This is a genomic window from Streptomyces aculeolatus (assembly GCF_020400605.1).
Classification (GTDB): Bacteria; Actinomycetota; Actinomycetes; order Streptomycetales; family Streptomycetaceae; genus Streptomyces; species Streptomyces aculeolatus.
In genome coordinates this window covers 115,344-173,014 of record NZ_JAINRD010000010.1, presented here as the reverse complement: position 1 = coordinate 173,014, position 57,671 = coordinate 115,344, and the positions used below count along the sequence as shown (strand labels likewise).

Annotated in this window: 40 protein-coding genes (2 of these 40 cut by a window edge); 33 read left to right on the top strand and 7 right to left on the bottom strand. The window is 74.9% G+C overall.

The window, feature by feature from the left end; all coding sequences use genetic code 11:
- Positions 1-82, bottom strand: partial view of a phytanoyl-CoA dioxygenase family protein gene (locus LG396_RS19010; protein ID WP_225795658.1) — the 5' end (the start) only. 731 nt of this gene lie to the left of the window's left edge; the window shows 82 of its 813 coding nt (coding positions 1-82); its start codon is at positions 80-82; its stop codon lies off the left edge, out of view.
- Between the two features lie 200 nt (positions 83-282).
- Between LG396_RS19010 and LG396_RS19005 the strand changes: the two genes are divergently transcribed.
- From LG396_RS19005 to LG396_RS18925, 17 genes are all read left to right on the top strand, one after another.
- Positions 283-915: a DUF6461 domain-containing protein gene (locus LG396_RS19005; protein WP_225795657.1), complete on the top strand. Its 633-nt coding sequence runs from the start codon at positions 283-285 to the stop codon at positions 913-915.
- Between the two features lie 320 nt (positions 916-1,235).
- Positions 1,236-2,492, top strand: a complete 1,257-nt coding sequence (locus tag LG396_RS19000) for an MFS transporter (RefSeq protein WP_225795656.1) — start codon at positions 1,236-1,238, stop codon at positions 2,490-2,492.
- Between the two features lie 251 nt (positions 2,493-2,743).
- On the top strand, positions 2,744-3,766 hold the full coding sequence (locus LG396_RS18995; RefSeq protein WP_225795717.1) for a FecCD family ABC transporter permease: 1,023 nt from the start codon (positions 2,744-2,746) through the stop codon (positions 3,764-3,766).
- A 1-nt stretch (position 3,767) separates the two neighbouring features.
- A complete protein-coding gene (locus LG396_RS18990; RefSeq protein ID WP_225795655.1) occupies positions 3,768-4,568 on the top strand; it encodes an ABC transporter ATP-binding protein in 801 nt (266 codons plus the stop codon).
- Positions 4,559-5,563, top strand: a complete 1,005-nt coding sequence (locus LG396_RS18985) for an ABC transporter substrate-binding protein (protein WP_100301949.1) — start codon at positions 4,559-4,561, stop codon at positions 5,561-5,563. Before LG396_RS18990 ends, LG396_RS18985 begins: the two co-directional genes overlap by 10 nt.
- A 277-nt stretch (positions 5,564-5,840) precedes the next feature.
- Entirely contained in the window at positions 5,841-6,989 is a 1,149-nt protein-coding gene (locus LG396_RS18980) for a pyridoxal-phosphate dependent enzyme (protein WP_018852004.1), read from the top strand.
- 61 nt (positions 6,990-7,050) lie between these two features.
- On the top strand, positions 7,051-8,016 hold the full coding sequence (gene gntD, locus LG396_RS18975) for a guanitoxin biosynthesis L-enduracididine beta-hydroxylase GntD (RefSeq protein ID WP_225795654.1): 966 nt from the start codon (positions 7,051-7,053) through the stop codon (positions 8,014-8,016).
- A gap of 40 nt (positions 8,017-8,056) precedes the next feature.
- On the top strand, positions 8,057-11,242 hold the full coding sequence (locus tag LG396_RS18970; protein ID WP_225795653.1) for a non-ribosomal peptide synthetase: 3,186 nt from the start codon (positions 8,057-8,059) through the stop codon (positions 11,240-11,242).
- 2 nt (positions 11,243-11,244) lie between these two features.
- Positions 11,245-14,526, top strand: coding sequence for a non-ribosomal peptide synthetase (locus tag LG396_RS18965; RefSeq protein WP_225795652.1), 3,282 nt, complete (start codon positions 11,245-11,247; stop codon positions 14,524-14,526).
- Complete coding sequence (locus tag LG396_RS18960; RefSeq protein ID WP_225795651.1) at positions 14,523-21,068, top strand: non-ribosomal peptide synthetase; 6,546 nt, start codon at positions 14,523-14,525, stop codon at positions 21,066-21,068. Before LG396_RS18965 ends, LG396_RS18960 begins: the two co-directional genes overlap by 4 nt.
- Complete coding sequence (locus tag LG396_RS18955) at positions 21,065-21,289, top strand: MbtH family protein (RefSeq protein ID WP_130455026.1); 225 nt, start codon at positions 21,065-21,067, stop codon at positions 21,287-21,289. The genes LG396_RS18960 and LG396_RS18955 overlap by 4 nt, the downstream gene beginning before the upstream one ends.
- The gene (locus LG396_RS18950) at positions 21,286-22,551 is read left to right on the top strand and encodes an MFS transporter (protein WP_100301955.1); all 1,266 of its coding nucleotides are present in this window, start codon (positions 21,286-21,288) and stop codon (positions 22,549-22,551) included. Before LG396_RS18955 ends, LG396_RS18950 begins: the two co-directional genes overlap by 4 nt.
- Positions 22,552-22,601: 50 nt before the next feature.
- Positions 22,602-23,486, top strand: a complete 885-nt coding sequence (locus LG396_RS18945) for a 3-hydroxyacyl-CoA dehydrogenase family protein (RefSeq protein WP_225795650.1) — start codon at positions 22,602-22,604, stop codon at positions 23,484-23,486.
- On the top strand, positions 23,483-23,761 hold the full coding sequence (locus tag LG396_RS18940) for an acyl carrier protein (protein WP_225795649.1): 279 nt from the start codon (positions 23,483-23,485) through the stop codon (positions 23,759-23,761). The genes LG396_RS18945 and LG396_RS18940 overlap by 4 nt, the downstream gene beginning before the upstream one ends.
- A complete protein-coding gene (locus tag LG396_RS39735) occupies positions 23,758-24,921 on the top strand; it encodes an acyl-CoA dehydrogenase family protein (protein ID WP_225795648.1) in 1,164 nt (387 codons plus the stop codon). The genes LG396_RS18940 and LG396_RS39735 overlap by 4 nt, the downstream gene beginning before the upstream one ends.
- Positions 24,918-25,886: a 3-oxoacyl-[acyl-carrier-protein] synthase III C-terminal domain-containing protein gene (locus tag LG396_RS18930; protein WP_225795647.1), complete on the top strand. Its 969-nt coding sequence runs from the start codon at positions 24,918-24,920 to the stop codon at positions 25,884-25,886. Before LG396_RS39735 ends, LG396_RS18930 begins: the two co-directional genes overlap by 4 nt.
- A gap of 2 nt (positions 25,887-25,888) precedes the next feature.
- Positions 25,889-26,911 carry an HAD-IIIC family phosphatase gene (locus LG396_RS18925; protein ID WP_225795646.1) on the top strand — a complete coding sequence of 341 codons (1,023 nt, stop codon included), beginning with the start codon at positions 25,889-25,891 and terminating at the stop codon, positions 26,909-26,911.
- On the opposite strand, the gene LG396_RS18920 is transcribed toward LG396_RS18925, so the two are convergent.
- Positions 26,886-27,185: an acyl carrier protein gene (locus LG396_RS18920; RefSeq protein WP_037744341.1), complete on the bottom strand. Its 300-nt coding sequence runs from the start codon at positions 27,183-27,185 to the stop codon at positions 26,886-26,888. The two genes, LG396_RS18925 and LG396_RS18920, sit on opposite strands and share 26 nt — an antisense overlap.
- Positions 27,186-27,338: 153 nt before the next feature.
- Between LG396_RS18920 and LG396_RS18915 the strand changes: the two genes are divergently transcribed.
- From LG396_RS18915 to LG396_RS18885, 7 genes are all read left to right on the top strand, one after another.
- Complete coding sequence (locus LG396_RS18915) at positions 27,339-28,148, top strand: hypothetical protein (RefSeq protein WP_225795645.1); 810 nt, start codon at positions 27,339-27,341, stop codon at positions 28,146-28,148.
- 42 nt (positions 28,149-28,190) lie between these two features.
- Positions 28,191-34,484, top strand: coding sequence for a non-ribosomal peptide synthetase (locus tag LG396_RS18910; protein ID WP_225795644.1), 6,294 nt, complete (start codon positions 28,191-28,193; stop codon positions 34,482-34,484).
- Entirely contained in the window at positions 34,481-35,644 is a 1,164-nt protein-coding gene (alr, locus tag LG396_RS18905) for an alanine racemase (protein ID WP_225795643.1), read from the top strand. The genes LG396_RS18910 and alr overlap by 4 nt, the downstream gene beginning before the upstream one ends.
- Positions 35,641-37,197: an amino acid adenylation domain-containing protein gene (locus LG396_RS18900; protein WP_225795642.1), complete on the top strand. Its 1,557-nt coding sequence runs from the start codon at positions 35,641-35,643 to the stop codon at positions 37,195-37,197. Before alr ends, LG396_RS18900 begins: the two co-directional genes overlap by 4 nt.
- Before the next feature lie 170 nt (positions 37,198-37,367).
- The gene (locus LG396_RS18895; RefSeq protein WP_225795641.1) at positions 37,368-38,468 is read left to right on the top strand and encodes a M23 family metallopeptidase; all 1,101 of its coding nucleotides are present in this window, start codon (positions 37,368-37,370) and stop codon (positions 38,466-38,468) included.
- A 151-nt stretch (positions 38,469-38,619) separates the two neighbouring features.
- Complete coding sequence (locus tag LG396_RS18890; RefSeq protein WP_225795640.1) at positions 38,620-38,994, top strand: TraR/DksA family transcriptional regulator; 375 nt, start codon at positions 38,620-38,622, stop codon at positions 38,992-38,994.
- 213 nt (positions 38,995-39,207) lie between these two features.
- A complete protein-coding gene (locus LG396_RS18885) occupies positions 39,208-40,908 on the top strand; it encodes an L-aspartate oxidase (protein WP_225795716.1) in 1,701 nt (566 codons plus the stop codon).
- A gap of 50 nt (positions 40,909-40,958) precedes the next feature.
- Here LG396_RS18885 and LG396_RS18880 read toward each other — a convergent pair whose 3' ends face one another.
- Positions 40,959-41,618 (bottom strand): response regulator, encoded by a 660-nt coding sequence (locus LG396_RS18880; RefSeq protein WP_225795639.1) that lies wholly within the window; start codon positions 41,616-41,618, stop codon positions 40,959-40,961.
- Positions 41,619-41,620: 2 nt separating this feature from the next.
- Entirely contained in the window at positions 41,621-42,574 is a 954-nt protein-coding gene (locus LG396_RS18875) for a HAMP domain-containing sensor histidine kinase (RefSeq protein ID WP_225795638.1), read from the bottom strand.
- Positions 42,575-42,807: 233 nt separating this feature from the next.
- Between LG396_RS18875 and LG396_RS18870 the strand changes: the two genes are divergently transcribed.
- Complete coding sequence (locus LG396_RS18870) at positions 42,808-44,106, top strand: ArsB/NhaD family transporter (RefSeq protein WP_225795637.1); 1,299 nt, start codon at positions 42,808-42,810, stop codon at positions 44,104-44,106.
- A 131-nt stretch (positions 44,107-44,237) separates the two neighbouring features.
- Here the strand turns inward: LG396_RS18870 and LG396_RS18865 are convergent, their stop codons facing one another.
- The 3 genes from LG396_RS18865 to LG396_RS18855 form a co-directional block, all read right to left on the bottom strand.
- Positions 44,238-44,534: a hypothetical protein gene (locus tag LG396_RS18865; protein WP_225795636.1), complete on the bottom strand. Its 297-nt coding sequence runs from the start codon at positions 44,532-44,534 to the stop codon at positions 44,238-44,240.
- Between the two features lie 21 nt (positions 44,535-44,555).
- On the bottom strand, positions 44,556-44,801 hold the full coding sequence (locus tag LG396_RS18860) for a hypothetical protein (protein ID WP_225795635.1): 246 nt from the start codon (positions 44,799-44,801) through the stop codon (positions 44,556-44,558).
- 356 nt (positions 44,802-45,157) lie between these two features.
- On the bottom strand, positions 45,158-45,844 hold the full coding sequence (locus tag LG396_RS18855; protein ID WP_225795634.1) for a papain-like cysteine protease family protein: 687 nt from the start codon (positions 45,842-45,844) through the stop codon (positions 45,158-45,160).
- 158 nt (positions 45,845-46,002) lie between these two features.
- Here LG396_RS18855 and LG396_RS18850 point away from each other — a divergent pair, with 158 nt between their 5' ends.
- The 8 genes from LG396_RS18850 to LG396_RS18815 form a co-directional block, all read left to right on the top strand.
- Positions 46,003-46,788 (top strand): hypothetical protein, encoded by a 786-nt coding sequence (locus LG396_RS18850; protein WP_225795633.1) that lies wholly within the window; start codon positions 46,003-46,005, stop codon positions 46,786-46,788.
- 659 nt (positions 46,789-47,447) lie between these two features.
- Positions 47,448-48,917, top strand: coding sequence for a sugar transferase (locus tag LG396_RS18845; RefSeq protein ID WP_100301971.1), 1,470 nt, complete (start codon positions 47,448-47,450; stop codon positions 48,915-48,917).
- Between the two features lie 73 nt (positions 48,918-48,990).
- Positions 48,991-50,313: a nucleotide sugar dehydrogenase gene (locus tag LG396_RS18840; RefSeq protein ID WP_225795632.1), complete on the top strand. Its 1,323-nt coding sequence runs from the start codon at positions 48,991-48,993 to the stop codon at positions 50,311-50,313.
- A complete protein-coding gene (locus tag LG396_RS18835) occupies positions 50,294-51,568 on the top strand; it encodes a glycosyltransferase family 4 protein (RefSeq protein ID WP_225795631.1) in 1,275 nt (424 codons plus the stop codon). Before LG396_RS18840 ends, LG396_RS18835 begins: the two co-directional genes overlap by 20 nt.
- Entirely contained in the window at positions 51,565-52,965 is a 1,401-nt protein-coding gene (locus tag LG396_RS18830) for a Wzz/FepE/Etk N-terminal domain-containing protein (RefSeq protein ID WP_225795630.1), read from the top strand. Before LG396_RS18835 ends, LG396_RS18830 begins: the two co-directional genes overlap by 4 nt.
- Positions 52,962-54,467, top strand: a complete 1,506-nt coding sequence (locus tag LG396_RS18825; protein ID WP_225795629.1) for a Wzz/FepE/Etk N-terminal domain-containing protein — start codon at positions 52,962-52,964, stop codon at positions 54,465-54,467. The genes LG396_RS18830 and LG396_RS18825 overlap by 4 nt, the downstream gene beginning before the upstream one ends.
- Before the next feature lie 3 nt (positions 54,468-54,470).
- Positions 54,471-56,387, top strand: a complete 1,917-nt coding sequence (gene asnB / locus LG396_RS18820; RefSeq protein WP_225795628.1) for an asparagine synthase (glutamine-hydrolyzing) — start codon at positions 54,471-54,473, stop codon at positions 56,385-56,387.
- On the top strand, positions 56,384-57,671 hold the 5' portion of the coding sequence (locus LG396_RS18815; RefSeq protein ID WP_225795627.1) for a bi-domain-containing oxidoreductase. The gene runs 905 nt beyond the window's last position; 1,288 of the gene's 2,193 nt are visible here — the first part of the coding sequence; its start codon is at positions 56,384-56,386; its stop codon lies off the right edge, out of view. Before asnB ends, LG396_RS18815 begins: the two co-directional genes overlap by 4 nt.

Sequence of the window (57,671 nt, the reverse complement as noted above, 5' to 3'; positions counted from 1 at the left end):
CGGCCACGCGCGGCGCGACGGCACCCTCCAGCTTCACGAAGCCGTCGCGGAGGAAACGGGATACCGGGGTCGTGTCATCCATGCCCCCATCGTGCGGCGCCGGCGGAACCGACCACCCGACATTCCCCGCACCGCCTTTGTCGGGTCGCCACCGGCGCTGAGCGGCACCGGACACGGAAACCCCGGTGCGGGCGGGACGGGCCGCGGCCACGGCTCGGGCGGGATCAAGGCCGGGGCTGGGCTACGTTGCGGTGTGAGTTGTCGGCTGCGGGGAGGGCGGACGTGGCGAGCGGGCTGCGGTGGATAGCCACCGAATACGACTTGGGGTACACCTTCACGCTGTGTGAGGGCATCGAGCCGCGTGAGCTGCTGGTACGGATGGGCGCGGAGCCGCAGCACGTCCACGAGCTGACCGCTGACGCGGTCGCCGAACTCCAGGCGCGGCCGGAGGACGGCCACCTCGGCGACCTGGAGTTCCTGGACCGGGAGGACGAGGCGCTCGTGGCACGGCTCACGGAGGCGGGCTTCCTCTCCCACCCGGAGGTGCTCGTCCGCGCCGGCACGGTTCCCGGCTGGGCCTACGCCATCGAGAACATCTCCTGCCACGCCCCCGCCCGCCTGGCAGCGCTGTCGCGCGGGACGCGCGCGTACACGGTGTTCCGCAGCGTCAACGGCGAGCACCAGGTCGGCTACGCCCGCGACGGCCAGGTGCTGGCCCACTACGAACCGGGGATGCCGCATCTGGGAGGCGTGGGCGTACGGGACGGGGTGCCGGGCTTCGCCTACTCCGGGCAGGAACTCCCCGACGTGGCCTTCCTGCGCTTCCTCGAGAGCGAGCACGGGATCTGGCTCGCGTGGGAGGACACCCAGGCCCTGCTGCCCACTGCGGCCTTCGCCCGGTCCGGCGGCGGATGACGGATTTGCGCTGCCGCCGGCGTCACGTCGGTGGGCGGTCCTGCGGCGCGTTCAGGCCCTGAAAGGGGATGGCGTCCTGCCGTCGACCGTCTCCAGCAGTTCGACCTGGTCGAGGGGGTTGGCACCCATGGGACCCATCACGATCAGCCCGTAGCTCGGCATGCTGTACCCCGGTTCGCAGCGGCAGTTCTTTCGTCAGCAGACGCGGCGCCGTCCACGAGCGGTTGCAGCGGGCAGTCCGTGACGGCCCCGTCGCCATCACACTCATAAGCATGATAATCATTTTCACTATGCCCTGCCGTCGCCCCCGGGGAAGCCCCGTGACCTCACCCCGCCCCGTGCGCCGGACAGGTGTGCCCGGGAAGAGGGGCCGGTCGCCCGTCCTGCTCGACGTGGCGTTCCTGCGGCTGTGGTGCGGTGCCACGGCGTCCGGGCTGGCGACCTGGGCGCTGCCGTTCGTGCTCGGACTCGCGGTGCTGGAGCGTGTGTTGACGGCGACGGAGCTGGGTCTGCTGCTGGCGGCCCGCACCGCCGGCTTCCTCGTCGCCGTACCGGTCGGCGGGGTGCTCGCCGACCGGCACTCACGCCGCGGCGCGGTGCTCTGGGCCGGCCTGGCCGCCGCCGCGTCCGCGCCGCTGCTCGCCGCCGGTCTCGGCCGGTCGATGGCGCTGACCGCCGTGGCGGCCGCGGTGGCGGGATGCGGCCAGGGCGCCTGCCGGCCGGCGTTCCAGGCGCTGACCGCCGAGGTCGTCGAGGAGGGCCGCAGGCAGCAGGCCAACGCCGCGATGACGCTGGCCGTCAGGGTCACCACCCTGGTCGGCCCGGGTCTCGCCGCGCTGCTCGCCGTGCTCCTGCACATCCGCGGCCTGCTGCTGGGCCTCGGGTTGCTCTGGCTGGTCGCCGCGCTGGTGCCGGGGCGGGGTGCCGGGGGCGCGGCGCCCTCCGCGGTCCGATGGGGCTCCTTCGCCGCGGAGTTCACCGAGGGCGTACGCGAGGCGCGCGGCCATCCCTGGTTCGTCGCCGGCCTCGGCGCGCTGGCCGCCGTCATCTTCACCGGCTACTCCGCCACCGGCGTCGCCCTGCCGCTGGTCAGCCGGGACCGCTACGGCACCGAGGCGGTGCTCGCCGCCGCACTGACCGCCTACACCGCCGGGGCACTCGCCGGCGCCCTGGTCATCGCCCGCTGGCGGCCCCGCGCACCGGGCCGGGCGGCGCTGGCCGCGCTCGCCGCGTACGGTGTGGCGCCGCTGAGCCTGGTGTTCGCCGTCCACCCGGCCGTGGTGGTCGCGGCCTTCGCCGTTGCCGGGCTGGGGATCGAGCTGTTCAACGTGCCGTGGTTCACCGCGGTCCAGCGCGAGGTCGCCCCGGACCGGCTGGCCCGCGTCTCCTCGCTGGACTTCCTCGTCTCCTACGGTCTGGCCCCCGCGGGCCTGGCGCTCATCGCTCCGGCCATCGACGCCTTCGGACTCCGGCCGGTGCTCGGCGCCTGCGCGCTGGTCTGCTTCCTCGCCCCCGCCGCCGCGGCCCTGACCCCGTCCGCCCGCAACTTCTCCCGCCGTCGTGCACCCGCTGCGTAGCCCGTCGATCTCCATGCTATAAAAATGATAATCATTATCTATAACGGTGTGGAGGGAGGCGTGCGCATGGGGCACGCATGTCGAGGGGGCTGCCGCGGCCCGGTGGCCGGCCCGCGGCGGCCAGGGCAGGCGGCGGCCTGATGCGCCCGTCGCCAACGGGCGCCGCGCCCCGCGCCGATGCCGGAGCCGGGGTGCCGGAGCCCGAAGGGCCGGTACGCGGCGGGGTCTCGCCGGCGTCCCGCGCCGGCCCGGTGGTCGCGTGCGCCCTGCTGCTCGGCGTGCTGCTGGTCTCGGTCGTGGTGGCCATCGGCCTCGGGCCCGCGACCGTCGCCCCCGGCGAGACCGCCCGCCACCTGTGGGCCGCGCTCACGGGCGGGCGCGTCGACGCCGACGAGGTGACGACGTATCAGATCGTCTGGCAGATCCGTACCCCCCGAGTGCTGCTGGCGGCGCTGGTGGGCGCGGGGCTGGCCGCCATGGGTGTCGCCGTGCAGGCGCTGGTGCGCAACGCGCTGGCCGACCCGTTCATCCTGGGGGTCTCCTCGGGTGCCTCGGTCGGTGCCGTGGCCGTCTCGGTCACCGGAGGCCTTGCCGCGCTGGGCATCTACGCCGTCTCCGCCGGGGCCTTCCTCGGCGCCCTGTCCGCGTCCGTGCTGGTGTACGCCGCCGCGGTCGGCAGGGGCGGCGCGCTGGCCCCGCTGCGCCTGGTGCTGACCGGCGTGGCGATGGCGCTCGGCTTCCAGGCCGTGATGAGCGTGATCGTCTACTTCGCCCCGGACAGCGAGGCCACGGCCACCGTCCTGTACTGGACCATGGGCAGCTTCGGCGCCGCCACCTGGGGCGCTCTGCCGGTGGTGGCCGCCGCCGTGCTGCTGGGCGTGCTCGTGCTGTACCGCAGCGGCCGGACCCTGGACGTACTCGCGCTCGGGGACGAGAGCGCGGCGAGCCTGGGCGTCAGCCCCGACCGGCACCGCCGGGTGCTGCTGGTGCTGGTCGCGCTGGTGACCGGGGTGATGGTGGCCGTCAGCGGCGCGATCGCCTTCGTCGGCCTGGTCATGCCGCACCTGGTGCGCATGGTGGTCGGCGCCTCGCATTCCCGGGTACTGGCCGTCGCCCCGCCGGCCGGGGCGCTCTTCATGGTCTGGGCGGACCTCGTCGCGCGGACCCTGGTCGCGCCCCGCGAGCTGCCGCTGGGTGTGATCACCGCGCTCGTCGGCGTCCCGGTGTTCATCACTCTGATGCGCCGCAAGGGCTATGTGTTCGGAGGCAGTTGACATGGATCTGAGGCTGGACGGGATCTCGGTGGTCACCGACGGCAGGAGCCTGGTGCACGAGCTGTCCCTCACCGCCGGTGACGGCGAGGTCGTGGGACTGGTCGGTCCCAACGGCAGCGGCAAGTCCACCGCGCTGAAGTGCGTCTACCGCGCGCTGCGCCCGACCTCCGGCACCGTGCGGGTGGGCGGGGACGACCTCGCGGGACTGACGATGAGGCACAGCGCCCGGCGGATCGCCGCCACCACCCAGGACGGCACCGTCGAACTGGACTTCACCGTCGCCGAGGTCGTCGCTCTCGGACGAACCCCGCACCTGCGCGGCAACCAGCCGCTCGGCCGCCGCGAGCGCGAGCTGTGCGACCGCGCGATGGCCCGGCTCGACATCGGCCACCTCGCCCGGCGCAGCGTGCTGACCCTCTCCGGCGGGGAGCGGCAGCGGGTCCTGCTCGCCCGGGCGCTCGTGCAGGAGCCGGAGGTCCTGGTACTGGACGAGCCGACCAACCATCTGGACGTCCGCCACCAGGTCGAGCTGCTGTCGTACCTGAAGGGCTCCGGCCCCACCGTGCTCGTCGTGCTGCACGACCTCAACCTCGCCGCCCTGGCCTGCGACCGGATCGCCCTGCTCTCCCACGGGCAGCTGGTGGCCGCCGGGCCGCCCGCGGACGTGCTCACCGCCGAGCAGGTCGCGGCCGTCTTCGGCGTCACCGCCGACATCGTCCCGCACCCGCTCTCCGGTGCTCCGCAGTTGCTCTACTCGCTCGATCCCCCCGTTGTGAAAGGCGGCGTCCCGTCATGCCCGTAACCCTGCCCCTCCGGCCCCGCGCCGTGCTCGGCCCCGCCCTCGCCGGGACGCTGCTGCTGCTCGGCGGCTGCGGCGCCGACGTGGATACCGGTACCGGAGACGCGCGTACGGCCACCGTCAACCGCTGCGGCGAGCCGGTCGACTACACCCGCCCCCAGCGTGCCGTCGCCTACGAGGGCGGCAGCGCGGACAAGCTGTTCAGCCTCGGCCTGACCGAGCACGTGCACGGCTACGTGATGCCGCCGGCGAACCCGCCCGTGACCGAGTCGCCGTGGGCGTCGGAGTACGCGAAGGTGAAGATGCTCAGCGACGACCTGCTCAACAAGGAACTCGTCGTGGAGGCGAAGTCCGACTTCGTCGTCGCCGGCTGGAACTCCGGCTTCAGCGACGAGCGGGGCATCACCCCGGAGATCCTCGACAAGCTCGGCATCCAGAGCTTCATGCACACCGAGAGCTGTTACAACTACCCCGGACACCCCGAGCGCGCCACCCCGTTCGAGGCCCTCTACACCGACCTCGAACGGCTGGGGAGGATATTCGGCGTCGAGGACAGGGCGGACGAGGTCGTGGCCGGGCTGAAGAAGCGGGCGCAGGCCGTCGCCGCCCGGGCGCCGGAGGGCGACCCGGTGCCCGTCTTCCTCTACGACTCGGGCACCGACCAGCCGTTCACCGCCGGCAGCCAGGTCCCGCCCACGGACATCATCGCCACCGCCGGCGGGCGCAACGTCTTCGCCGACCTGGACGAGCGCTGGACCCAGGTCGGCTGGGAGGCGGTCACCGAGGCCGAGCCCGAGGTCGTCGTCATCCTCGACTACGGCGACCAGCCCGCCGAGAAGAAGATCGGCTTTCTGAAGTCCTCCCCCCACAGCAGGCATCTGCCCGCCGTCCGGAAGGGCAACTTCTTCGTCCTCGACTACAACGAAGGCATCAGCGGCCCGCGCAACATCGACGGGCTGGAGAAGTTCGCACGCTACCTGCGCGAGCTGGAGAGCTGAGCCGGACGCCCCTCCGCCGCGCGGCCGGTGCCGGCGCACGACCGGCCGCGCGGCGCCGCGGTGGCCGGGGCGGTTCCGGCCGGCGGTCTCGCCTGAGGCAACAGCCGTCGGACCGCGCAGGGTTGAACGACCGTATCGGCTCTGTCATCCTCACTAACGGAACATGCGCCTGTCACGCATCGTCGAACTCATCGCCCCCACCGCCCGCAGTGACCCACTCCGAGCGCCGTCAGCGAACCGGCGGCACGGCGTCCGCGGAGTGCCGCGAGGAGGTTCCTTGATCGACGCCACCCTGATCAACCTGTCCGCGGAACACCCCGCCCACCTGCTGGATCCCGTCACCGGCCGGCTCGCCACCGAGGAGTCGCTCGCCCGGGTGCTGCCCCCGCGACTGGCCCGGATGGAGCTGACGGACGAGCCGACGATTCCCGTACCGGCCGAACTCGCCGAGCTCTACGGGACCTTCCGCCCGACGCCGCTGTTCGAGGCGACGCGGTTCGCCGCCGCCCTGGGCACGGACTGCCGCATCCACGTCAAGGACGAGGGCACCACGCCGTCGGGGAACCACAAGGCCAACAGCGCGTTATGGGTCGCCTACCACTGCGCACAGGACGGCGTGCGGACCCTCGCCACCGAGACCACCGGCAACTGGGGCGTGGCCCTCGCGCAAGCAGCGGCCCGCTTCGGCCTGGAGGTCCTGTGCTTCCTCGACTCCGCGAGCGCCGCCGCCCGCCCCGACCGCGCCGCGATGATGCGCGAGGCGGGGGCCGAGGTGGTGGTCGTGGGGGAGGACCGGGCCGACGGCTTCGATCCCCTGGTGCTGTCCGCAAACGCCGCGATCGACCACGTGCGGGAGATGCCGGGCGTCCGGTACATCTTCGGCAGCGTCTACAATTACTTCATCCTGCCCCAGACGCTCGTCGGGCAGGAAGCGCTGGCGCAACTCGGCGGCGAGGCCCCCGACGTGGTGGTGGGCAGCTGCGGCGGCGGCGCGAACCTGCTCGGCATCGCGGCGCCCTTCCTCGGACGCCCGGGCGTGGACGTCGTCTGCGCCGAGTCCGAGCACTGCCCGGTCGTCAGCGCCGGGGTGTTCGGCGACTACTCCATCGACGACCGTGACTTCTACCCGCGGCTGCGCACCTACGGCCTCGAACGGCTGCTGGGCAGCGAGTACATCGGCGGGCTGGGCTCCACGCTGGTGGCCGCCCCGGTCGCGGCCTTCCACCGCCGGGGAGACCTCGCCACCCGCACCTTCACCTCCGCCGAGGCGGTGAAGGCCGCGCGCCTCTTCGAGGAGTGCGAAGGGCGGGCCGTCGCGCTGGAGACGGGCTACCAGCTGGCTGCCGTCGTGGCCGAGGCGAGAGCGCGCAGCAGACAGAGGATCCTCGTCAACATCAGCTCGACGGGCCACTCCCGATTCGCCTGACGGTCCCTGCCGGCAACAGCCGCCTGTCACCCCGCGAGCCCACGGAGACCGGGAGCCCACTATGACCTCCGAGCCCGGAACGCTGACCCTCACCACGGCGGAACAGACCGAGCTGGACGCCCTCGCGGCCGAGGCCGTGGACCGGTTCGGCAGCCCCGCCGAACCGGTCCTGCGCCGGCTGACGGTGCTCGCCGACGTGCTGCCCCGCCGGGTGCGGGAGTTCCTGGCGGAGTTCCGGCACGACGATCCGCGCGGCGGTGTGGTCGTTCGCGGACTGCCCGTCGACGCTCCGCGGCTCCCGCCGACACCCGGCCACTGGCGGGACCGGAAGGACGGGGGCAGCGCACACGCCGACTTCCTCCTGGCCCTGCTCGCCTGCCGCCTCGGCGACCTGTTCGCCTGGCGGACGCTGCAGGAAGGGCGGCTGCTCACCGACGTACTGCCGGTGGCCGGGGAGGAGGACGTCCAGACCGGCCACGGCAGCGAGGCGCCGCTGGAGTTCCACTGCGAGGACGCGTTCCACGAGCTGCGGTGCGACTACCTGGGGCTGCTGTGCCTGCGGAACCCGCGGCGGGTCGCCACCACCTTCGCCGCGTTCGACCCGGCCCTGCTGAGCGCGGAGGACCTCCGCACGCTCGCCGAACCGGTGTTCCACATCCGGCCCGACAGCGAGCACCGCAAGTGGATGGACGAGGAGACGGCCGCGGAGCCCGTACCGGTGCTGTTCGGGCACCCCCAGTCTCCGTACCTGCGCCTGGATCCGCCCTTCATGCGGCCCCGGGACGGCGACCGGCGGGCGGCGGCGGCGCTGGGCCGGCTGCTGGAGCAGCTGGCGGCGCGTCTGTGCGACGTCGTCCTGGCACCCGGCGACGTGCTGTTCGTCGACAACTACCGGGCCGTGCACGGCAGGCGGCCGTTCCGGCCGCGCTACGACGGCACGGACCGGTGGCTGCGACGTGCGCTGGTCACCCGGGATCTGCGCAGGTCCAGCGCCGTGCGCGCGGATCCGCTGTCCCACACGATCTGAGCCGCGCACCGCCCGGACCGCTGAGAGAAGGAGGAGAGGGATGAGCCCGGCCGACACGTGCCACGAGGTCACCGACAGCTGGCCGCTGGTGCCGCTCCAGGCGGGCATGCTCGTGCAGTCGCTGCGGGACGAGGCCGCGGACATCGACCTCGTCCAGCACCTCTTCGATCTCGAAGGCACCCTCGACGTCCCGGCGTTCACCGCGGCCTGGTCCCGGGCCGCCCGCCGGCATCCGGTGCTGCGGAGCGCGTTCTTCTGGGGGCACGGCCCGGAGCCCGAGCAGCGGGTGTTCGCCGGGGCGGCCGTACCGCTGTCCGTGCGGGACTGGCGCGGCCTTTCCGCCGAAGCGGAACGGGACCGTCTCGCGGCGCTGCTGGCCGCGGACCGCCGTGCCGGGATCCGCCTGGACCGGCCTCCGCCCGCCCGCCTCACCCTGCTGCGGACCGGTGAGCGAGCACACCGGCTGCTGTGGACCTCCCACCACGGCCTGCTGGACGGCTGGAGCCGCACCCTCGTGCTCCGCGAGGTCATGGAGCAGTACGGTGCGGTCCGGGCGGGCGTGCCGGACGACGCGGTCCGCCCGGGCCCGCGCTACGGCGACTTCGCCGACTGGCTCCGCGGCCAGGACGGGGCCGCGGCGAAGACCGTGTGGCAGGACGCCCTCGCCGGCTTCGCCGCACCCACGCGGCTGCGCCTGGCACCGCCGGCAACGGGGGAGGGCACCGGCGAGCTGGTCCGCACCCTCGGCCGCCCGCAGGCCGCCGAGCTGACCGCCTTCGCCCGCGCCAACCGGCTGACGGCGGCGACCGTGCTGCACGGCGCGCTCGCCGTGGTGCTGCACCGCTACAGCGGATCGCAGGACGTGCTGTTCGGCTCGACCCTCTCCGTCCGCCCGCCGGACCTGGACGGCGTGGAGGACATGGCGGGCCTGCTGATCAACACCATTCCGGTACGGGTCCGGGTGCGGCCCGCGGCGGAAGCGGCGGTCTGGCTGCGGGAGTTCCAGGACCGGCTGCTCGACCTGCGCGAGCACGGGCACCGCCCCCTGACCGAACTCCAGGCCCACACCGACGTGCCCGCGGGCACCGCGCTCTTCGACACGCTGCTCGTCTTCGAGAACCACCCCGGGGCCGCCGAGGACAGCTGGGCCGCCGCCGGGGTGCGGATGACGTTCCGCCGCACCACGGGCCGGACCGGCTACCCGCTGACCGTCACCGCGGAGCCGGGTGACGGGCTCAAGCTGGTCTTCGAGTACGAGCGCACCGTCCTCGACGACGCCGCGGCGGCCCGGATCGCCGACAGCCTGGAGGCGGCGCTGACGGCGATGGCCGGCGCGCCGCCGGGTCTGACCGTCGGCGGGCTGCCCGTCATCCCCGAGGACCGGTGTGCGCCGCCGCCCGTGCGCGCGCGGCCTGCGGCGCCGCGACCCGTGCACCGTACGATCGGCGACCTGGCCGCGGCCCGCCCAGAGGCGATCGCTGTACGCACCGACGACACGTCGCTGACCTACGGCGCGCTGTGGGCGCGGGCCGGCGCCCTCGCGGCCCGGCTGCGGGCCGCGGGAGCGGCACCCGAGGCACCGGTCGGCGTGCACGTGGAGCGTTCGGCAGACCTGGTCGTCGCGGCGCTGGCGGTGCTGCGGACGGGCGGTGCGTGCCTGCTGCTCGACCGCGCCCTGCCGGAACGCCGGATCCGGTTCATGCTCGACGACTCGGGTGCCCGAGCGGTGGTCTCGCACGGGGAGTTCGCCTGGCACGGGCCGGTGCTGGACGTCGGTGCGAACGGCTCGCAGGTCCCGGACGGGACGGACGGGACGGACCGGACGGAGGTCGCCTACGAGCCCGACGGGCCGGTGCGCCCCGACGAACTCGCGTACCTCGTCTACACCTCCGGCTCCACCGGCACGCCGAAGGGCGTCGCCGTCACCCACCGCTCCCTGGCCACCCACTGCGAGAGCGTCCGCGCCGCCTACGGGCTCGGGCCCGACGACTGCGTGATGCAGTTCGCCTCCGTGGCGTTCGACGCCGCCGTCGAACAGCTTCTGGCGACCCTGGCGGCCGGGGCGACGCTCGTGCTCCGCGGGCCCGACCTGTGGGACCCCCACGAACTCCTCGACCGGCTGCGCCGCCACCGCGTCACCGTGATGGAACTGACCCCGGACTACTGGTACCAACTCGTCGACGCCGTGGCCGAGAGCGCGGAACCGGGGCTCGGCCGGCTGCGCCTGATGAACGTCGGCGGCGACGCCGTGGCTCCGGAACAGCTCGCCCGCTGGGCCGCGGCCCTGCCGGACACCCGGACGGTCAACAGCTACGGCCCCGCCGAGGCGACGATCACCGCCACCTTCTGGCCGTACGACGGCTCCTGCCCCACCCCGGTCGCGCCGATAGGCCGGCCGCTGGCGCACGTCGACGTGCACCTGCTCGACGCCGAGTTGCGGCCGGTACCCGTCGGCGTGCCCGGGGAGATATGCGTCGGCGGACGCGCCGTCGCCCGCGGCTATCCCGGCCGGGCCGCACTGACCGCCGAGCGCTTCGTACCGGACCCGTACGCGGCCGAGCCCGGCGCCCGCATGTACCGCACGGGCGACATCGGCCGCCTGCTCCCCGACGGGAGCGTGGAGTTCCTCGGCCGCCTCGACGACCAGGTGCAGATCCGCGGCATCCGCGTCGAACCCGCCGAGACTGCCGCGGAGCTGCGCCGCCACCCCTCGGTCACCGACGCCGTGGTGCTGCCCCGGGAGGGCCCCGGAGGCGAGCGCGTCCTCGGCGCGTACGTCACCCCGGGATCGGCCGACCCCGGCGCGCTCCGCGCCTTTCTGCGGGAGTCGCTGCCCGACGCGATGGTGCCCGCCTTCGTCGTGCCGCTGGACCGGATGCCGCTGTCCGCGACCGGCAAGCTCGACCGGGCCGCGCTGCCGCTCCCGGAGCAGGCGGGCACCGCGGCGGGCGGCCCGGCGGAGGACACGGCCGCAGCCGCCGGCGAGGGCGCGGCGGCGGGCACCGAACTGGAGCGGCAGCTCGCCGGCATCTGGGCCCGGGTCCTCGGCCGCGGCCACGTCGGGCTGCACGACGACTTCTTCGACCTGGGCGGGCACTCGCTGACCATGCTGCGCGTCCTCGCCCTGGCCAGGCAGGAGCGGGTCGGCGGTCTCACCCTCCGGGCGCTCTTCCGGCACCCGACGGTCGCCAGGCTGGCCGCCGCGCTCCAGGACGGGAGGGCCTGACGATGGCGGACGCGGATACGGGCGCGGCCGTGTACGGGGCGGGGCCGCCCGCCGGGCCCGTACGCACCGGCAGGCGGCCCGGCCCCGACGGCTGCCACGAACTCCCCGCCTCCCACGGGCAGCGCCGCCTCTGGCTCGTGTGCCGCCGCGACCCCGCCAACCCCGTCTACCACTACGCGATGTTCCTGCGCATGGAGGGCCCGCTGCGCGCCGACGTGCTGCGCACGGCCCTCGGCGTCCTCGCCGCCCGGCACGAGAGCCTGCGCACGACGCTGCACGGCCGGGACGGTGACCTCGTCCAGCGCGTCCACCCGGCCCGCCCCGCCGACCTGCCCGTCGAGACGGCGGCCGACTGGGAGTCGGCGCACGCGGCCGCGGTCCGCCGGGCGCGGCTCCCGATGGACCTGGCCCGCGGCCCGCTGCTGCGCACCTGGCTGGTACGCGTCGCGCCCGACCGCCACCTGTTCGCCTGCGTCGTCCACCACGCGGTGTTCGACGGCTGGTCGGAGGAGGTGTTCCTGCGGGAGCTGGCGGCCGCGTACAACGCCGCCGCCGGCGGTGCCCCGGCCGAGCTGCCCGAACTCCCCGTCCAGCACGGCGACGTGGCCGCCTGGGAGCGGGCCGCCCTCGACGGCGCCGAGGGCGAGCGGCTGCTGCGCCACTGGCGGCGGGCGCTGCACGACGCCCGGCCCCTCGCCCTGCCCACGGACCGGCCCCGGCCGCCGGTGCCGGCGTTCCGCGGCGCCACCCACCGCTTCGCCGTGCCGGCGGAGACGGTGCGGCGGATGGGGGAGTTCTGCCGGGAGGAGCACGTCACCCCGTACATCGTGCTGCTGGCGGCCACCTCGGCGCTGCTGGGCCGGTGGTCGGAGCAGGACGACGTGGCGGTGACCGTGACCACGGCGAACCGGCCGCTGCCGGAGGCCGAGCACGTCATCGGCTACTTCGCCGGCGGGCAGGTGCTGCGCGCCCGGCTCACCCCGGACCTGACCTTCCGCGAGCTGAGCGGGCAGGTGCTGGAGGAGTTCCTCGACGGCATGGAGCACGAGGGCCTGCCGCTCGACCTGCTCGCGGCCCGAGCCCGGCCCCGCTGGGAGCGCGTGGGCGGCGCGTTCAGCCGGGTCGCGGTCGCCCTCGACCCGGTGCCGGAGCCGGCCGCGGAGTTCGCCGGGCTGCGCGTGCGGCAGACCGGCGCGTACCTGGGCGTGGCCAAGTGGGACCTGGGGGCGGTCTTCCAGAGCTCGGGGGACGAGCTGTACGGCCATCTCACGTACGACACCGCGCTGTTCGACGCGGCGACCGTGGCGAGCATGGCCCGCGCGCTGCTCCGGCTGCTCGGCACCGCGACCCGCGAACCCGACCGGCCGGTCCACGCGATCGACCTGGCGGACCCCGGTGCCGGGCGGGCGCCCGCGCCGGTGGCCGTCCCCGTCCCCGCCCGCCGCGGCGTGCACCACCACGTCGCGGCGCGGGCCGCCGAGCAGCCCGGGGCCCCCGCCGTGTACGCCCCGGACGGCCCCTTGTCGTACGCGGACCTCGACCGGCGCGCCGACGAGTTCGCCGCCCGCCTGCGCGACCGCGGGGTGACCGCGCGGACCGCCGTGGGGCTGGCCGTACCGCCGTCCACGGACTCCGTCGCCGCGCTGCTCGGCGTGCTGAAGGCGGGTGCCGCAGCCGTACCGCTCGACCAGTCATGGCCGGCCGGGACCCTTGCGCGGGTGCTGACCGAGTGCGGGGCGGGGCTGGTCCTCACCGCGCCCGGCGATGCGCCGCCGCTGCCCGAGGGGGTGGACGTGCTCCGGCTGAACGGGGAGGGCGGCGGGCCGGACACCGCGCGCGCCGTACGCGGGGAGCCCCGGACCGGCGCGGCGCCGCACGCCGCCTCGGGCGACCTCGAAGCCGGCGCACCCGCCTGGGTGCTGCCGGCCGCCGGCGACCGCCCTGGGCCCACGGTGTTCACCCACGCCGCCCTCCTCCGGAGCACCGGCCACCCCGGCTCCCGCGACCTGGGGCCGGGCACCGTGCACCTGTGCGTCGTCCCGCCCGCCTCGGCGCACGCCGCGACGGAACTGCTCGGCCCGCTCCTCCACGGCGGCGCCGTCGCCGTCCACCGCCCCGCTGACGGGTTGCGGGCCGCACTCGGCGCGTACCCGGTCACCTCGGCGCTGTTCACCGCCCCGGCGCTGCGCGCCGCCGCCGACGAGGCGCCCGAGGCCCTGGCAGCACTGGGCGACGTGCTCGTCGACGCGGAGGAGTTGACGCCGACGCTCGTCGGCCGGGTGCTGCGGCTGCGCGCCGGCCGGCCGGTGCGGACCGTGTACCCGGCGGGCGCGGCCCGGCCCGGGACCGCAGCCCTGGCGACGCTCCGCGAGACGCCCCCGGGCAGCGGCATCCCGGTGGGCTCCCCGGCAGACCCCGCCGTCCGCGCGTACGTCCTCGACCCCCGGCTGCGTCCGGTGCCCGCAGGGGCGCCGGGCGAGCTGTACCTCAGCGGACCCGGTCCGGCGGACGGCTTCCGGGGCCGGGCGGCGGACACCGCGGCGCGCTTCGTCCCCGACCCGTTCGGCGGCCCGCCGGGCGCCCGGATGTACCGGACCGGACATCTCGTCAGAAGCGGGCCCGGGGGCGGGCTGGAGTACCTGGGCCGGACTGCGGACCGGATGGAGGCCGGCGGTCTGCGCGTCGAGACGGGCCCCGTACGCGACGCCCTCGCCTCCCATCCGGCGGTGGCCGACGTCGTCGTCGCCCGCGGCGACCTGCCGGACGGCGGCGGGCGTACGGGCCTCGTCGCCTACGTGACCCCGGTACGCGGCGCCCCGCCGGAGGCGGCGGCGCTGCGCGCGCACGCGGCGGGGCTGCTGCCCGCCCACCTGGTGCCGTACGCGTTCGTACCGCTGACCGCCCTGCCGCCGGCCGCCGACGGCACGGTGGACCGCGACGCGCTTCCCCCGCCGGGTCCCGCGGCCCCCGCCGCCGCTCCCGGGAACCAGGCGCCGGCCCCCGCCGCCGCGGCGCACGGCGCCCACCCGGCCCGTACCCCGACCGAACGTGCGGTGGCGGAGGAGTGGGGGGCGCTGCTCGGGCAGCCGCCGTCGACCCGGGAGGCGAAGTTCCTGGAGGCCGGCGGCGACTCGGTGCTGCTCGTGCTCTTCGCCGAGCGGCTCCGCGCCAGGTTCGCCGCGGGGGCGCCGGCGGTCGTCGACCTCTTCGAGTACGGCACCGTCGCGGAGATAGCCGCGCTGGTGGACGGCAGGTCCGCAAACGGCGCGGAGGAGGCAGGGTGAACGAGCCGACGGCGATCATCGGCATCGCGGTGCACCTCCCGGACGCCGGCACTCCGGGGGAGTTGCACACCAACCTCGCCGAGGGCCGGGACAGCGTCCGCGACGTCCCTGAGACGCGGCTGCGGATGGCCGGGGCGGATCCCTCGACCCGCCACCAGCTCCTCGCCCCGATCGACCGGGTCGCCGAGTTCGACCACGAGTTCTTCGGCGTCTCCCTGCGGGAGGCGGAGCTGATGGACCCGCACCACCGGCTGACACTCCAACTGGCCTGCGCGGCGGTGGAGGACGCCGGCTACGCGCTCGGCGACATCCGCGGCAGCCGCAGCGGCGTGGTCCTCACCGGGGTCCGCCCCGACTACGACCGGCTGATCGACGACGCCGACGAGGGTCTGCTGGCCATGCTCGGCAACGCCCCCGCGGCGCTGGCAGGGCGAATCGCCTATCTGCTGGGTGCGCAGGGGCCCGCGCTGGTGCTGGACACCGGCTGCTCCTCGGGGCTGGTGGCCGTCGACCACGCCCACCGCCTGCTGCGGGCGGGCGACGCGGACGCGGTGCTCGTCGGCGGGCTGAGCGTGCGCTCGACGTTCACGCGGGCCGCGGACAGCGAGCGGTACGCCGAGGTGATGGCCGCCGACGGCCGCTGCCGTGCCTTCGACGCGGACGCCGACGGCACCGCGGACGGCGAGGGCGGCGTGATGCTCCTGCTCAAACCCCTCGCCCGGGCCCTGCGCGACCGCGACCACGTCCACGCCCTGATCCGCGGCAGCGCCGTCAACCACAACGGCTACCGCGCCGGCAGCCTCGGCGCGCCCAGCCCCGCCGCCCAGCGCGAGGTCCTGCGCGACGCCTGGCGGCAGGCGGACATCGACCCCGCCGCCCTGGGCTACGTGGAGGCGCACGGCTCCGGTACCCGCCTCGGCGACCTCATCGAGGCCGAGGCGCTGCACCAGGCGCTCACCGCCCACGGGCCGCGGGCGGAGCCGTGCCCCATCGGGTCGGTCAAGACGAACCTCGGCCACCTCGACCACGCCGCCGGCCTCGCCGGTCTCGCCAAGGCCGTGCTGAGCCTGCGGCACGGCACGCTGTACCCGTCGCTGCACTTCGTACGGCCCAATCCGCTCATCGGCTTCGACGCCAAGGCCCTGCGGGTCAACTCCGCGCTCCGCTCCTGGCCGCGTACCGGCGACGCCCGCCGGCTCGCCGGCGTCACCTCGCTCAGCATCACCGGCACCAACGCCCATGTCGTCCTGGAGGAGCCCCCGGAGCCGCCCGCGCGGGCGGCCGCGGGGCAGGAACAGGGCATCGTCACGGTCTCGGCGCGCACCCCCGGAGCGCTCGCCCGGTACTGCGAGCGGCTGGCCGCGCACGTGTCCGCCGACCCGGGCCCCGGCCCCGGTCCCGGGCTGGGCGACGTGCTGCACGTGCTCAACAGGGGCCGCGACCACCACCCGTACCGCGTCGCGTTCCCCGCCGCCTCCCTCGCCGACGCCGCCGCGGGACTGCGCCGGGCGGCGCGCAGGCTCGGCCGGGGGGCGCCCGCCGAGGAGGCCGCCGCCCGCCGGGTCGTCCTCGCCGTCTCACCGGAGGCGGACCTCGCCGAAGCGGCCGCGGCCCGACTGGCGGACGCGCACCCGGAGTTCGCCGACGCGCTGCGGCGCTGCGAGGCGGCGGCACCGCCCGGAGGGCCGCCGGCCTGGTTCGCCCGCAGGTACGCGCTGTGGTGTCTGCTCCAGGCCCGCGGGCTGCGTCCCGACCAGGTGGTGGGCGGCGGCGCGGCGCTGCCGCTGGCCCGGGTCGTCCGGGGAGAGACGAGCCTCGCGGACGGCCTCGCGGAGGCGGTTGCAGACCCGGACCGCGCCCGTACCGGACCCGGATACGGATCCGGGCACGCGACCGAACCCGTCCGGCTCGACGGGCCGGTGGTGGTCTGCGAACTGGGCCCCGCCGCCGGCCCGCGGGAAGACCTGCCGCCCGGCGCCGTCGCCGCGGGCGTACGCGGGGACGGCGCCCTGCGGTGCCTGGCCGACCTGTACGCCGCCGGGGCGGACCTGGACTGGGAGCGGGCGCACCGGGACTGCGCACACGTCCGCGTACCGCTGCCCACATACCCCTTCGAGCCCGTCGTCTGCTGGTGCCGGGAGGTCGACGACGCCGCGCCGGCACCGCCCCCGGCAGGCGCTACGGCCACCGCGCCCGGCCCGGACCCGGCCGGGGCGCCCGCGCCGCGCACCCGGGAGGAGTGCGCGCGCGTGCTCGCGCGCGTCTGGCAGGACGAACTCAAGTCCCCCGAAGTCGGCGAGGACAGCGACTACTTCGCCCTCGGCGGCAACTCGATCATCGGCCTCGGCGTGGTGGCGTCCGTATGGCGGGAACTCGGCGTCCGCGTCCGGCTCCCCGACCTCTACACCCACCCCACCGTGGGCGCCCTGGCCGAGGTGGTGCACGCGAGGCTCCTCGACGCGACGGGCGAGGCGCGCGACCGCATCCCGGCCGTCGCCAGGGGACCGCGCCCCCCGCTGTCGTTCGGCCAGGAGAGCCTGTGGTTCGTCGACCGCCTGCAACCCGGCAGCTGGGCCTACAATGTTCCCCTCGACCTGCACGTCCTCGGCCCGCTCGACCACGCCGCGCTCCAGGCGGCGCTGCGCGCGCTGACGGAGCGCCACGAGGTCCTGCGGACCCGCTACGCCGACGACGAGGGCCGCCCGTACGCCGTCCTCGACCCGCCGGACCGGCTGACCCTGCGGGTGGTGGACCTGCGTCCGCTGGCACCCGCGGAACGGGACCGGGAGGCGGACCGGCTGCTCGGCGCCGAGGCGCGGGAGCCGTTCGACCTCGCCGCCGGCCCGCTGTTCCGGGCCCTGCTCATCCGGCTGGAGGACGAGCGGCACTGCCTGGTGCTCACCGCCCAGCACAGCGTCGACGACGGCTGGAGTCCGCCGCTGCTCCGCCGCGACCTGTGGGAGCTGTACGCGGCGCACCGCGAGGGGCGCGCCCCGCGGCTGCCCGAACTGCCCATCCAGTACGCCGATTTCGCCGTCTGGCAGCGGGAGCACATGGCCGGCCCCCGGCACGCCGCGGAGCTGGCCTTCTGGACGGAGCGGCTGCGCGGCTGCACCCCGCTGGAGCTGCCCGCCGACCACGCCCGCCCCGCCCGGCAGACGGGGGCGGGCGGGCACCACTTCTTCACGATCCCCGGTGACCTCGTCGACCGGCTGCGGCAACTGGCCGCCGCGGAACGGGTCACGCTCTTCACCGTCATGGTCGCGGCGCTGCAGACGCTGCTGCACCGGCTGTCGGGCCAGGACGACGTGACGATCGGCACCTTCACCGCGGGGCGCAACCGGCCCGAGACCCACGATCTGTTCGGCTACTTCAACAACGCCCTGGCGCTCCGCAGCGACCTCGGCGGCGACCCCGCGTTCCGGGCCCTGCTCGGGCGGGTCCGCGGCGTCGTCGTGGACGCGCTGGACCACGACGAACTGCCCTTCGCCGACGTCGTCGCCGCCCTCCACCCCGTACGCGACCTGAGCCGGCACCCCGTCTTCCAGGTCGGCTACACGCATCAGACGATCCCCGCGATGGACGCGTATCCGCTGCCCGGCGGGCTCCGGCTGGACGAGGAGCGGGGGTCGGTGCTGCGCGGGCTGCCGCCGGGCATCACCAAGTGGGATCTCGACTTCGGGGTGTGGGAGGTCGAGGGCGAGGCGGCCATGGAGGCGGTGCTGGAGTACAGCACCGACCTGTTCGAGGAGGAGACCGCGGCCGCCGTGGCCCGCAGCCTCGTCACACTGCTGTCCGGCATCGCCGACGACCCGGACCGCACGCTCAGCGAACTCCCGCTGCGGACCGGCGCGGAGATCGCCGCGACCGTGGCGGACAGCGCAGGCGCGCCGTGGACCACCGGACCGGAAACGGTCCTCGACGGCCTGGCCGCGGCCGTGGCCGCGCACCCCGGGCGGCGGGCCGTCGTCCACGCCGGGCAGGAACTCGACTACGCCGGGCTCGCCGTCCGCGTCGAGCGCATCGCGGCGGCACTGCGCGCCCGGGGAGCGGAGCCGGGCGGCGTGGCCGGGGTGCTGCTGCCGCGCGGCGCCGACCTCCCCGTGGCGCTGTTGGCCGTCCTGCGGACCGGCGCCGCGTTCCTGCCACTCGATCCGGAGTACCCGCCGCAGCGGCTCCGGTTCATGGCCGAGGACGCCCGGCCCGCCGTGGTCGTCACCACGGCGGCGCTCGCGGACAGGCTGCCGGCCGCTGTCCCGGTGCTGCTGGTCGAGGAGGCCGCGGCGGCGCCCGCCGCGGCCGGGAGCGCCCCGGCCCGGGCGCCGGGGCCGGACGACCTCGCGTACGTGCTCTACACCTCCGGTTCGACCGGCACCCCCAAGGGCGTCGCCGTCTCGCACCGCAGCCTGGAGTACTACCGGCGCGTCTGGCTCCGGGCCGCGGGCGGCGGCGGCCTCACCTGGCTGTCGATGGCCAGCGCGGCCTTCGACGTCTTCGCCGGCGACCTGGTGCGCTCCGTGTGCTCCGGCGGGACCCTCGTGCTCGCCCCCGACGACGTGTGGTCCTCCTCGCGGGCGCTCCACCGGCTCATCCGCGAACTGCGGGTGGAGGCGGTCGAGTTCGTGCCGGGCCTGGTGCGCGCCCGGCTGATCGAGTACGTCACCGAGCACGGCCTGTCGCTGGACTCGCTGCGCCTGGTCATCAACGGCACGCACGTGTGGGCCATGGAGGAGGCGCGCGAGGTGGCGGCGGCGCTGGGCGACGGCGCGCGGGTGGTGACCGTCTTCGGGGTCACCGAGGCGACCATCGACAGCTCCCTCTTCGACGCGACCGCCTCCGCACTGCCCGACCGGGACCCGGTGCCCGTCGGCAGGCCCTTCCCGGGCACCGAGCTGTACGTGCTGGACGAACTGCTCCGCCCCGTGCCGCCCGGCGTCGAGGGCGAGTTGTACATCGGCGGCGCCGGACTCGCGGCCGGCTACGTACGGCGGCCCGGACTCACCGCCGCCCGGTTCGTACCCGATCCGTTCTCCGGCCGCCCCGGCGCCCGGCTCTACCGGACCGGCGACCGCGCCCGCCGCCCGGCCGACGGCGAACTGCGGTTCCTCGGCCGGCTGGACGACCAGGTGAAGATCAACGGCCAGCGCATCGAGCCCGGCGAGGTCGAGGCCGCCCTGCGCGACCACCCCGGGGTGCTGGAGGCGCTGGCGGGGGCGGAGGCGGCGCCCACCGGTGACCGGCGGCTCGTCGCGCACGCGCTGCCCGCCCCCGCCGCCCGGCCGCCCACGGCCGGCGAACTGCGCCGGTGGCTGCGCGAGCGGCTGCCCGCGCATCTCGTGCCGGCCGCGCTGACAGTGGTCGATGCCCTGCCGTACTCGCCCAACGGGAAGCTGGACCGCGCCGCCTGGCAGCGCGGCCTGGCGGGACCCCCGGCCGCCGGCCGCGACCACACGGCTCCCTCCGACGCGGTCGAACTGCGGCTGCTCCGCGTGTGGGAGCGGATCCTGGGCGTCTCCGGGATCGGGGTCGGCGAGAGCTTCTTCGACGTCGGCGGCCACTCCATCCTGGGGGTCCGGCTGCTCGACGCCATCGAGCGCGAACTCGGCGCCACGCTGACCCTCGCCCAGCTCTTCCACGACCCGACCGTCGAAGGGCTGGCCGCCGCCGTCCACCGGGAGAACGGCGCTGCTCACCGGGAGAACGGCGCAGCCCCCCGCGGCTGCCTGCTCGCGATCCGCCCCGGGGGCACCCGGCCGCCGCTGTACTGCGTGCACCCGTCCGGCGGCGGCGTCCACCACTACTACCGGTTCGCGCACGCCCTGGACGCCGACCAGCCCGTGTACGGGTTCCAGGCGGCGGGGCTGGACGACGGCTCCCCGCCCGACCCCACCGTGGAGCGGATGGCCGAGCGATACGTGGCGGAGCTGCGCGCCCACCGGCCCTCCGGCCCGTACCGGCTGCTGGGCTGGTCGCTCGGCGGCGTCGTGGCCTACGAGATGGCCCGTCAGCTGGCCGCCGCGGGCGTGCCGCCGGACCTGCTGGCCGTCGTGGACGCCGACGCCACCGAAGCGTTCGAACCGCCGCCGCCGGACGACGAGGCGATGCTGCGGCTCCTGCTGCGCGTGAACTCCGGCCTTACCGTCCCCGAGGACCGGCTCGCCCCGCTGACCGGGCCGGAACGGCTGGCGGCCGTCGTGGACCTGGCCCGGGACGCCGGTGCGCTGCCCCGGCAGCTGCCGCTGTCCCGGGTGCGGCAACTGGCCCGCGCCCTGCGGGACACCGACGCCGCCCTCGCGCGCTACCGCGTCGGCCCGTACACCGGCCCGGTCCACGTGCTGCGCGCCGCCGACGCCGCCGGCCGCCGCCCCGACCTCGGCTGGGGCAGGTACGCGGACACCGTGCGCGCCACGGCCGTACCCGGCGGCCACTATGACTTGTTCGACCGCCACCACGCGGCGCTGGCCGAGGCGGTCGGGGAGATCGTCGCGGGCCTGCCCGCCGCGGCGGCACCCGCCACGGAAGGAGAACCGGCATCACGATGACCGACGCAGAGGACGACCGCCAGTACGACGTGGTGGTCAACGACGAGGAGCAGTACTCGATCTGGTTCGCGGGCCGCGACCTCCCCCCGGGCTGGTCGAGGGCGGGCCACACCGGGACCCGGCAGGACTGCCTGGACCACATCGACCGGGTGTGGACCGACATCCGCCCGCTCAGCGTCCGGCGCGGGCTCGAGGAGACGGGCGGGGACAGCGCGGCATGAAAGGTCTGGGTGCCGACTTCCGGCGGCTGTGGCTCTCCTCGGCGGTGTCCAACCTGGGCGACGGCGTACGGCTGACGGCGCTGCCCCTGCTGGCCGCCGCGGTGACCCGGGACCCGGTGGCCGTCGCCGTCGTGTCCGTGGCGGCCGAACTCCCGTGGCTGCTGGTCAGCCTCCCCGCCGGCGCTCTCGCCGACCGGGTGGACCGCCGGCGGCTCATGGTCGTCGTCCAGCTCGTCCGGATGTGCCTGGTCGTGCTGCTCACGGCGATCGTGCTGGCCGACGGCTCCTCCATCGCGATCCTGTGCGGCTTCGTGTTCCTGCTGGGGATCGGGGAGGTGCTCTTCGACGCCGCGGCGCCCACCATCCTGCCCCGGATCGTGCCCAGGGAGCAGCTCACCCGGGGCAACGCGCGGCTGTTCGGCGTGGAGTTGGGCGCCAACGAGTTCGTGGGGCCGCCCCTCGGCGGCTTCCTCTACCGGCTGGGGCAGGCGGTGCCGTTCGTCCTCGACGCGATCAGCTTCGCGGTGAGCGCCGCGCTGCTGAGCCGGATGCGGGGCACCTTCCGGCCGGACCGCGCGCCGGACGCCGACTCCTCCGCCGCCGGGCTGCTGCGCGAAGTGGGCGAGGGCTTCGGCTGGCTGTGGCGCAACCCGGTGATACGGACCCTGTCGATCGTCGTCACGTTCATGAACCTCGCCCGCGCCATGACCATGGCCATCTTCGTGCTGTACGCGCTGGAGACCCTGGACCTGTCGGAGATCGGCTTCGGCGTGCTGTCCAGCGCCGTCGCGGTGGGCGCGGTAGCCGCCTCCTGGGCCGCCGAGCGCATCCGCCCCGGCGCGGCGGGGCGGTGCCTGGTCGCGGCGGTCCTCGGGCACGGGCTGACCACCGTCGCGATGGGCGCGACCTCCAACGCCTGGGTGGCGGGAGCGAGCAGCGCCGCGTTCGGCTTCGCGACGATGACGTGGAGCGTGCTGACCGCGTCGGTGCGCCAGACCGTCGTGCCGGACCGGCTGCTGGGCCGGATCAGCAGCGTCCACCGGTTCCTGAGCTGGGGCAGCCTGCCGCTGGGCTCGCTGCTGGGCGGGGTGCTGGCCACGGCGTACGGGCTGCGCGTGCCGTTCGTCGCGGGCGGGCTCGCGGTCGTGCTGGCGGCACTCGTCGCCGCCCGCGTCCTGCTGGGCGTCTCCGCGCTGCTGGAGGAGCACACCGCGGAAGCGGAGCAGACCGAAGCCGGAGCCGACCCGAAGGGACCGACGTGACCCGCGGCGGCCCCCCGGGACGGCAGGAGAACGCGGACGGGTGGGAGCACATGACGCACGCGAAGGACGGCACGGTCGCCGTGGTCGGCGCCGGTGTCATGGGAGCCGGCGTCGCGGAGGTCGCCGCGGCGGCCGGATACCGGGTCGTACTGCTGGACGTGACGGCCGCCCGGCTCGACGCCGCGCGGGACGCCATCAGGCGCGGGCTGAGCGCGCGGAGCCTGCTGCATCCCGGCGGGCCGCCGGTGCCCGAGGTGCTGGGGCGGATCTCGTACGGCACCGACGACGCCGTACTCGCGGACGCCGCCGTCGTCCTGGAGAACACCACGGAGGACCGCGCCGCCAAGCGGGAAGTGCACGTGCGCATCGACCGGTTGTGCGGGCCCGGCACGCTCGTGGCCGCCAACACCTCGGCCATCCCCATCCGGTACCTGGCCGAGGGCACCCGGCACCCGGAGCGGGTCGTCGGCACCCACTTCATGAACCCCGTACCGCACAAGCCGCTCGTCGAGGTCGTCAGGTCGGAGCTGACCGCGGACGGGTCCGTCACCCGCGTCACGGACTTCCTGCGGTCCATCGGCCGCCGGGCGGTCGTGGTCGGCGACGCCCCCGGGTTCGTGTCCAACCGGATCCTGATGGCGGTGATCAACTCCGCGGCCCGGCTGGTCGAGGAGGGCGTCGCCTCCCGCGCCGACGTGGACGAGGTGTTCCGCTCCTGCTTCGGCCACCCCATGGGGCCGCTGGAGACCGCCGACCTCATCGGCATCGACACCGTCGTGCGCTCGCTGCGGGTGCTGCACGAGTTCACCGGAGAGGCCCAGTACGAGCCGCGCCCCCTGCTGCTGGACCTGGTGGCGCGGGGACGGCTCGGCGACAAGACCGGGGAGGGCGTCCACCCGCGGCCCTCCGGGCCGGGGAAGGGAGACGGCGCGTGACCGCATCCGACAACGCCGCCGCGGACGCCGTACGGGAACGGGTGCGCGCCTTCCTGCACGACGTGCTGCGGGAGGAGATCGGCGACGACGTGGACCTCTTCTCCACCGGACTCGCCGACTCCCTGCTCGCCATGCGGCTCGTGACGTTCGTCGAGACCGCCTTCGGGCTCACCGTGGAGGCCGAGGACCTCGACCCCGCGCACTTCCGGTCGATCAACGCCGTCACGGACTTCGTGCACCGCAAGCACGCCGGCGCCCCGGGGGAGGCCCGGTGAGCCCGCCGCCCGCCGGGGGCGGCCCCCCGGACTTCGCGCGCTTCGCGGCCGAGGTGGTGGGGCCCCGCGCCGGCGAGACCGACCGCGCCCCGGGCCTGGCCCCGGAGCTGATCCGCGAGGTCGCCGCGACCGGCCTGCTCGGCGCGATGATCCCCGCCGACTACGGCGGACTCGCCCTGGACGCACCGGCGTTCGGCCGGGCCTGCGCCGAGGTCGGCTCCTGGTGCACCGCGACCCGCGCCCTGCTGACCGTGCAGAACATGGTGGCCGGGGCCATCGCCCGCTGGGGCACGCCTGAGCAGCGGCGGCGCTGGCTGCCGGGCCTCGCGGACGGCAGCAGGCTCGCCGCGTTCTGCCTCACCGAGGCCGACGCCGGCAGCGACGCCGCGGCGGTGGCTACCGAGGTCGCCGCGAAGGACGGCGGGTGGGTGGTCGACGGGCGGAAGCTGTGGGTCACCGCGGGTGCGGTGGCCGACCTCTTCCTGGTCGTCGGCACGATGGCCGGCGCCCCCACCGCGGTCGTGCTGGAACGGGGCACTCCCGGGCTGCGCGTCGAGCCGGTCGGCGACCGGCTGCTGGGGATGCGGGGCGCGCTCGTCGCCCACGTCGGCCTGGTGGGCTGCCGGGCGCCGGCCGGTGCCCGGCTCGGGCCGGTGGGCGCCGGGTTCTCCCACGTGGCCGCGGTCGCGCTGGACCTCGGGCGGCACAGCGTGGCGTGGGGCAGCGCCGGGCTCGCCGAGGGCTGCCTGCGCGAGGCCGTGCGGTATGCGACCGTGCGCCGCCAGTTCGGCCGGCCGCTCGCGGAACACCAGCTGATCCGGCGGCTGCTGAGCGACATGGTCGTACGGGCCCGCTCGGCCCGGCAGCTGTGCCGGGCCGCCTCCGCCGCCCACGCGGCCCGCGAGCCGGACGCGGTGCAGGAGACCATGGTGGCCAAGTACGCCGCCTCCACCGCCGCGTTCGCCAACGCGGCCGACGCGGTCCAGATCCACGGCGCGGCGGGCTGCACCACCGACCACCCGGTCGAGCGTTTCCTGCGCGACGCCAAGACCCAGCAGATCATCGAGGGCACCGACCAGATGCACCAGCTCGGCGTCTGCGAACTGGCCCTCCGCGAGTACGGCGGGCCGCTCCGGGCGGCGGCGGAGGGGGCCCGATGACCGGAATCGCCGCTGTCCGGATCCTGCTGCCCGACACCCGCACCGCTCTGACCGCGCTGCCCGAGTACGCGACCCTGACCGAGGAGGACAGGACGCTGGTGGCGGGCCTGGGCATCGAGACCGTCGCCGAGGCCCCCGGCACCGACAGCGGCGAACTCGCCGCCGCGGCGGTACGCGCCCTGCTCGCCGACCGCGGGCTGGACGGCCGCGACATCGACGCCCTCGTCCTCGTCGGCGGCCGGGTGCCCGCGTACTTCGTCGCGTCGGAGGCCACCCGGGTGCAGCACCTCGCGGGGCTGACCAGGGCACTGGCCTTCACCGTCACCGACCTGGGCTGCGCGGCCAGCACCGGCGCGCTGCTCACCGCGCGGTCGCTGCTGGCCACGACGCCCTCCTGGAGCCGGGTCGTGATCGCCCACGGCTGCCGCCCGCCCGGGCCCCGGCGGCTGCGCAGGCCCGTCACCGTCAACGGGGACGCGGGGATGGCCGTGCTCCTCGAACCGGACGGCGCCATGCGCGTCCTCGACGTGGAGATGGAGACCGACGGCCAGTACTGGGACCTCTTCCGCGTCGACTTCCGGGACCGGCCGCCCGCCGAGTGGGCGGAGGTCTGCACCGACGAGCCCCGCTACTCCTTCAGGCTGGCCGTCGAGAGCCAGAAGCGGTTCGCCGCCCTCAACCAGCGGCTCCTGCGGCGCAGCGGGCTCGACATGTCCGACGTGGACCACGTCGTCATGCAGAACCTCTCCGAGGGCGCCTTCCGGTTCTACGAGGAAGGGCTGGGCCTGACCGTCGCCGCCGTGTGCCGGGACAACCTCCGCCGCCACGGGCACCTCGGCCCCGTCGACGTGCTGGCCAACCTCCACGGCGGGGTCGGCAGCGGCGAGTTCGTGCCCGGCGACCTCGTCCTCGTGATGAACAACAGCCCGGTGGCCGCCTGGAGTTCGACCCTGATCGAGGTGTGAGGATGACCGAGCGGGAACTGTACGTGAAGTGCCTGGTCTGGGATCTGGACGGCACGGTGTGGGACGGCACCCTGCTGGAGGACCGCGACGTGCGGCTGCGGCCCGGCGTGCGGGACACCCTCAGGGCCCTGGACGAGCGCGGCATCGTGCACTCCGTCGCCAGCCACAACGACGAGGCCGACGCCCTGGCCGAGCTCGCCGGGCTGGGCCTGGCGGAGTACTTCCTCCGGCCGCGTATCGGCTGGTCGGCCAAGTCGGTGCTGCTCGACCAGGTGGCGGAGCGGCTGCGGCTGAGCCCCGGGGCGCTGGCGTACGTGGACGACCGGGCCTACCAGCTCGACGAAGTCCGCTCCGCCAGACCGGAGATCCGCTGCTACCCCGCCGACGCCGTGCCCCGGCTGCCCGGGCTCGCCGAGTTCTCACCGCCGGTCACCGAGGCCGCCGCCGGCCGCCGGCGGGCGTACCTCGACCAGCACCGCAGGGAGGACGACGAGGAGGCGTTCACCGGCCCCCGGCACGAGTTCCTCGCGGGCCTGGGCACCGTCCTGACCGTCGCCCGCGCCGGCGACGCGGACCTCGCCCGCGCCGAGGAGCTGACGGTCCGCACCCACCAGCTCAACACCACGGGGCGCACCTACTCCCGCGCCGAACTCGCCGCCCTGCGCGGCTCACCGGACCACCTGCTGCTCATGGCCTCGCTGCGCGACCGCTACGGCGACTCCGGGCAGGTCGGGCTCGTACTGCTGCACACCGGACCCGAGGTGTGGACGCTCCGGCTGCTCCTGCTCTCCTGCCGGGTCCTCGGGCGCGGCATCGGCGAGGCGCTGCTCGCGCACGTGCTGCGGCTGGCCCGCCGCGCGGGCGCCGCGACGCGCGCGGAGTTCGTGCCGAACGACCGGAACCGGGTCATGCACGTCGCGCTGCGGTTCGCGGGCTTCGCCCCCGTCGGCGGCACCCTGCTGGAGCACCGGGGCGAGCCGCCCGCCGTGCCGGGCCACCTCACCCTGCGCGAGGTGCCCGCATGACCAGCCGGGCGAGGTCCTCCACGGTGGCGGCGTCGGAGAGGACGGACCGCAGCGGTACGCGGACGCCGAGGCGCCGGCGGATCCGGGAGACGATCAGCGCGGCGTGGATCGAATCGCCGCCGGCGGCGAAGAAGTCGTCCCGGGGGCCGAGCGCACCGTCCTCGAGCACCTCGCGCCAGATGTCCAGGAGCACCGCGGTGGGGTCGGCAGGGCCGGGTGACCCGGACGGCTCCACCGGTGTCGGCTCGTTCGCGGCGGGCGGCTGGCGCGTCATGGGAACGGCGTCTCCCTCCCCGGACGGACCGGTCGCGGCAGCAGCCACTATCCGGACGCGGCGGGAGCACTGTCAAGGGCGCGCCCGAGCGGTGGTCCTGCGGGCGGCCCCCGCGGTCCGGGAGGTCCGGGGCGTACGGGAAGGGGCGGCGGCATGAGCGCGGCGGGCGGACTCGTCGGCGTGACGGAGACCGCGGCAGGGCCGGACCCGGGCCTGGTCTCGGTGAGCTTCACAGGCACCGAGGCGGGCCAGGACCTCGACCGGCTGCTCGCGGCGGACACCCGGGGCCGCGCCGCGTACCGGCTCGATCCGCTGGGGGACATGACGGCACTCGGCCGGCCGGTCACCCTCGCGGAGCTGGCCCGCGGCTACGCCGACGCGCTCGGCGCTCTCGATCCGCCGCCCGCCGCGCTCGTCGGACACTGCAGCGCCGCGCTCCTCACCCAGGCCATCGCGGCCGGACTCGGGCCGCACCCGCCGCGGTTCCTCCTCCTCGACCCCGCCGTGCCCACCGCCGGGTCGGTCGTCGAGACGTTCGCCGAGCTGCGCGGCGGACTCGGCCGGCCGCCGCTCGGCGCGGACGGTGCCCGCGCGCTGGTGCGGAGCTGCGCGGAAGACCCGGGGGCGGCGCTGGAGCGGATGGCCGCCGTACTCGCCGCGGACGCGGATGCGTTCTGCGCCGAGAGTGGGCTCGGCGACGACGGCGCCGCCGTCACCGGCGAACTCGTCCCGCGTTACACGGCCTGGCTCGCCCTCCTGCTGGCCACCCTCCACCACCGGCCCGGCCCCGCGCCGGCGCCGGCGTACTGCCTGCTCTCCCGGCACCGCGCGCTGCCACCGGAGCTGCCGGGCGGCGCCGCCGCCACCGTACGCCGGCTCGACCTCTCCGCACGGGAGCTGACCTCGGCGGTCCCGGTACGCGCACTCCTCCTCGACCTCGCCGAGGGGGATCCACCCGCCTGACACCGCCGGCCGCACCCGCCGACCCGCTGCGATGGGAGAACCATGGCCCTGCCCGACGCCCCCGCGTCCTCCGACTCGGTCCTGCGCGGCGCCCGTTCGCCGCTGCCGCCCGGCACGGCGAGCGACCTGGTGCTGGCGCGGATCGCGGCGCGCCCGGACGACACCGCGCTGGTGTGCGGGCCCGTCACCCTCACCTACGGCGAACTCGGCGACCGCGCCCGCCGGCTCGCCGGTGCGCTCGCGGGGGCCGGCGTCCGCCGCGCGGACCGCGTCTGCGTGCTGCTCACCCGGTCGACGGACAGTGTGGCGGCGATGCTGGCGGTCTGGCTGGCCGGAGCCGTCTACGTGCCGCTGGACCCGGAGTATCCGCCGGAGCGGGTGGCGTTCGTCCTCCGCGACTGCGGCGCCGGCGTGGTGCTGACCGAGAGCGGCGCGGCGGCGGGGCTGGACCCCGCGGAGGCGGCGCTCGTGCTCGTGGACGACCCCGATCCGGGTCCGGATTCCGGCACGGGCACGGGCACGAGCGCGGACGCCGACCAGGGCGCGCCCCCGGCGCGTATCCCGCTCGACGACACCGCCTACGTCATCTACACCTCCGGCTCGACGGGCCGCCCCAAGGGAGTGGAGGTCGGGCACCGGGCGCTGGCCAACTTCGTGCACCACCTCGGCGTCCTACCGGGGCTGCGCCCCGGCGACGTGGCCGCGTCCGTCACCAGCGTCGCGTTCGACATCTCCCTGCTCGACTTCCTCGCCCCGCTGACCGCGGGCGCCACCCTCGTGGTCGTCCCCCGCGAGGTCGCCGCGGACGGCGAGCGGCTGGGCCGGCTGCTCACCGCCGGCGGTGTCGGCTTCCTCCAGGCGACTCCCACCACCTGGCAGCTCCTGCGGGAGGCCGGCTGGGCGCCGGGCCGGGAGTTCGCCGCGCTCGCCGGCGGCGAGCCGCTGCCGGCCGAACTGGCGCGCTGGCTCCTCGGCCGGTGCACCCGGGTCACCAACGCCTACGGCCCCACCGAGGCGACCGTCTGGGTCACCTTCCAGGAGGTCACCGAGGAGATCCTGCGGGACGCCCACACCGTGCCGCTCGGCCGCCCGATGGACAACGTCGACATCCACGTCCTCGACGACACCGGCGCGCCGGTCCCGCACGGCGGCCTCGGCGAACTGTGCGTCGCAGGCGCCGCGCTGGCGCGCGGCTACCTCGGCCGACCGGAAGAGACCGCGCGCGCCTTCGTGCCGCACCCCTCCGAGCCCGGCACCAGGCTCTACCGGACCGGGGACACCGCGGTCCTGCGCGCGGACGGCACACTGCACTTCGCCGGCCGCCGCGACCAGCAGATCAAGCTGCGCGGCCACCGGGTGGAACCGGGCGAGGTCGAGGCGGTGCTGGAGGAGTCCCCGGCGGTCACCCAGGCCGTGGTCACCGCGGAGCGGCGGGCGGGCGCCGATGCGCGCCTCGTCGCGTACGTACGGCCCTCGCGCACCCCGGAGGCCGGTGCCGCCGGGGAGAACGGGGCCGCGCGGGAGGCCGCGGACGCGGTGGTGGAGCAGTGGCGCAGCGTCTTCGACCAGGTCGACGGCGGGGCCGAGCCGGACGCGCGGTTCGACACCCGGGTGTGGCGGAGCAGTTACACCGGCGTGCCGGTGCCCGCGGACCAGATGCGGGAGTGGGTGGACGGCACGGTCGGGCGGATCCTCCGCCTCCGGCCGCGCCGCGTACTGGAGATCGGCTGCGGCGACGGGCTGCTCACCTGGCGGCTGGCGCCGCACTGCGACGCCTACGTGGGCACGGACCTGTCGGGCGCCACCGTCCGCCGGCTAGGCGCGGCGCTGGACCGCGCCGGTCTCGGGCAGGTGCGCGTGCATCACCGTGAGGCTCCCGACCTGGCCGGGCTCGGCGCGGACTTCGACGTCGTCGTCCTCAACTCGGTGGTGCAGTACTTCCCGGACGGGACGTATCTGGAGCGGGTGCTGTCCGGGGCCCTGGAGCTCGTACGGGACGGCGGGGCGCTCTTCGTCGGGGACGTACGGCACCACGGGCTGCTGGAGGCGTTCTCCGCCTCGGTGGAGTTCGCCCGCGCCGCCGCGGACGGCGAGCCCCTCACCACGGCGGAGCTGCGCGAGCGCGCCGTGCGCCGTGCCCGGGAGGAGAAGGAACTGCTCGTCGACCCCGGCCACTTCGACGCCCTCGCGAAGCGCCTGCCGGGGATCCGGCACGTGGAACTGCTGCCCCGCCGCGGGCGCCACCGCAACGAGATGACCGACTTCCGCTACGACGCCGTCCTCCACACCGGACCGCGGGCCGCCCCGGTACGGGTGCCCGACTGGCTGGAGTGGTCTGCGGACGGCACCACGTGGGAGGAACTTCCCGGGCGGCTGCGGGAGCGTGCCGACGCGGTGCTGGGCGTCCGCGGGGTGCCCAACGCGCGCCTGCACCGGGCACTGCGCGACGCACGCCTGCTCCGCGACGCGCGGGGCACCCCCGCGGACGCCGCGCCCTTCACGGAACTCCCGCGCACCGCGGACACCGGCGGCGCCGACCCGGAGGAACTGCACGCCCTCGCCGCGCGGTACGGCTACGAGGCGCACGTGCAGTGGTCGACGGACGACGCCGCCGCACTCGACGTCGTCTTCCTCCCCGCAGCCGCGGCCGTGGCAGGTGCCCCGGCACTCGCCGAACGGCCCCGCACCCCGTCCCGCCCTGCCGGCCCTGCCGTCAACGACCCCGCCGCCGCCCACAGCGAGGCGTCCCGCAACCTGGAACTGATCCGGCGACTGCGCGCGCACCTGGCCCGCCGCCTGCCGGCGTACATGGCCCCCGCCGCCTTCGTCGTGCTGGACGCCTTCCCCCTGACACCCAACGGCAAGGTCGACCGCACCGCCCTGCCCGCACCGGCCGCCCGGCCGGAGGCGGCAGGCGCGTACGTCCCGCCCGGCAGCGCCGCCGAGCGCGAGCTGACCGCCGTCTGGGAGGAAGTCCTCGGCACCGGCCGGGTCGGCATGCACGACGACTTCTTCGCCCTGGGCGGCGACTCCCTCCAGGCCACCCGCCTCGTCTCCCGCCTCCGGCGGGCCTTCGGCGTCCAAGTGCCGCTGCGCGAGGTCTTCGACCATCCCACGCCCGCCGCGCTTGCGCCCCGCGTCAGCGCGCTGCGCGGCCGTGACTCGCCCGACGCCCCGCTCGTCCCGGCGGCCCGTACGGACACGCTCCCGCTCACGCACTCCCAGCAGCGGCTGTGGTTCCTCGACCAACTGGAGCCGGGCACGGCCGCGTACAACCTGCCCTCCCTCTTCCGGCTCCGCGGCACCCTCGACGTCCCGGCCCTGCGCCGGGCACTGCGGGAACTGACCGCCCGGCACGAGGTGCTGCGCACGGTGTACGCCGCCGAGAACGGGGAGCCGCGCCAGTACCTCCGCCCCCCGCGGGACGTCCCGACGGCCGTCGACGACCTGCGCCCGGTCCCCGCCCCCGACCGCACGCGCCGCGCCGCCGAGCTGATCGCCGCGGACGTCGCCACCCCCTTCGACCTCGCCACCGGACCGCTGCTGCGCGCCCGCCTGGTGCGGCTGGCCGACCGCGAGCACCTCTTCCTCGTCACCGTGCACCACATCGTCAGCGACGGCTGGTCGATGGACCTCACCCTGCGCGACCTCGCGCGGTGCTACGAAGCTGCTGCCGTCGGCGGCGCACCCCCGCTCCCGGCGCTGCCCGTCCAGTACGGGGACTACGCCGCCTGGCAGCAGGACCGGCTGCGCAGCCCCGACCTCCGCCGGCAACTCGCCTACTGGACCGGCCTGCTGGCCGGCGCCCCGCCCGTACTGGAACTCCCCGCCGACCGCCCGCGCCCGCCCCTCCAGACGTTCACCGGCGCGACGCACTGGCTCGACGTCCCGGCGCCGCTCGCCCGCGCGGCCGCCGCGGCCGGGCGCGCCGAGGGCGCCACGGTCTTCATGACGCTCCTCGCCGCCTTCGGGCTGCTGCTGCAACGCCAGTGCGGCCGCGACGACCTCGTGGTGGGCACCCCGGTCGCCGGCCGCACCCGTGCGGAGACCGAGGACCTGATCGGGCTCTTCATGAACACCCTCGCACTCCGGCTCGACCTGTCCGGCGACCCCACCGGCCGCGAGCTGCTGCGCCGCGTCCGCGACCTCACCGTGGACGCCTGTACGCACCAGGAGGTGCCGTTCGAGCGGCTGGTGGAGGTGCTCCAGCCCGACAGGGACCTCGGCAGGACGCCGCTCGTGCAGGTGCTCTTCAACCACGTCCTGCTGCGCGAGGACCACCTCGACGCAGGCGGCGTGCACTGGCAGCGCGAGCAGGTCGACGAGGCGGCGGCCAAGTTCGACCTCAGCCTCTACGTGTGGGAGAGCGCGGGGGAGTTCCGCTGCCAGTTCATCTACAACGCGGACCTGTACTCGGCCGAGCGCATCGGCTGGCTCGCCCGCCAGTACCTCCAGGCGGTACGCACCCTCTGCGACGCACCGGACGCCCCCTTGTCCGCGGCGTCGCTGAGTACCCCCGACTGGCGGCACGGCACCGGTGCCGGAACCGCGCCCGCCATCCCGGGGCGGAGTCCGGACGACCTGGTGTCCGGGGTGCTGGCCGCTGCCGCCCGCCACCCCGGGCGCCGGGCCGCCACCGACGCCGAGGGGGAGTGCTCGTACGCCGAACTGGCCCGCCGCCTGCACACGGTGAGCGGCGCCCTGCGCGCGCACGGGGTGGGCCGGGGCGACATCGTCGCCGTCCTGGCCGACCGGTCCGCGTGGACCCAGGCCACCGCCCTGGCCGTCCTGCACGAGGCGGCGGTCTACGCGCCGCTGGACCCGGCGTACCCCGCGCGATGGCTGCGGCGGCGGCTGGACGAACTGCGGCCCGTGGCGGTGGTCGACCTGCGGGAGACCGGCCAGTCCGGTCCGTCCGGCGCCGGCGGGGACCTCGACCTCGCGGGTACGGCCGTCCTGCGGCCCCGCCGGATGCCGGCCGCGCCCGGGCCGCCCGGCGCCCGGCCGGCGGCGGAACTCACCGCGCCCGCCCTGCTCATGTTCACCTCAGGCACCACCGGTACCCCCAAGGGCGTGGTGAGCGCGCAGTTGCCGCTCGTGCGCTTCCTCGACTGGCAGGCCGAACGCTTCGGGCTCACCGCTGCCGACCGGTTCGGCGCCCTCTCCGGGCTGGGACACGATCCCGTGCTGCGCGACATGTTCGCCGGGCTCCGGTGCGGTGGTGAGGTGCACTGGCCCGACGAACGCGACATCCGCGAGTCCGCCCGGCTCGCCGACTGGCTGCGCCGGCGGGAGGTGTCGGTGCTCCATCTGCCGCCGCCCCTGCTGGACCTGCTCGCCACGCGGGAGGCGGGCCCGGTGCCCGCACTGCGGCACCTGTTCTTCGGCGCGGCCCCGCTGCACGCGGGCCACCTGCGGAAGGCCCGCCGGTGGGCACCGAAGGCCGAGCAGGTCAACCTGTACGGCGCGACCGAGACACCGCAGGCCGCCGCGGCGTTCCCGGTACCGGCCGGGCTGCGGCTGCCGGCCGTGCCGGTCGGCAGGGGAACGGCGGAGGCCCGGATCCTCGTGCTGGACCCCGCGGGCCGGCCCGCGGGGCCGGGGGAGCTGGGCGAGGTCGTGGTCGAGTCCCCGTATCTGGCACTGGGTTATCTCACGGCGGGCGGGCGGTCCTCTGTTCCGGCAGCGGGCCCGGCGCTGGACGACTCGCCGTTCGAGGGCGGCGGCTACCGTACGGGCGACCTCGGGCGGTTCCGGCCCGACCGTACGGTCGAGATCGCCGGACGCCGGGACCGGCAACTGGACCTCCGGGGCCACCGCGTCGAGCCCGGCGAGGTCGAGGCAGCGCTGACCGAGCACCCCGAGGTGTGGGAGGCGGCCGTGGCGGCGCGTGCGGACCTGCTCGTCGCCTGGGCCGTACCCTCGCCCGGCACCGCACCGGAGCCGGGCGCCCTGCGGGCACACGCCGCGGAACTGCTGCCCGCCCACCAGGTGCCGCACCGGATCGTCCTCACCGACATGCTGCCCCTCACCTCCCGGGGCAAGGTGGACTTCGCGGCGCTGCCCACCCCGCGGCCGGCCGCGGCCGATCCTGCGTCCGGGCACCGGCAGCCCGCCGGAGACGTCGAAGAGGGCCTGGCCGTCCTCTGGCAGGAGGTGCTCGGCGTCCCGCCCGCGCACCGCGACCAGAGCTTCTTCGAGGTCGGCCACTCGCTGCTCGCCGCGCAGTACCTCGCCAGGATCACGCGGCGGTTCGGCGTCCGGGTGCCGCTGCGCGACCTCTTCGCCCGGCCGACGATCGCCGCGCTCGCCGTGTGCGTGAAGGAGGCGCGATGACGTCCCGTGCCCGCCCCCGCTGCGAGGTGCACGTCGACCTCGACGCGATACGGCACAACGTGTGCCTGGCCCGCGAACTGGCCGGCGCCGCCGAGGTGATGGCGGTCGTCAAGGCGGACGGCTACGGGCACGGAGCGGCGCCGGTCGCCCGTGCCGCGCTGGCCGCGGGCGCCACGTGCCTCGGCGTCGCCTACCTGGAAGAGGGCCGCCGGCTCCGGGAGAGCGTTCCGCACGCGCCCGTGGTCGTGCTGACGGACCCGCTGCCGGGCGAGGAGGACGACGCTGTGGCCCACGCCCTCACCGTGACGGTGAGCACCGCGGACACCGTGCGGCGGGTGGCCGCCGCGGCGCACCGGGCCGACCGGCAGGCGACCGTACACCTCAAGATCGACACCGGCCTGCACCGGCTGGGCGCGCCGGCCCGCGACGCGGGTCGGCTGGCCGTACTGGCGCGGGAGCACGGCCTGGCCGTCGAGGGTGTCTGGACGCACTTCGCGCTGGCCGACGACCCCCGGGACCCGTTCGTGGACACCCAGCTCGACCGCTTCCACCGCGCGGTGGACGAACTGCGCGCCCTCGGCGTCCGCCCCCGGTACCGCCACGCGGCGGGCAGCGCCGCCACCGCGGCGCGCCCGGCCGCACGGCTCGACCTCGTCCGGCTCGGCGCGCTGCTGTACGGCATCCGGCCCGGCCCGGCCGTCCCGCATCTGGACGGCCTGCGGCCCGCGTTGGCCTGGTACGGCACGGTGGTGGCCGTGCGGCGCGCGGACCGCGGGGAGCGCCTGGGCTACGGCCTGAAGTACCGCCTCGACGCCGACACCACGCTGGCGGTCGTCGGGGCCGGATTCGCCGACGGGCTGCCCCGGCTGCTCGGCAACCGCGGCCACCTCCTCGTCGGCGGCAGGCGGCGCCGGATCGCCGGCGCGGTGGGGATGAGCCACACCGTCGTCGACTGCGGAGACGACGACGTGGCGGTCGGCGACCGGGTGGTGCTCCTGGGCGCCGACGGGGACGCCGAGGTCGGCGCAGAGGAGTACGCGGGGTGGTCGGGCAGCTCGGTGTACGAGGCGGTCACCCGCATCAGCCCGTGGAGCCCGCGGGTCTACCGCGGCGGCGGCGCGGACGCGAGCGGCGCGGAAGGGCGGGGGGCGGCACGATGAGCCACGCGGACACCGGCGTCGGCGACCGGCTTCCGGACGCGGACCTCGACGAGCATGCCCGCCACGCGCCGGACCTGCCGGCCGTGCTGTGCGACGGGCGGCGGACCACCTACGGCGAGCTGAACGCACGGGTCAACCGGCTGGCCCGGCTCCTCCTGGAACACGGCGCCGGCCCCGAGCGGTTCGTCGCCCTGGTGCTGCCCCGCTCCGCCGACCTGATCGCCGCCGCGCTGGCCGTCCTCAAGACCGGTGCCGCCTACCTGCCCGTCGACCCGGACCATCCCGCCGAGCGGATCCGCCAACTCTTCGACGACGCCCGGCCGCTGCTGGCCCTGACCGCGGGCGGCGCCCCGCTGCCCGCGGACGCGGGCACGCTGCCGTACGTCGCGCTGGGCACCCCGGCGGTGGAGGAGCGGCTCGCCCGCTACCCCGCCGACCCTCCCTCTGCCGGGACGCGCGGCGGCGCCCGCCGGCCGGGCACGGCCGCGTACCTCCTCTACACCTCCGGCTCCACCGGGCGCCCCAAGGGAGTGGTGGTGACGAGGGGCAATCTCGCGCACCTCCTCGCGGACGTACGCACCCGCTTCCCGCTCCGGCCGGACGACCGGATGCTGGCCGTCACGACCCCCGCGTTCGACATCTCGGTGCTGGAGATGTTCCTCCCGCTGCTGCACCGGGCGGCCCTCGTCGTCCCCGGCCCACGGGCCGTACACGACCCGCGCGCCCTGGCCGCCGTGATGGCCCGCGAGCGCATCACCTTCGCGCAGGGGACTCCGACGCTGTGGCAGCTCATGGCGGCGATCGTTCCCGAAGCCGTCGCCGGGGTGCGGCTGGTCGTCGGCGGCGAGGCGCTGCCGGCGCAACTGGCCGCCGGGCTGCGCGGCCACGGCGCGTCGGTGACCAACGGCTACGGGCCGACCGAGGCGACGGTGTACACCACCTTCGCCGCGCTGGACCGCGAGCGGCCCGGAGCGCCGCCGATCGGCCACCCCCTGAGAGGCGTGCGCGTCCATCTCCTCGACGGCGGCCTGCGGCCCGTGCCCGACGGACAGGCAGGCGAACTGTACGTCGCAGGCGGCGGCGTCAGCCGCGGCTACCTGCACCGCCCCGCCCTCACCGCGCAGGCGTACCTCCCCGACCCGTACGGTCCGCCCGGCTCGCGGATGTACCGGACGGGGGACCTGGCGCGCCGCGGACCGGACGGCGCGCTGGAGTTCCTGGGCCGGGCGGACGACCAGGTGAAGGTGCGCGGCTTCCGCATCGAACCAGGGGAAGTCGAGGCCGCCCTCGCCTCCCATCCCGCCGTGGCGCAGGCGGCGGTCGCCGCGCGGCCGTACCCGGGCGGGATCGGCGGACACCGGCTGGTCGGCTACGTGGTTCCCCGTCCGGACCCGCGAGGGGACCGCACCGCGCCCGCACCGTCCGTGATCCGCACCCACCTGGCCCGCCTGCTCCCCGAGTACATGATCCCGTCCACCGTCGTCGTCCTCGACGCCCTCCCGACCACCCCCACGGGCAAACTGGACCGGACAGCCCTCCCGGATCCGCCCTGAGCACCGGCCCGGCGGCGCAGCGCGCGTAGATGCCGCGTAAGAGGTGCATTGAACGTTCAATCCGCATATCTGCTGAATTCGGTGCCTCGCGGACCTGACCGTGTTCTGTCAAAATCTCGCTCACCTGTACACCCGACAGGGCCCTCGCCTACGGAAATGGGGTACCACCCTTGCTCTCCAGGCTGTCCGTGAGAACCGTCCTCGCCACTCTCGCCATCACCGGGCTGGTCGCCACCGCGCCCTCGGCGGTGGCGACCTCCCCGGAAGCGGCGGTAAGGCCGCTCGCGACACCGGCGTCCGCCGGGGCGCCGTCCGCCGGTGTCACCGTGAAGATGCCGGACAAGGTCGCCGACCGCCTCGGCACCGGCCGCAAAGCGCTGATCGACGCCGTCTCCGCCGACGTCCTCTCCCGCTCCCACGACGCCAAGGACCTCGCCCCGGCGAAGGCGGTCGGCAAACTCGCCGCCGAGGGCCGCGAGGTGGTCGTCGACGTCCGCACCGTCTCGGCCGGCTGGGCCCGCGGCGTCGCGTACGTCGAGGCCTCGCGCGCGGTCCACGGCCAGCCGGAGGGCTGGCTCTACCTCGCCCACCGCGAGAACGGGCGCTGGGTCTCCGGCCTCGAAGGCGACCGCGAGTTCACCGCGCACGTGGCGACGTCGCCGCTGGTCGGCAAGGCGGAGCGGAAGATCATGACGGACTACGCGCGGCGCGCCGCGACCCCGGACAAGGAGGCGTCACCGACGGGGGCCACGGCCAACACCGGCGGGCTGCTGCTGCCGTGGATGCCCGACTACTACATGACCGTGACCGGCGGTCCGCACTCCCACACCGGCGGGTCCGGCTACTGGAGCAGCCTCGACTTCGCCGGCGGCAACGCCAGCGGGCGGGTCCGCTCGTCCCGTGAAGGCACGGCGACCTCGATGTGCGGTGCCGGCGGCGGCTGGACCAGGGTCATCCACCCCGGCGGCTTCTCGACGGACTACTACCACATGTTCAACACGACCTACTACAACGGGACGTCGATCGGCCGCAGCGCCCTTCTCGGCACCATCGGCACCGACGTCTGCGCCGGCGGTTCGGCGACCGGCGCCCACGTGCACTGGAGTCTGCGCACGTACGACGCCAACCTGAACGGCCAGTACACCTGGCTGAACGGCCGCACCATCGGCGGCTGGACCTGGTGGAACGGCTCCAGCCAGTACACCGGCTGCGGCGCCCGCCTCGGCTACACCGGCTGCCCCGGCACGGCGATCTACAACCGCACCAGCTGACAGCCGCTCGGCAACCCGGCCCCGGAGCCCTCCCGCGGCACGCGGGAGGGCTCCGGTGTGAGGCGGAGACGCGGCACAGGAGGACTGTTCGGCCGATTTGTCTACAATGGGCAGTCCTTTGCGGCGACGGACGACGAGGGAAGGCACGGACATGGCTGCTTCGCCGGTGCGCGCCGCGCTGCGCGAGCGGCTGTCGGCCGACCGCGTACGGACTCAGGCGCGGATCGCGGCGCTGTCCCGTGACTTCGACGCGATCGTCGAGGCGAACGCCTTGGTCGCGGTGGACGACGAGCACGACCCGGAGGGGTCCAGCACCGCCTTCGAGCGCCAGCACCTGGCGGCGCTGCTCGCGCAGTCCCGCGCCCACCTGGAAGAGCTGGACGCGGCACTCCGCCGCCTGGACGACGACGAGTACGGTGTCTGCCGGGTCTGCGGCAAGGCGATCCCGGCCGAACGGCTGGAGATCCGCCCCGAGGCGACCACGTGCGTACCCTGCGCCGACGCCGCCCACCGCCGCACCCGCTGACGGACGGCGCCGCCCGCCGCGGGCCCGGGCCGCGGCCGCCGGCGGTGCCGCAAGCGGCATCCGGCCGCGAACCGCCCGCGTGTCCGGCCCGGTGCCGGTCCGTACATCGGATACCAACGGTGTCAGCGACCGAACGGCGACTCGGTCCTGCCGGCTGACGACCCCGGGCAATCGGAGTGGACCGTGGCTATCACCGAACGACGTCTTTCCACCATGGTGCTGGTGATCGGCACCGGCGGAGCCGGCCTGCGCGCGGCGATCGAGCTGGCCGAGGCCGGCGTCGACGTCCTCGCGGTCGGCAAACGCCCCAGGGACGACGCGCACACCGTCCTCGCCGCCGGAGGCATCAACGCGGCCCTGGGCACCATGGACCCCGAGGACTCCTGGCAGCAGCATGCGGCCGACACGCTGAAGGAGAGCTACCTCCTCGCCGACGCCCGCACCGTCGAGCTCGTCACCCGGGGCGCCGCCCGCGGCATCGACGACCTGGAGCGCTACGGCATGCAGTTCGCCAGGGAATCGGACGGGCGCATCTCCCAGCGCTATTTCGGCGCCCACTCGTTCCGGCGGACCGCCTTCGCCGGCGACTACACCGGCCTGGAGATCCAGCGCACCCTCGTCCGGCGCGCGGAGCAGCTGAGCGTCCCCGTACTGGACGGCGTCTACATCACCCGGCTCCTCGTGCACGACGGCGCGGTGTTCGGCGCCTACGGCTTCGACCTCACGGACGGCACCCGCCACCTCATCCACGCCGACGCCGTCATCCTGGCCGCGGGCGGCCACACCCGGATCTGGCGCCGCACCTCCTCACGGCGCGACGAGAACACCGGCGACTCCTTCCGCCTCGCCGTGGAGGCCGGAGCGCGGCTGCGCGACCCGGAGCTGGTGCAGTTCCACCCCTCCGGCCTCATCGCGCCGGAGAACGCCGCCGGCACGCTGGTCAGCGAAGCGGCCCGCGGGGAGGGCGGAATCCTGCGCAACGCGTCCGGCGACCGGTTCATGACCCGCTACGACCCCGACCGCATGGAGCTGTCCACCCGCGACCGCGTCGCCCTGGCCTCCTACACGGAGATCCAGGAGGGGCGGGGGACACCCGGCGGAGGCGTGTGGCTCGACGTCACCCACCTGCCGAGGCAGACCGTCATGACGCGGCTTCCCCGGGTGTATCAGCTGCTCATGGAGCTGCAGATGCTGGACATCACCCGGGAACCGATCGAGATCGCGCCGACCGCGCACTACTCGATGGGCGGAGTCCTGGTGCGCCCCGACGACCACGGCACCGACGTACGCGGCCTGTACGCGATCGGCGAAGCCGCCAGCGGCCTGCACGGCGCCAACCGGCTCGGCGGGAACAGCCTCATCGAACTGCTGGTGCTCGGGCGCATCACCGGGCAGGCCGCCGCCGCCCACGCGCTGTCGCTGACCGCCCAGTTCCGTTCCGCGGCCGCCGTCGCCCGGGCCCGCCGGGAGATCGACGACCTCCTCACCGCGGACGGCCCGGAGAACGTACGAGCCCTCCAGCGCGCCCTCCGCAACACCATGACCGAGCACGCCGGAGTCGTACGCGACGAGGAAGGGCTGCGCGCGGGACTCGCCGAACTCGACGAGATCGAGGAGCGGATGCGGTCCGTCGGCGTCCATCCCGACATCGCCGGCTACCAGGATCTCGCGCACGCCTTCGACCTGAAGTCCGCCGTCCTCGCGGCCCGCGCCACGCTCGAAGCGGCGCTGGAACGCCGGGAGACCCGCGGCTGCCACAACCGGAGCGACTACCCGGACCCCGATCCGGCCCTCCGCGTGAACCTCGTGTGGTCCCCGGCGGACGGCATCACCCGGGAGAGCGTCCCCGACATCCCCGAGGAGATCTCCTCCCTCATGCGCGAGGTCTCCACCCGCGGCAAACTCGTCGAGTAGGGCAGTGTGCGGGCTCGGCGCTCTCCGGGGGCGGGGCCGGTGCGCCACTGTCACGGCTCGATCAGGCCCACCCTGATGGCGTAGCGGGTGAGTTCGAGGCGGTCGCGCAGGCCCAGCTTCTGGAGCATGTTGGCCCGGTGGCGCTCGACGGTCTTGACGCTGATGACGAGCATGTCGGCGATCGCCTGCGAGGTGAGGCCCTCGGCGACGAGCTTGAGGATCTCCTCCTCACGGATGGTGAGGGCCTTGGACCGGGTGTCCTCGCTCGACGCGGAGGTCTGCAGGAAGTTGCGGATCAGCGCGTTGACGGCGCCGGGGTAGACGAACGGCTCGTCGCGTACCGCGGCGCGGCAGGCCTCGACGAGGTCGCGGTCGGCGACGGACTTGAGGACGTACCCGCACGCGCCGGCCTTGAGCGCCTCGAAGAAGTACTGCTCGTTGTCGTACATGGTCAGGATGAGGGTGCGCAGGTCGGGCAGTTGGCCGGAGAGTTCGCGGGCGGCCTGCAGGCCCGTCAGGCGGGGCATGGCGATGTCGAGGATGGCCAGGTCGGGGCGGTTGGCACGGGCCAGCTTGATGGCCTCGGCGCCGTCGCCGGCTTCGGCGACCACGGTCAGATCCGGCTCGCCGTCGAGGATGAGCCGCAGTCCCCGGCGTACCAGGGCGTGGTCGTCGGCGAGGAGGATCCGCGTGGGCTGCGGCTCGGGCATGGTCAGTGGCTCCTTTGCGGGGCGGGTACGCGAAGGTGCACTTCGGTGCCGTTGCCGGGTCGCTGTTGCAGGGTGAGGCGGGCGCCGATGAGTAAGGCGCGTTCGCGCATGCCGCGGATGCCTGCGCCCTCGCGGGCGGTGCCCAGGCCCTTCCCGTCGTCGGTGATGCGCAGGTGCAGCCCGGTGGCGTCGGCACCGAGACTGATGCTCACGCGGTGGGCCGCGGCGTGCCGGACGACGTTGGTCAGGCTTTCCTGGGCGACGCGGTAGAGCACGAGTTCCGTCTCGTTGCTGAGCTGGGGGAGTGCCTGGTCGAAGCGGCGGGTCACGGTGATTCCCGCGTGGGCGGTGGTCTCGTGCGTCAGCGCGGTGAGTGCGGTGGTCAGCCCCAGCTCCTCGAGAACGCCGGGGCGCAGCCGCCGCGCGATGCGCCGGATCTCGTCGAGGCTGCCGCGGGTCGTCTCCTGGACCTGCCGCAACTGGCTGCGCAGCGGGGGCGGAGCCTGGTCCGCCACGTGCTTGAGTTCGAGCAGGACGGCGGTGAGGGTCTGGCCGATCTCGTCGTGCAGTTCCTGGGCGATCCGGTGGCGTTCGTCCTCCTGGGCGGACAGGGCCACGGCGCTGCTCGCCGCCCGCTCGGCCTCCAGCCGGTCGAGCATGGTGTTGAAGGTGGAGATCAGTTCGGCCACTTCGCCGTGGCCGGCCACCACGGGCCGCCGGCCGGGGTGGAGCAGGTCGGTGGTGGTCATGGCCCGGGTGAGGCGCTGCAGGGGGGCGAGCCCGACCCGTAGCAGAGCGGCGTTGGCGACGAGCATGGCGACCAGCCCCGCCGTCAGGATCAGGGCTTCGGTGAGCACCACCGGCGTGGAGACCGTGACGGGGCCCAGGAGAAGCAGCGCCGTCGCAGCGCAGAGCACGGTGGCGTTGAGAAGGAAGATCCGCTGGAAGAGAGACACGGCGTCCTCCTCAGCCTCGGCACCCGGTGCCTGTCAGGGTCGGGCGCGCGTACCGGAGCTGTCTATGGGGGCCGACCCTCATTCACCGCGCATACCTGCATGGTTCCGGCCCCCGGATATGGGTGCTGGGCCTGATGGCCGCCGGATGCCGTCGGAAGTGAGGCTGAAACCCCGGCAAGGGCGACTGCCGGCAGCACACAACTGCACGCGACGAGGCGGTGGGGAGGAAAGTCATGGGACTGACCTCCTGGCTGGCCGTGGCGGTATTCGCCGGGGTCTACGTCCTGATCGCCACCGAATGGGTGCACCGGGTCGCGGCAGCTCTCGGCGGCGCCGTGCTCATGCTGCTGATCGGTGCCACCGAGCCCGAACACGCCTTCTTCTCCCAGCATTCGGGAGTCGACTGGGACGTCATCTTCCTGCTGCTGGGAATGATGCTGATCGTCTCGGTGCTCAAGCGGACCGGGATTTTCGAGTTCATCGCGATCTGGGCGGCCAAGAAGGCCCGGGGCAGACCGTACCGGCTGATGGTGCTGCTGATCCTGGCGACCGGGGTGTTGTCGCCGTGGTTCGACAACGTCACCACCGTGCTGCTGATAGCGCCCGTGACGATTCTGGTGTGCACCCGCCTGGGCGTACCGGTGGTGCCCTACCTCATCGCCGAGGTGATGGCCTGCAACATCGGCGGAGCCGCCACCCTGATCGGCGATCCGCCCAACATCATGATCGGCTCCCGCGCCGGATTGTCCTTCAACGACTTCCTCATCCACATGGCGCCCATCGTCGTCGTCCTCCTCGGCGTCTTCATCGTCATGGCACGGTTCATGTTCCGGTCCGCCTTCGAGTACCACCCCGAGCGGGTCGAAGCGGTGATGCAGCTGCGCGAGCGGGACGCGATCAAGGACGTACGCCTGCTCGTCATCAGCGGCGTGGTCGTCACCCTCGTGATGGTCGCGTTCGTGCTGCACACCACGCTCCACCTGGAGCCCTCGGTGGTGGCGATCACCGGAGGGCTGGTGCTGCTGGCCGCCTCCCGGCTGAGCCCCGGCGAGGTCGCCATGGACGTGGAGTGGGAGACGCTGGTGTTCTTCACCGGCCTGTTCGTCATGGTCGGCGCCATGGTGCAGACAGGGGTGATCGCGGACCTCGGCGAGGCGGCCACCAACGCCACCGAGGGGGAGCTGCTCGGCACTTCCATGGCGCTGGTGTTCGGCTCGGCCGTACCCTCCGCGGTGATCGACAACATTCCCTTCGTGGCCTCGGTGAGCCCCATCGTCGAGGAGATCGTCACCGCGTCGGGCGGCACCGGCGAGGCCGGCATGCTGTGGTGGGCGTTCGCCCTGGGGGCCGACCTCGGCGGCAACGCCACCATCATCGCGTCGTCGGCGAACGTCGTCGTCATCGGCATTGCAGAACGCGAAGGCCACCACATCTCGTTCTGGAAGTTCAGCCGCTACGGACTCGTCGTCACCGCCGTCACCGTCTCCATCGCGGGCCTGTACGTGTGGCTGCGCTACTTCGCCCTGGCCTGAGCGCGGTCCCGGCGCGACGACGGTGCCTGCCGCAGAGCCGGGCCCGGCGTTCTGCTCCCCCTGCGCGGGGTGACAGGAGTGCCGGGCCCGGAGGACGGCTTTGCGTTGCCGATGCGCGGGTCGGGCTCCGGTCAGCCCTCGCCGAGCCGTCGCCGGCGGCGGAGCAGCAGGCCGCCGGCCAGGTCCGCCGCCGCGAGGGCACCGGCCCCGGCGGCTGCCGGTGCGGCGTCCGGTCCCGCGTCCGCGCCGGTCTCCGCGGCTGCCCGGGGCAGGCCGGCGCCGGTGTCGAAGCCGCCGGCGGCGCCGCGCTTGTCGTAGCCGGAGCCCGGCATCTTGTCGGCGTACCGCTCGTGCACCAGGCGCTGGTAGCGCGCCAGGCCGGCGCCCGCGGCACCGACGGAGTCGCGGGCTTCCTCGTTCAGCGGCACGACCCGGCCGCCGGCCACCCGCTACCAGGCGTTCAGCTGGGGTTCCCGGAAGACCACCTCGCCGGCGCCGGCGCGGGCCGCGTAGTCGGTCTCGTCGCTCCCGGTGGCGATGTTGACCACCTGCCACTTCCCCGACACCCGGGCCGTCCACACCGAGGCGCTGTCGCCCCGGGCGTCGACCGTCTCGGTCGCGGCGTACTCCATCGTGGCCACCGGGGTCCGGTCGGCCGGGGCCGCGGTGACGAACTCCGGGTTGAGCGAGTACACCGGGGACCGTCCTGCCGACCAGGCGGGGGTCGGCCGCTTCGGCCGCCTCGGCCTCCTGGGCGGGGCTCAGCCCGCCCTGCTGGTTCGGCGGCAGTCCGTCGCGTGCGAAGAAGGTCTCCAGAACCTCCAGGGTGTCCTCGGACCCGGCGGTCCGGTGGGCCGCGGAGAGCTCTGCCGGGGTGGGGGTTCCGGCCACCGCGGGCGCGGCGGAGCGCTCCGCCTGGTCCGCGGCCGCGGGTGCGGCGGTGACCGGCAGGCCCAGCGCGAGGAGGGCGGCGCCGGGGAGCACGATCAGCGATACGGCCCGGCGCTCGGCCGGCCGGGCGGAGTATGGGCGTTGGGGTCGCATGCTGCGCTCACGCTCCGATGCCGTAGAGGGAGTGGGTCCAGAAGAAGGAGCCGTTGTCGACGTAGTAGTTGTACGTGGCCCAGTTGTAGCGGCCGCTCGACGGCCATGGGTCACCCCAGTACACCCAGTTCTTGCTGACGTCGTAGCCGTAGACGGTCAGCATGTGGCCGCCCCCGGACTGCCACTGGATGCGCGACATCACCGGGCGGTCGGCGTCGATCTCCCGGGTGGTCACGGCGTAGTCCAGGTAGCCGTTGACGTACCGGCCCGGGTTGATGCCCATCGCGTCGAACGCCTGCTGGTCGTTGCCGAGGGTGGCCTGCCAGTTGGGGCAGGAGCTGTTTATCGCCCGGCCGAAGGCGAGGTTGCAGAACTGGTTCTGGGAGTAGTCGTGACCGTAGAACTCCGCGACGGTGTCACCGGCCGCGGCCCAGCACCAGTTGGTCATCTGCTGGGCCTGCATGGTGATGTTCAGCCGGCGCCAGGTCCACTCGGCCGCGGGGCCGGCGCCGCCGGCCGTACCGGCCGCGCTGCCGCCGACTGCCGAGCGGGCGGAGGCGGGGGAGTCCGCCTGGGCGGCGTACGACTGCGTCGCCGCCGACGCCGTGGCGGGGGTGAACAGCCCGACGCTCGCGGCGACCGCGAGCGCGACGGCCCAGCATCGCCGTGTCGGTGGGGACGGGGGCAGGCGCATGGGTTGGCCTCCTTGGGGGAGAGGCGAACGGCTGCAATGAGACAGGCCGTTCACCGGCGGACCGCAGGCCGCGGACGGAGATGTCGAGGGGGGACCGCCGCGGCCCGGCGGGGAGCGGATTCGGGAATCGGGCGCCTACCGCACGCCCCCGCGGCGCGGTGCACGGCGAGTCACCGGACGAGGCCCTGGCCGAGGCGCTGCGCAGCGGCCCCTTCCACCTGGCGCTGCGGGCCGCGGTCCGCCGCCGCGGGCTCGCCCTGCACCGCATCCGGCATCGCCTCGCCGAGCAGGGCCTCCGGGTCAGCGTCACCAGCCTCAGCTACTGGCAGCGCGGGGAACGGGTGCCCGCGAGAAGCGAGTCGGTGCAGGTGGTCAGGGCGCTCGAAGGCATCCTCGGCATCGTCCCCGGGGCCCTGGTACGGCTGCTGGAACCGGTGCACGGCGGGACCGGCGGCGGCACCCGGGCGGCCCGGCGGTACCAGGAGCTGATCGGCCCGGCCGCGGCGGTGCTCCGCCTGCTCGAACAGCTCGACTGCCCCACCGAGGACCGGCTGCACACCGTCAGCCAGTTCGAGCAGGTGCGCGTCGGCCGCTGGCGGGAGTTGTGGCAACGCGAGATCCAGCAGTTCGTACGGGCGCACCGGGGCAACGTCGACCGCTACGTCTCCCTCTACGAGGGCGACTTCGGCTGCGACGTCACCCGGGTGCGGATCGCCCCGCTCGACAACTGCCGCCTCGGGCGCTACCCGGTGAGCCACTACCTGCTCCAGGTCTCCTTCGCCCCGCCGGCCCTCCCGGTCCGCTGCTACCGGTTCACCCGGCGCGCCTCCGGCGCACCCCGCCGCCGGGTGGTGCAGGTCCCGCTCAACGGCTACCACAGCACCCACCTGGCGGAACAGGAACTCGGGCCGGGCATCGTGGGCCTCGGCTGGGAGTGGGACTGAGCGGTGGCGGCGCGGCTCTTCCTTTGGCGGTACGCCGAAAGCCGGAGCGGCAGAGCGTAGGCATTCTCTGCAGTTCGCGGTCGATGCTCCGCGCAACTGTCCGCGGGTCGGTCTCGTGCGTTCCGAGTACGCGTACGCAATGACGACGGACCGGTGGAGTCCGAAATTCGACGCAACCCGCGGAGGGTTATTCGGGCCGCATAGCACGGGCACTATCGCTGTGGAAAGGGCCGCCTGGCCACTGGCCGTCGTCCGGGGTGTGGAGCACGCTGAACCTGCTCGGCCGCCGGTGGGTCCGTACCTCGAACCCGCCCTGGCAGCCTGGGTGTTGGCGCCTTCGCGATCGTGCCGGGGTGGGGTGTGGGGTCCCGGTGCCGGGCGTGGAGGAGATCGATTCGCGGGCCCGGAAGGGCTTTCGGTGCAGGGTGCATCCGAAGGCTTCGACGGGTTCTCGAAGTAACCCGGGAGTCCGGCGGGACACATGTGCCCGCTGCCCGGGCGAGTTGTTCTAGCAGCGCTGAAATACCGGGATGTCCTTCGTGGGGAGCGAAGGCTCCCGTGGGGAAACCATCGCGGGAGGCGGAAGCCTCCCCGGGGGGGTATCAGTGTTGAACGAACACGTGGAATCCGCCGGCGATCTGGGAGGATCCGGCCGGCGGGTGGGATTCGCGAGCCCGTTTCCGCCGGCGCGCGGCCGCCCGGTGGGCGGGGCGGCCGGCCGGGCCGCGGCCGGCTGGGAGCAGCGGTACCGCCGTACCGTGATCACCGGCGACACCGTCGCGACCGCCCTCGTGGTGGCGGCGATCGGAGGCCTGTTCGGAGTCCGGGACGCGGCCGACTGGCACGAGAAATGGGTGGTGCTGGCCTTCGGCACCGAGTTGCTGGTGCTGGGAGCACTCGCGGTGGGGCGCTCGTGGGCTCCGGGTGTGCTCGGACAGGGCGCCGAGGAGTTCCGCAGGCTCGGACGCTCGCTGTCCACTGCGGTGGTCGTGCTGGCGCTCGGGGGGATCGCGCTCACCTCGCGCAACATCAAGCTCTGGATCTTCGTCGCGATCCCGGCGATCGCCGTCACCACGCTCACCGAGCGCTACCTGCTGCGCCTCTGGCTGCACAGACGGCGCAAGGAAGGGCGCTGTCTGCGCCCGGTGCTCGCCGCCGGAAGTCCGGAGACCGTACGCGACCTGATCGCCCGGGTCCGCAGGTTTCCGCACCTCGGCTGGCGGGTGGACGCGGTGTGCACCGCGGACGGTCCCGGAGGCGACGGCGACCACCTGGACGGAGTGCCCGTCGTCGGCCGGCTGGACGACGTCGCCGAGCACGTGCGCCGGGGCGGCTACCGCGTCGTCGCGGTCACCCCGGACCCGTACTGGTCACCGGACCGCCTGCAGCGGCTGGCCTGGAACCTCGAAGGCAGCGACGCCGAGATGGTCGTGGCGCCCGTGCTGATGGAGGTGGCCGGCCCGCGGCTGCACGTCGACGCGGTGCTCGGGATCCCGCTGCTGCGGGTCAGCATGCCGGCCTTCACCGGGGGCCGCCGGGCCGTCAAGGAGGTCGGCGACCGGCTGGGCGCGGTGGTCCTGCTGATGCTGTTCGCGCCGCTCATGGTGCTCGTCGGGCTGCTCGTGCTGCTGGACAGCCGGGGCGGGGTGTTCTACCGCCAGCGCCGCGTCGGCAAGGACGGCCGCGAGTTCACGCTCGTCAAGTTCCGTTCCATGGTCGCCGGAGCCGACCGGGCCCGCGCCGGGCTCGCCGGCCGCAACGAGGGAGCCGGCCTGCTGTTCAAGCTCCGCCGGGATCCGCGCGTGACCCGGATGGGAGCGGTGCTGCGCCGGTACTCGATCGACGAACTCCCGCAGCTCTTCAACGTGCTCACCGGCTCGATGTCGCTCGTCGGCCCGCGCCCCGGGCTGCCGGAGGAGTCCGCCGCGTACGGCCCGGACATCCGGCGCCGGCTCCTGGTCAAGCCCGGGCTCACCGGCCTGTGGCAGATCAGCGGACGCAGCGACCTGCCCTGGGAGGAGGCGGTCCGGCTGGACCTGCGGTACGTGGAGGACTGGTCGCTCGCACTGGACACGGTGATCTTGTGGAAGACGCTGCGCGCGGTGCTCCAGGGACAGGGGGCCTACTGATGCGAGGGGCGCACCGTCCGTTCGTTGCACGGACCGCAGGCCGCCACGGCCTGCCCGGGGAGGGGAACGGGTCATGAGACTCAGCGTCTTGGGGCTCGGCTACGTGGGCTGCGTGTCGGCCGCGTGCCTGGCCGGCCGGGGCCACCAGGTCGTCGGGGTGGACGTCAACCAGGCGAAGGTCGACCTGGTCAACGCCGGCAGGGCCCCGGTGGTCGAGGAGCGGATCGGCGAACTCACCGCCGACGCCGTACGGAGCGGAGCGCTGCGCGCCACCGGCGACGTACGCGAGGCCGTCATGGAGAGCGACGTGTCGCTGGTCTGCGTGGGCACGCCGTCGGAGCCCAACGGCAGCCTGTGCACCGGCTATCTGGAGCGGGTCACCGAGCAGATCGGCGCCGCGCTCGCGGAGCGGGGCGGGCGGCGGCGGCACACCGTCGTCTTCCGCAGCACCATGCTCCCGGGCACCTGCCTGAACCTGCTGGTGCCGATCCTGGAGAAGTACGTCGGCGGCACCGCCGGGGTGGACTTCGGGGTCGCCGTCAACCCGGAGTTCCTGCGCGAGGGTTCGAGCGTGCGGGACTTCTACGACCCGCCCAAGACCGTCATCGGCGAACTCGACCCGGAGAGCGGCGACACCGTCGCGGCGCTGTACGACGGGCTGCCCGGCGAGGTGTTCCGGGTGCAGATCCCCACGGCCGAGGCGGTCAAGTACGCGGACAACGCCTTCCACGGCCTGAAGATCGGCTTCGCGAACGAGCTGGGCGCGGTGTGCCAGGCGCTCGGGGTGAACTCGCACCAGGTGATGGACGTGTTCCTCGCCGACCGCAAGCTGAACATCAGCCCCGCCTACCTGCGGCCCGGCTTCGCCTTCGGCGGCTCCTGCCTGCCCAAGGACCTGCGCAGCCTCGTCCACGCGGCGCGGCGGGCCGACGTCTCGGTGCCCATCCTCGCCCATGTGCTGCCGTCCAACGCCGACCATCTGCAGCGCGCGGTGGAACTGGTCGAGCGCACCGGCAAACGCCGGGCCGGCCTCTTCGGGCTGTCCTTCAAACCCGGCACCGACGACCTCCGCGAGAGCCCGCTCGTCGAACTGGCGGAAAGACTCTTCGGCAAGGGCTACGACCTGCGGATCTACGACGCCAACGTGAACCTCTCCCGGCTGCTCGGCGCCAACCGCGAGTACATCGAGACCCGGCTGCCGCACCTCGCGCAACTCCTCGCCGACTCCGTCGACGAGGTGCTGGACCACGCCGAGGTGTGCCTGGTCGGCACCCGGGACCCGGCCGTGCTCTCGGCGCTGCCCCGCGGCGCCGGGCCGGTGCTCATCGACCTCGTCCGCCTGCCCGACGCCGACGAGCGCCGGGCCGAACCGGAGTATGTGGGCCTTGCCTGGTGACGCGACCAGCGGCGGCGGGCCTGCCCGGCGCGCGCTGATCCTGGTGGAGAACCTGTCGGTGCCGTTCGACCGGCGGGTGTGGCAGGAGTGCAGGACGCTCGCCGAGGCGGGCTGGACGGTGGACGTCGTCTGCCCCCGCGGGGAGAAGCGGGACAGGGAGCCGGAGACCGAGATCGACGGGATACGGATCCACCGTTACCCGCTGCGCCCGGCCACAGGCGGCCCGGCCGGCTACCTGCGGGAGTACGGATCGGCGCTGTGGCACACGGTCCGGCTGGCCCGCAAGGTCGGCCCGGTCGACGTGGTGCACGCCTGCAACCCGCCCGACCTGCTGTTCCTGCCCGCGCTGTGGCTGAAGCGGCGCGGCGCGCGGTTCGTCTTCGACCAGCACGACCTCGTACCCGAGCTGTACCTCTCCCGGTTCGGCCGCGGCGAGGACCTGCTCTACCGCGCCGTGCGCGCGCTCGAGCGGCGCACCTACCGCGCCGCGGACGTGGTGCTCGCCACGAACGAGAGCTACCGCGACGTCGCACTGCGCCGCGGCGGCCGGCGGCCGGAGGACGTCTTCGTGGTGCGCAGCGCCCCCGACGTCCACCGGTTCCACCCCGTACCGCCCGAGCCGGCGCTGAAGCGCGGCAAGCCCCATCTGCTGTGCTATCTCGGGGTGATGGGCCCGCAGGACGGCGTCGACTACGCCCTGCGCTCCCTGGCGAAGCTGCGCGACCGGCTCGGACGGAGCGACTGGCACGCGGTGTTCGTCGGCGCCGGCGACAGCTTCGACGCGATGCTGGAGCTGTCCCGGGCGCTCGGGCTGGCGGAGCAGGTGCAGTTCACCGGGCGCATCCCCGATGCCGACCTGGTGCGCTACCTGTCCACCGCCGACGTGTGCCTGTCCCCCGATCCGCACAACCCGCTCAACGACGTGTCGACCATGAACAAGGTCCTGGAGTACATGGTGATGGGCCGGCCGATCGTCTCGTTCGACCTCAAGGAGGCGCGCGTCTCCGCCGGCGACGCCGCCGTCTACGCACCCGCCAACGACGAGGACGAGTTCGCCGCGCTCATCGCGCTGCTGCTGGACGACCCGGACAGACGGGCCCGTATGGGCAAGGCCGGCCAGGAGCGGATCGGCGGGCGGCTGTCCTGGCGCAACTCCCAGCAGTCGCTCCTCGCCGCCTACGAAGCCGCCTGCCGCGACCGCCCTGCGGCACCCGCGGGCGGCCGCGTGCGGGGGCGGAGGAGGGGACGCCGTTGAGCGACGACACCATCCGCCTGTCCACGGTCGGACGGATCGTCCGCCGCCGCTGGCGACTGCTCGCGGTCGTCGTGGTGGCGGGCGCGCTCGCCGGCTACGGCGCCTCCGTGCTCTTCCCGCCGCGCTACACCACCTCGGCGTCCGTCCTGCTGCCCGGGTCGTGGGAGGAGCGGGAACTGCTGACGCAGGCGGAGATCGCGACCAGTTCCGTGGTGGTCGACCGCGCGGCCGAGGCGCTCGGCTGGACCGGGGCCGGCGGCGCCGGGCTGCGGGACCGGGTGAGCGCCGGGACCGCGGACGGCAGCATCATCAGGATCTCCGGTACGGCCGAGACCCCGGAGCGCGCGCAGCGGCTCGCCGACCAGATGGCCGAGCAGTACATCGCGTTCGCCTCGCGGGTCGTCGGCGGCAGCACCGACCCCGAGGCGGCGGCGCAGACCGAGGCCCTGCGGGACCTGGTGGAGCAGACCGGCCGCCGCATCACCGAACTGGCGGACGCGGCCGATCCCGGGCGGACCGTGGAGAGCGTGCAGGCCCGCACGGAGCTGGAGAAGCTCCGCACCTCGATGGAAGAGGCCATGGAGAAGCTGGACCGGACGGACCCCGAGACCAGCAGGGCCGACATGGTCGTCATGGGCCCCGCCGCCCGCCCGGCCGGCGAGGCACCGCCGACCAGGTGGCAACTGGTCCTCGCCGGGGCGCTGCTGTCCTTCCTGCTCACGGTCGTCGGGCATCTCGCCGCCGCGCGGGTGAGCCGCCGGCCGCGTACCGGAGCGGAGATCGCCGCGGCGCTGGGCACGGCGCTGCTGGGCACCGTGGACGTACCCGGCGGACACGCCGCGCAACGGCCGCGGGACGGCGGCCGGCCGGCCCGGCTCCGCCGGCTGCTGGGCATCGACACCCGGTGGGACCTGCCGGTGCTCCAGGAGTCCGGCGGCGAGGACAGCAGGACGATCCGCTACCGGCGGGTGTACGCGCGCCTCCGGGACCGGCTGCCCGCGGCCCGCCGGCTGCTCGTCGTCGTCCCGGACGGCGACGAGACCGCCCGCCGGGCCGCGGCACGCCTCGCCGCCGAGGCCGGCAGCGGGCCCTCCGCGGACTCCTCCGGCGGGGGACACCCGGAGCTGCGGGTGGTGGCCGTGGCGGTGTCCCACCCGCTGGTGCCCGACGCCGGCGCCGAGTCCGGCGCGCTGGTCGTGCTCAGCGCGGGCCGGTGGACCGCGGGGGAGATCGCCGGCATCGGCGGCGCGTGCGCGGACGCCGGGCACGACGTCGCCGGCCTCGTCGTCGCCGGTACGGTCCGGAGCCGTCCGCCGCGCCGCGCCGGCGGGTCCCCGGACGGCGCCGCGCCGCCGGCGGTCGCGGTCGGCGCCGACGCGGCGGGAGGTGCCGGGTGACGGCGGGCACGGCCGCGGAGCCCTCGTCCGCCACACCGCTGCTGGACCTGCAGTCGCTGGTGGTGGCGGTACGCAGGCGCCGGCGGCTCTGGGGGGCCGCGGCGCTCGTGGGCCTGCTCGCCGGCATCGCCGTGGCCGTCCTGCTGCCCACGCCGCCGACGGCGGTGACCACCGTGCTGGTGGCGCACCAGGCGGACCAGCCGAACGACCCGGGCACGCTCATCCGCACCGACGTCGCGCTGCTGGAGACCACGCGCATCGCCGGCAAGGCGCTTGAGGCACTCGACTCCCCGCAGCGCCCCGAGGACTTCACGGACGACTACCAGGGCGTCGGCCTGACCAACAACCTGCTGCAGATCAAGGTGACGGGCAGCGACGAGGCCGAGGCGAAGGCCCGGGCGCGGGCGCTGGCCGACGCGTTCGTCGCGGACCACGTACGGCGCATCCGGGAGGTCGCGGAAGCCGAGTCCGAGACCCTCCTGGACCAGCGCGACCGGATCCGGGACGAACTCGCCGAGGTCAACGAGGCGATCGACCAGGGGCCGCCGGACAGCGGCCCGACGGCGTCCGCGGACCTGGAGTCGCTCTTCACCCGGCGGGCCGAACTCACCTCGCGGATCGCCGACTTCGAGCAGCGGGCCGCGGAGGCGGGCACCGGTACGCCGCAGCTCATCGCCGGTACGCAGGTCGTGGACGCGCCGCGCGCCGTGCGGCAGTCCCTGCCCCGGGCCGCCGCCACCGACGGCGGGATCGGGCTGGTCCTCGGGCTGGTGCTCGGGCTCGCCGCGGCCGCGGTCGGCACGGTGGTCGCGGACCGCCCCGTGCTGCGCCGGGAGATCGCGGCGAACCTGGGCGCCTCGGTCGTCGCGGAGCTGCGCCGCACGCCCCGCCGGTGGCAGGGCAGGCGGGCCCGGGCGGCGCGGACACGGCTCACCGCGACGCTGGCGCGTACCGTGCGCGGCTCCCCGGAACCCGTGTCGCTGCTGGAACTCGGCTGTGCACGCGGTACGGGCGTGATCGCCCTGGACGTCGCCAGGGCGCTGGCGGACGAGGGACCGGTGGTGCTCGTCGACGGCCTGCCCGGCGGGCAGCTCGCCAGGGTCCGCCGGCGGCCCGGGGACCCGCCGGTCGTCGGCGGCGAGCATCCCGCCGCCGAGTCGCACCCGGAGCGCAGGCTCGGCGTCGGCTCGGTCGCGCCCGGCACCGCGTGGACCGATCTGCGGTACCTCGGCGGCCGCAGCGTGCTCGTCGTACGGGCCGGGCACAGCAGCGCGGCCTGGCTGCACACCGTCGCGCGGCAACTCGCCGACCTGCACGTTCCCGTGATCGGCGTGGTGCTGATCGACCCCGATCCGCGGGACAGGACCGACGGCACGCTGTGGGACGGCCCGTACACCGCGCTGCGCGGCGCTTACGCGCCCGAAGCCCCGCAGAACGGGGCGGGCAGGCGGCGGCCGCTGCCGGCGGCGCGGGTTTCCGACGGCGACCAGGAGGTGCGGTAGGACATGTGCGGCATCGCAGGCGCGTACCGGTGGCCGGACGGGGAAGCCGTGACCCGCCGCCTCACCGACACCCTCGCCCACCGCGGCCCCGACGGATCCGGCCGCTACGGCCACGCCGCCGGCGACGGCGACGTCCACCTCGGGCACCGCCGGCTGGCCGTCGTCGACCTGACCGGGACCGGCGCCCAGCCGATGGTCGCGGACGGCCTCGCCCTCACCTACAACGGCGAGTTGTACAACGCGCCCGCACTGCGGCGCGAACTGGTCGCCGCCGGCGTGCGCTTCCGCGGCACCTCCGACACCGAGGTACTCCTCGAAGCCTGGCGGCGCTGGGGCACGGACTGCCTGCCCCGGCTGCGCGGCATGTTCGCGTTCGGGATCTTCGACGAGCGCACCGGCGACCTCGTGCTCGCCCGCGACCACCTGGGCATCAAGCCGCTGTTCCTGCTCCGCCGGGGCACGGGCCTGGTGTTCGCCTCCGAGCTGAAGGCACTCGCGGCCGTGGCCGGCGGCCCGCTCCAGGTCGACCATGCCGCCCTGGTGGCCTCGCTGCTGTACTACTGGGTGCCGGACTCGCGCTGCGCCTTCCGCGAGGCGGAGAAGCTGCCGCCGGGAAGCTGGCTGCGCTGCCGGCCCGACGGCCGGGTGGAGCGCGGCCGTTTCTGGCAGCTGAAGGACGTCGCCGCCGAGGGGCGGGAGCGGGCCCGCGCCGGCGAGCGGCCCGACCTGGCCGCCGTCGTCGAGGAGTCGACCCGGCAGCACCTGCTCTCCGACGTGCCCGTGGCGACCTTCCTCTCCGGGGGCCTCGACTCCAGCTACCTGACCGCGCTGGCGGCCCGGCACCGGCCCGGGATCTCCGCGTACACGATCGGGTTCCGCCCCGAGGACGCCAGGTTCGAGGCGATGCCGGACGACCTGCGCCACGCCCGGCGGGTGGCCGGGGACTTCGGCGTCGAGCTGCACGAGATCGAGATCGCCCCGCAGGTGCGCGACCTGCTGCCGCGGATGACGTACCACCTGGACGAGCCGATCGGCGATCCCGCCGCGATCAACACCTTCCTGATCTGCTCGGCCGCGAGGGACGCCGGGGTCAAGGTGATGCTCTCGGGGATGGGCGCCGACGAGTTGTTCGCCGGCTACCGCAAGCACCTCGCCAACCTCATCGCGCTGCGCTACCAGCGCGTCCCGCGCCCGCTGCGGCGCGGGGCGGCCGCGGCCGTCGGCCGGCTGCCCGTCGCCACGGCCCGCAGGGGGTACCGCTCCGTGCGGTTCGCGAAGCGGTTCCTGTCCTTCGCCGAACTGCCCGAGGAGACCGCGTTCCGGCGCAGCTACACCATGTACGACCGGGACGAACTGCTCGCCCTGGTCGACCCGGACCTGGCCGGGACCGTCGACGACGTGCTCACCGAGCACGCGGACGTCTACCGGGACAACGACCTCGACGACTTCGTCAACCGGATGTGCCTGGGCGACGCCCGGATGTTCCTGCCGGGCCTGAACCTCGCGTACACGGACCGCGCCAGCATGGCCGCGTCGACCGAGGTGCGGGTGCCGTACGTGGACGTGGACGTGGTCAGGGCGGCGTTCACCGTGCCCGGCGACCGCAAGATCGTCGGCCGGCAGGGCAAGGCCGTCCTGAAGGAGGCGGCCGCGTCCGTCCTGCCCCGGGAGATCGTCTACCGGCCCAAGGGCCTGTTCAGCGCGCCGCTGCGGGCCTGGATGAGCCGGGACCTGGCACCGCTGGTGCGCGAGGTGGTGCACGACGGCGTGCTGGTCGAGAACGGGTTCCTGCGCCGGGAGGCCCTGCAGCGGCTCGTCGCCGAGGACGCCGCCGGCCGGCGGGACTACTCCAAGCATCTGTGGCACGTACTGACCCTCGAGTACTGGTATCGCGGCGCGACCTCCAAGGAGTCCGGGTGAAACAGGTAGTGCAGAACTACAGGAGCGGCGAGCTGGCCCTGCTCGACGTGCCGGTGCCGGGGTGCCGGCCGGGCGGCGTGCTGGTGCGCAGCGCGTACTCGCTGATCTCCACCGGGACCGAGCTGATGAAGGTCTCCGAGGCCGGGATGTCGATGCTCGGGAAGGCCCGCTCCCGGCCGGACCAGGTCGCCAAGGTGGTGCAGAGCGTGGCCGCCAACGGGGTGCCCGCCACGTACCGCAAGGTGATGGGCAAGCTGGACTCCTACACGCCGCTGGGCTATTCGCTGTGCGGGGTGGTCGAGCAGGTCGGCGCCGGGATCGACGACGTGAAGGCCGGCGACGTCGTGGCCTGCGCCGGCAATGAGCACGCGCTGCACGCCGAGCTGAACTGGGTGCCGAAGCACCTCTACGCCCCGGTGCCGGACGGACTCCCGCCGCGGCGTGCCGCGTTCGGCACGGTCGGAGCGATCGCGCTGCACGGCGTCCGCCGCGGTGAGCCGCAGCTCGGCGACGTGGCGCTGGTCGTCGGGCTCGGCCTGATCGGGCAGTTGGTGGTGCAGCTCCTGGCCGCCGCCGGCGTCCGCGTCGTCGGGGCCGACCCCGATCCGGAGCGCTGCGAACTCGCCGTGCGCCTGGGCGCCGCCGACTGCGCCGACCCCGCCTCGGCGGCCCTGGAAGCCGCCGTCGCCGGGCTGACCGGCGGCCACGGCGCGGACCAGGTGTACCTGGCCGCCGGCGGCGGCAGCAACGAGCCCGTGGAGCTGGCCGCCCGGCTGAGCCGGGACCGCGGCCGGGTCGTCGACATCGGCAAGTGCCGCCTGGACCTGCCGTGGAACGCGTTCTACGAGAAGGAGCTGGACGTCCGCTTCTCCCGCTCGTACGGGCCCGGACGCTACGACCCGGCGTACGAGCTGGAGGGGCGGGACTACCCGATCGGCTACGTGCGCTGGACCGAGCGCCGCAACCTGGCCTGCTTCCTCGACCTCCTCGCCCGCGGCCGCGTCGACGTGGAGCCCCTGGCCTCCCACATCGCCGACTTCGCCGACGCCGTCGAGACGTACCGGCGGCTGGAGGGCGGCGACCTGAAGGCCGTGGCCGTCCTGTTCCGCTATCCCGGGCACACCGGGGGAGCGGAGCCGCCGGCCGTGGCCGTGCCCGCGGCGGCTCCGGCCCGCAACGGGGCGGCGCGCACCCCCGTCCGGCCCGCGGCTGCGCCCGTGCGGCTGGCGTTCGTCGGCGCCGGCAACTACGCGACGTCGATGCTCCTGCCGCACCTCTCCCCGC

Coding starts and splice junctions, on each gene's coding strand:
- LG396_RS18950 (WP_100301955.1), top strand. CDS start 21,286: ATGAAAGGTCTGGGTGCCGACTTCCGGCGGCTGTGGCTCTCCTCGGCG.
- LG396_RS18835 (WP_225795631.1), top strand. CDS start 50,294: ATGTGGGCCTTGCCTGGTGACGCGACCAGCGGCGGCGGGCCTGCCCGG.
- LG396_RS18930 (WP_225795647.1), top strand. CDS start 24,918: ATGACCGGAATCGCCGCTGTCCGGATCCTGCTGCCCGACACCCGCACC.
- LG396_RS18885 (WP_225795716.1), top strand. CDS start 39,208: ATGGTGCTGGTGATCGGCACCGGCGGAGCCGGCCTGCGCGCGGCGATC.
- LG396_RS18900 (WP_225795642.1), top strand. CDS start 35,641: ATGAGCCACGCGGACACCGGCGTCGGCGACCGGCTTCCGGACGCGGAC.
- LG396_RS18880 (WP_225795639.1), bottom strand. CDS start 41,618: ATGCCCGAGCCGCAGCCCACGCGGATCCTCCTCGCCGACGACCACGCC.
- LG396_RS18920 (WP_037744341.1), bottom strand. CDS start 27,185: ATGACGCGCCAGCCGCCCGCCGCGAACGAGCCGACACCGGTGGAGCCG.
- LG396_RS18965 (WP_225795652.1), top strand. CDS start 11,245: ATGGCGGACGCGGATACGGGCGCGGCCGTGTACGGGGCGGGGCCGCCC.
- LG396_RS18915 (WP_225795645.1), top strand. CDS start 27,339: ATGAGCGCGGCGGGCGGACTCGTCGGCGTGACGGAGACCGCGGCAGGG.
- LG396_RS18970 (WP_225795653.1), top strand. CDS start 8,057: ATGAGCCCGGCCGACACGTGCCACGAGGTCACCGACAGCTGGCCGCTG.
- LG396_RS18945 (WP_225795650.1), top strand. CDS start 22,602: ATGACGCACGCGAAGGACGGCACGGTCGCCGTGGTCGGCGCCGGTGTC.
- LG396_RS18990 (WP_225795655.1), top strand. CDS start 3,768: ATGGATCTGAGGCTGGACGGGATCTCGGTGGTCACCGACGGCAGGAGC.
- LG396_RS18985 (WP_100301949.1), top strand. CDS start 4,559: ATGCCCGTAACCCTGCCCCTCCGGCCCCGCGCCGTGCTCGGCCCCGCC.
- LG396_RS18925 (WP_225795646.1), top strand. CDS start 25,889: ATGACCGAGCGGGAACTGTACGTGAAGTGCCTGGTCTGGGATCTGGAC.
- LG396_RS18840 (WP_225795632.1), top strand. CDS start 48,991: ATGAGACTCAGCGTCTTGGGGCTCGGCTACGTGGGCTGCGTGTCGGCC.
- LG396_RS18870 (WP_225795637.1), top strand. CDS start 42,808: ATGGGACTGACCTCCTGGCTGGCCGTGGCGGTATTCGCCGGGGTCTAC.
- alr (WP_225795643.1), top strand. CDS start 34,481: ATGACGTCCCGTGCCCGCCCCCGCTGCGAGGTGCACGTCGACCTCGAC.
- LG396_RS18910 (WP_225795644.1), top strand. CDS start 28,191: ATGGCCCTGCCCGACGCCCCCGCGTCCTCCGACTCGGTCCTGCGCGGC.
- asnB (WP_225795628.1), top strand. CDS start 54,471: ATGTGCGGCATCGCAGGCGCGTACCGGTGGCCGGACGGGGAAGCCGTG.
- gntD (WP_225795654.1), top strand. CDS start 7,051: ATGACCTCCGAGCCCGGAACGCTGACCCTCACCACGGCGGAACAGACC.
- LG396_RS18855 (WP_225795634.1), bottom strand. CDS start 45,844: ATGCGCCTGCCCCCGTCCCCACCGACACGGCGATGCTGGGCCGTCGCG.
- LG396_RS18955 (WP_130455026.1), top strand. CDS start 21,065: ATGACCGACGCAGAGGACGACCGCCAGTACGACGTGGTGGTCAACGAC.
- LG396_RS18890 (WP_225795640.1), top strand. CDS start 38,620: ATGGCTGCTTCGCCGGTGCGCGCCGCGCTGCGCGAGCGGCTGTCGGCC.